At 65.5% G+C, this 54,715-nt stretch carries 58 protein-coding genes and 3 tRNA genes (1 of these 61 cut by a window edge); 19 read left to right on the top strand and 42 right to left on the bottom strand.

The genetic code is table 11. The features are described 5' to 3' along the window. A protein-coding gene (ppc, locus tag TX80_RS00425; protein WP_049920868.1) for a phosphoenolpyruvate carboxylase crosses the window boundary here: on the bottom strand, window positions 1–1,107 show its 5' portion. The gene continues 1,584 nt to the left of window position 1, outside the view; 1,107 of the gene's 2,691 nt are visible here — the first part of the coding sequence; the start codon lies at window positions 1,105–1,107; its stop codon lies beyond the left edge, outside the window. A 408-nt stretch (window positions 1,108–1,515) separates the two neighbouring features. Here ppc and TX80_RS00420 point away from each other — a divergent pair, with 408 nt between their 5' ends. Continuing rightward, window positions 1,516–3,498: a bacterio-opsin activator domain-containing protein gene (locus TX80_RS00420; RefSeq protein WP_049920867.1), complete on the top strand. Its 1,983-nt coding sequence runs from the start codon at window positions 1,516–1,518 to the stop codon at window positions 3,496–3,498. Window positions 3,499–3,617: 119 nt separating this feature from the next. On the opposite strand, the gene TX80_RS00415 is transcribed toward TX80_RS00420, so the two are convergent. From TX80_RS00415 to TX80_RS00400, 4 genes are all read right to left on the bottom strand, one after another. After that, window positions 3,618–4,859, bottom strand: coding sequence for a plastocyanin/azurin family copper-binding protein (locus tag TX80_RS00415; protein ID WP_081661365.1), 1,242 nt, complete (start codon window positions 4,857–4,859; stop codon window positions 3,618–3,620). Between the two features lie 492 nt (window positions 4,860–5,351). Beyond that, the gene (locus tag TX80_RS00410; RefSeq protein ID WP_049920866.1) at window positions 5,352–6,146 is read right to left on the bottom strand and encodes an alpha/beta fold hydrolase; all 795 of its coding nucleotides are present in this window, start codon (window positions 6,144–6,146) and stop codon (window positions 5,352–5,354) included. Window positions 6,147–6,330: 184 nt separating this feature from the next. Beyond that, window positions 6,331–6,405: transfer RNA gene (locus tag TX80_RS00405), tRNA-Glu, on the bottom strand. Window positions 6,406–6,494: 89 nt separating this feature from the next. Beyond that, a complete protein-coding gene (locus TX80_RS00400) occupies window positions 6,495–7,709 on the bottom strand; it encodes a helix-turn-helix transcriptional regulator (RefSeq protein WP_049920864.1) in 1,215 nt (404 codons plus the stop codon). A gap of 199 nt (window positions 7,710–7,908) precedes the next feature. On the opposite strand from TX80_RS00400, the gene TX80_RS00395 reads away from it, so the two are divergent. After that, window positions 7,909–8,487 (top strand): MBL fold metallo-hydrolase, encoded by a 579-nt coding sequence (locus tag TX80_RS00395; protein ID WP_049920863.1) that lies wholly within the window; start codon window positions 7,909–7,911, stop codon window positions 8,485–8,487. 2 nt (window positions 8,488–8,489) lie between these two features. Here the strand turns inward: TX80_RS00395 and TX80_RS00390 are convergent, their stop codons facing one another. From TX80_RS00390 to TX80_RS00335, 12 genes are all read right to left on the bottom strand, one after another. After that, a complete protein-coding gene (locus TX80_RS00390; protein ID WP_049920862.1) occupies window positions 8,490–9,536 on the bottom strand; it encodes an ABC transporter ATP-binding protein in 1,047 nt (348 codons plus the stop codon). Continuing rightward, window positions 9,533–11,443 carry an ABC transporter permease gene (locus tag TX80_RS00385; RefSeq protein ID WP_049920860.1) on the bottom strand — a complete coding sequence of 637 codons (1,911 nt, stop codon included), beginning with the start codon at window positions 11,441–11,443 and terminating at the stop codon, window positions 9,533–9,535. Before TX80_RS00385 ends, TX80_RS00390 begins: the two co-directional genes overlap by 4 nt. A gap of 14 nt (window positions 11,444–11,457) precedes the next feature. Continuing rightward, window positions 11,458–12,567, bottom strand: a complete 1,110-nt coding sequence (locus TX80_RS00380; RefSeq protein WP_049920859.1) for a thiamine ABC transporter substrate-binding protein — start codon at window positions 12,565–12,567, stop codon at window positions 11,458–11,460. Between the two features lie 118 nt (window positions 12,568–12,685). Further along, on the bottom strand, window positions 12,686–13,528 hold the full coding sequence (locus TX80_RS00375; protein WP_049920857.1) for an ATPase: 843 nt from the start codon (window positions 13,526–13,528) through the stop codon (window positions 12,686–12,688). Continuing rightward, on the bottom strand, window positions 13,525–13,791 hold the full coding sequence (locus tag TX80_RS00370; protein WP_049920856.1) for a DUF5827 family protein: 267 nt from the start codon (window positions 13,789–13,791) through the stop codon (window positions 13,525–13,527). Before TX80_RS00370 ends, TX80_RS00375 begins: the two co-directional genes overlap by 4 nt. 105 nt (window positions 13,792–13,896) lie before the next feature. Further along, entirely contained in the window at window positions 13,897–14,499 is a 603-nt protein-coding gene (gene sod / locus TX80_RS00365) for a superoxide dismutase (RefSeq protein ID WP_049920855.1), read from the bottom strand. A gap of 231 nt (window positions 14,500–14,730) precedes the next feature. After that, the gene (locus tag TX80_RS00360; RefSeq protein ID WP_049920853.1) at window positions 14,731–15,111 is read right to left on the bottom strand and encodes a DUF7344 domain-containing protein; all 381 of its coding nucleotides are present in this window, start codon (window positions 15,109–15,111) and stop codon (window positions 14,731–14,733) included. 253 nt (window positions 15,112–15,364) lie between these two features. Next, window positions 15,365–15,829 carry a nucleoside-diphosphate kinase gene (ndk, locus tag TX80_RS00355; RefSeq protein ID WP_049920852.1) on the bottom strand — a complete coding sequence of 155 codons (465 nt, stop codon included), beginning with the start codon at window positions 15,827–15,829 and terminating at the stop codon, window positions 15,365–15,367. Beyond that, on the bottom strand, window positions 15,829–16,206 hold the full coding sequence (locus tag TX80_RS00350; RefSeq protein ID WP_049920851.1) for a 50S ribosomal protein L24e: 378 nt from the start codon (window positions 16,204–16,206) through the stop codon (window positions 15,829–15,831). The genes ndk and TX80_RS00350 overlap by 1 nt, the downstream gene beginning before the upstream one ends. Continuing rightward, the gene (locus TX80_RS00345; RefSeq protein ID WP_006184658.1) at window positions 16,206–16,430 is read right to left on the bottom strand and encodes a 30S ribosomal protein S28e; all 225 of its coding nucleotides are present in this window, start codon (window positions 16,428–16,430) and stop codon (window positions 16,206–16,208) included. Before TX80_RS00345 ends, TX80_RS00350 begins: the two co-directional genes overlap by 1 nt. An 11-nt stretch (window positions 16,431–16,441) precedes the next feature. Beyond that, window positions 16,442–16,804 (bottom strand): 50S ribosomal protein L7Ae, encoded by a 363-nt coding sequence (gene rpl7ae / locus TX80_RS00340; RefSeq protein WP_049920850.1) that lies wholly within the window; start codon window positions 16,802–16,804, stop codon window positions 16,442–16,444. A gap of 236 nt (window positions 16,805–17,040) precedes the next feature. Next, complete coding sequence (locus TX80_RS00335; RefSeq protein ID WP_049920849.1) at window positions 17,041–17,370, bottom strand: YbjQ family protein; 330 nt, start codon at window positions 17,368–17,370, stop codon at window positions 17,041–17,043. 31 nt (window positions 17,371–17,401) lie between these two features. On the opposite strand from TX80_RS00335, the gene tmcA reads away from it, so the two are divergent. After that, on the top strand, window positions 17,402–19,813 hold the full coding sequence (gene tmcA, locus TX80_RS00330) for a tRNA(Met) cytidine acetyltransferase TmcA (protein ID WP_326544622.1): 2,412 nt from the start codon (window positions 17,402–17,404) through the stop codon (window positions 19,811–19,813). Between the two features lie 133 nt (window positions 19,814–19,946). Here tmcA and TX80_RS00325 read toward each other — a convergent pair whose 3' ends face one another. Continuing rightward, window positions 19,947–20,684 carry an SDR family NAD(P)-dependent oxidoreductase gene (locus TX80_RS00325; protein WP_049922122.1) on the bottom strand — a complete coding sequence of 246 codons (738 nt, stop codon included), beginning with the start codon at window positions 20,682–20,684 and terminating at the stop codon, window positions 19,947–19,949. Between the two features lie 91 nt (window positions 20,685–20,775). Between TX80_RS00325 and TX80_RS00320 the strand changes: the two genes are divergently transcribed. The 3 genes from TX80_RS00320 (at window position 20,776) to TX80_RS00315 (ending at window position 22,294) form a co-directional block, all read left to right on the top strand. Further along, complete coding sequence (locus TX80_RS00320) at window positions 20,776–21,261, top strand: DUF456 domain-containing protein (protein ID WP_049920846.1); 486 nt, start codon at window positions 20,776–20,778, stop codon at window positions 21,259–21,261. 36 nt (window positions 21,262–21,297) lie between these two features. Beyond that, a complete protein-coding gene (locus tag TX80_RS19210) occupies window positions 21,298–21,465 on the top strand; it encodes a hypothetical protein (RefSeq protein WP_195893005.1) in 168 nt (55 codons plus the stop codon). A 268-nt stretch (window positions 21,466–21,733) separates the two neighbouring features. Further along, the gene (locus tag TX80_RS00315; RefSeq protein ID WP_049920845.1) at window positions 21,734–22,294 is read left to right on the top strand and encodes a cupredoxin domain-containing protein; all 561 of its coding nucleotides are present in this window, start codon (window positions 21,734–21,736) and stop codon (window positions 22,292–22,294) included. 133 nt (window positions 22,295–22,427) lie between these two features. Here the strand turns inward: TX80_RS00315 and TX80_RS00310 are convergent, their stop codons facing one another. The 6 genes from TX80_RS00310 to mvk form a co-directional block, all read right to left on the bottom strand. Further along, window positions 22,428–24,146, bottom strand: a complete 1,719-nt coding sequence (locus tag TX80_RS00310; RefSeq protein ID WP_049920844.1) for a glutamate--tRNA ligase — start codon at window positions 24,144–24,146, stop codon at window positions 22,428–22,430. A gap of 75 nt (window positions 24,147–24,221) precedes the next feature. Beyond that, complete coding sequence (locus tag TX80_RS00305; RefSeq protein ID WP_049920843.1) at window positions 24,222–24,764, bottom strand: GNAT family N-acetyltransferase; 543 nt, start codon at window positions 24,762–24,764, stop codon at window positions 24,222–24,224. A gap of 114 nt (window positions 24,765–24,878) precedes the next feature. Then, entirely contained in the window at window positions 24,879–25,976 is a 1,098-nt protein-coding gene (gene idsA3, locus TX80_RS00300) for a geranylfarnesyl diphosphate synthase (RefSeq protein WP_049920842.1), read from the bottom strand. 1 nt (window position 25,977) lies between these two features. Next, on the bottom strand, window positions 25,978–27,327 hold the full coding sequence (locus TX80_RS00295) for a ribonuclease J (RefSeq protein WP_049920841.1): 1,350 nt from the start codon (window positions 27,325–27,327) through the stop codon (window positions 25,978–25,980). Window positions 27,328–27,778: 451 nt separating this feature from the next. After that, on the bottom strand, window positions 27,779–28,519 hold the full coding sequence (locus tag TX80_RS00290) for an isopentenyl phosphate kinase (RefSeq protein WP_049920839.1): 741 nt from the start codon (window positions 28,517–28,519) through the stop codon (window positions 27,779–27,781). Next, entirely contained in the window at window positions 28,516–29,502 is a 987-nt protein-coding gene (mvk, locus tag TX80_RS00285; protein WP_049920838.1) for a mevalonate kinase, read from the bottom strand. Before mvk ends, TX80_RS00290 begins: the two co-directional genes overlap by 4 nt. Window positions 29,503–29,624: 122 nt before the next feature. On the opposite strand from mvk, the gene TX80_RS00280 reads away from it, so the two are divergent. Then, window positions 29,625–30,554, top strand: coding sequence for a thiamine-phosphate synthase family protein (locus TX80_RS00280; protein ID WP_049920835.1), 930 nt, complete (start codon window positions 29,625–29,627; stop codon window positions 30,552–30,554). 35 nt (window positions 30,555–30,589) lie between these two features. On the opposite strand, the gene rpsB is transcribed toward TX80_RS00280, so the two are convergent. The 13 genes from rpsB to TX80_RS00215 form a co-directional block, all read right to left on the bottom strand. Next, a complete protein-coding gene (rpsB, locus tag TX80_RS00275) occupies window positions 30,590–31,396 on the bottom strand; it encodes a 30S ribosomal protein S2 (RefSeq protein WP_049920834.1) in 807 nt (268 codons plus the stop codon). Continuing rightward, the gene (gene eno, locus TX80_RS00270; RefSeq protein WP_049920833.1) at window positions 31,393–32,649 is read right to left on the bottom strand and encodes a phosphopyruvate hydratase; all 1,257 of its coding nucleotides are present in this window, start codon (window positions 32,647–32,649) and stop codon (window positions 31,393–31,395) included. Before eno ends, rpsB begins: the two co-directional genes overlap by 4 nt. After that, on the bottom strand, window positions 32,646–32,825 hold the full coding sequence (locus TX80_RS00265) for a DNA-directed RNA polymerase subunit K (protein ID WP_049920832.1): 180 nt from the start codon (window positions 32,823–32,825) through the stop codon (window positions 32,646–32,648). Before TX80_RS00265 ends, eno begins: the two co-directional genes overlap by 4 nt. A gap of 1 nt (window position 32,826) precedes the next feature. Next, on the bottom strand, window positions 32,827–33,021 hold the full coding sequence (locus TX80_RS00260) for a DNA-directed RNA polymerase subunit N (RefSeq protein WP_049920830.1): 195 nt from the start codon (window positions 33,019–33,021) through the stop codon (window positions 32,827–32,829). 12 nt (window positions 33,022–33,033) lie between these two features. After that, a complete protein-coding gene (locus tag TX80_RS00255) occupies window positions 33,034–33,432 on the bottom strand; it encodes a 30S ribosomal protein S9 (RefSeq protein WP_049920829.1) in 399 nt (132 codons plus the stop codon). Further along, complete coding sequence (locus TX80_RS00250; RefSeq protein ID WP_049920828.1) at window positions 33,426–33,875, bottom strand: 50S ribosomal protein L13; 450 nt, start codon at window positions 33,873–33,875, stop codon at window positions 33,426–33,428. The genes TX80_RS00255 and TX80_RS00250 overlap by 7 nt, the downstream gene beginning before the upstream one ends. Further along, window positions 33,872–34,225 carry a 50S ribosomal protein L18e gene (locus TX80_RS00245; protein WP_049920826.1) on the bottom strand — a complete coding sequence of 118 codons (354 nt, stop codon included), beginning with the start codon at window positions 34,223–34,225 and terminating at the stop codon, window positions 33,872–33,874. The genes TX80_RS00250 and TX80_RS00245 overlap by 4 nt, the downstream gene beginning before the upstream one ends. Before the next feature lie 71 nt (window positions 34,226–34,296). Continuing rightward, window positions 34,297–34,381 (bottom strand) — tRNA-Leu (locus TX80_RS00240). Window positions 34,382–34,514: 133 nt separating this feature from the next. Further along, window positions 34,515–35,264: a DNA-directed RNA polymerase subunit D gene (locus TX80_RS00235; RefSeq protein WP_049920825.1), complete on the bottom strand. Its 750-nt coding sequence runs from the start codon at window positions 35,262–35,264 to the stop codon at window positions 34,515–34,517. Between the two features lie 3 nt (window positions 35,265–35,267). Next, window positions 35,268–35,657 (bottom strand): 30S ribosomal protein S11, encoded by a 390-nt coding sequence (locus TX80_RS00230; protein ID WP_005579703.1) that lies wholly within the window; start codon window positions 35,655–35,657, stop codon window positions 35,268–35,270. 3 nt (window positions 35,658–35,660) lie between these two features. After that, a complete protein-coding gene (locus TX80_RS00225; protein ID WP_049920823.1) occupies window positions 35,661–36,182 on the bottom strand; it encodes a 30S ribosomal protein S4 in 522 nt (173 codons plus the stop codon). 2 nt (window positions 36,183–36,184) lie between these two features. Continuing rightward, the gene (locus TX80_RS00220) at window positions 36,185–36,703 is read right to left on the bottom strand and encodes a 30S ribosomal protein S13 (protein WP_049920822.1); all 519 of its coding nucleotides are present in this window, start codon (window positions 36,701–36,703) and stop codon (window positions 36,185–36,187) included. A gap of 72 nt (window positions 36,704–36,775) precedes the next feature. Continuing rightward, window positions 36,776–36,858 (bottom strand) — tRNA-Ser (locus TX80_RS00215). Between the two features lie 220 nt (window positions 36,859–37,078). On the opposite strand from TX80_RS00215, the gene TX80_RS00210 reads away from it, so the two are divergent. The 3 genes from TX80_RS00210 to TX80_RS00200 are packed head-to-tail and all read left to right on the top strand — an operon-like array spanning window position 37,079 to window position 40,598. Further along, entirely contained in the window at window positions 37,079–38,020 is a 942-nt protein-coding gene (locus TX80_RS00210; protein ID WP_049920820.1) for a DUF4129 domain-containing protein, read from the top strand. Beyond that, window positions 38,017–40,014: a DUF58 domain-containing protein gene (locus tag TX80_RS00205; protein ID WP_049920819.1), complete on the top strand. Its 1,998-nt coding sequence runs from the start codon at window positions 38,017–38,019 to the stop codon at window positions 40,012–40,014. Before TX80_RS00210 ends, TX80_RS00205 begins: the two co-directional genes overlap by 4 nt. Further along, window positions 40,011–40,598, top strand: coding sequence for a DUF7519 family protein (locus TX80_RS00200; RefSeq protein WP_049920818.1), 588 nt, complete (start codon window positions 40,011–40,013; stop codon window positions 40,596–40,598). Before TX80_RS00205 ends, TX80_RS00200 begins: the two co-directional genes overlap by 4 nt. Before the next feature lies 1 nt (window position 40,599). Here TX80_RS00200 and moaA read toward each other — a convergent pair whose 3' ends face one another. Continuing rightward, complete coding sequence (gene moaA, locus TX80_RS00195; RefSeq protein WP_049922120.1) at window positions 40,600–41,589, bottom strand: GTP 3',8-cyclase MoaA; 990 nt, start codon at window positions 41,587–41,589, stop codon at window positions 40,600–40,602. A 142-nt stretch (window positions 41,590–41,731) separates the two neighbouring features. Between moaA and TX80_RS00190 the strand changes: the two genes are divergently transcribed. Next, entirely contained in the window at window positions 41,732–42,400 is a 669-nt protein-coding gene (locus TX80_RS00190; protein ID WP_049920814.1) for a helix-turn-helix domain-containing protein, read from the top strand. 43 nt (window positions 42,401–42,443) lie between these two features. Next, entirely contained in the window at window positions 42,444–42,659 is a 216-nt protein-coding gene (locus TX80_RS00185) for a hypothetical protein (RefSeq protein ID WP_049920812.1), read from the top strand. A gap of 15 nt (window positions 42,660–42,674) precedes the next feature. On the opposite strand, the gene TX80_RS00180 is transcribed toward TX80_RS00185, so the two are convergent. Further along, window positions 42,675–44,141 (bottom strand): RtcB family protein, encoded by a 1,467-nt coding sequence (locus TX80_RS00180; protein ID WP_049920811.1) that lies wholly within the window; start codon window positions 44,139–44,141, stop codon window positions 42,675–42,677. 67 nt (window positions 44,142–44,208) lie between these two features. Then, window positions 44,209–44,655 carry an archease gene (locus TX80_RS00175; RefSeq protein ID WP_049920809.1) on the bottom strand — a complete coding sequence of 149 codons (447 nt, stop codon included), beginning with the start codon at window positions 44,653–44,655 and terminating at the stop codon, window positions 44,209–44,211. 123 nt (window positions 44,656–44,778) lie between these two features. Here TX80_RS00175 and TX80_RS00170 point away from each other — a divergent pair, with 123 nt between their 5' ends. From TX80_RS00170 to TX80_RS00155, 4 genes are all read left to right on the top strand, one after another. Then, a complete protein-coding gene (locus TX80_RS00170) occupies window positions 44,779–45,255 on the top strand; it encodes a GNAT family N-acetyltransferase (protein WP_049920808.1) in 477 nt (158 codons plus the stop codon). 178 nt (window positions 45,256–45,433) lie between these two features. Continuing rightward, the gene (gene priS, locus TX80_RS00165) at window positions 45,434–46,609 is read left to right on the top strand and encodes a DNA primase small subunit PriS (RefSeq protein WP_049920807.1); all 1,176 of its coding nucleotides are present in this window, start codon (window positions 45,434–45,436) and stop codon (window positions 46,607–46,609) included. Beyond that, the gene (locus TX80_RS00160; RefSeq protein ID WP_049920806.1) at window positions 46,606–47,601 is read left to right on the top strand and encodes a hypothetical protein; all 996 of its coding nucleotides are present in this window, start codon (window positions 46,606–46,608) and stop codon (window positions 47,599–47,601) included. The genes priS and TX80_RS00160 overlap by 4 nt, the downstream gene beginning before the upstream one ends. A gap of 57 nt (window positions 47,602–47,658) precedes the next feature. Then, window positions 47,659–48,138: a peroxiredoxin gene (locus TX80_RS00155; protein WP_049920805.1), complete on the top strand. Its 480-nt coding sequence runs from the start codon at window positions 47,659–47,661 to the stop codon at window positions 48,136–48,138. Window positions 48,139–48,263: 125 nt separating this feature from the next. On the opposite strand, the gene TX80_RS00150 is transcribed toward TX80_RS00155, so the two are convergent. Both TX80_RS00150 and TX80_RS00145 read right to left on the bottom strand, forming a co-directional pair. Beyond that, window positions 48,264–50,525, bottom strand: coding sequence for a CDC48 family AAA ATPase (locus tag TX80_RS00150; protein ID WP_049920804.1), 2,262 nt, complete (start codon window positions 50,523–50,525; stop codon window positions 48,264–48,266). Then, the gene (locus TX80_RS00145) at window positions 50,522–50,767 is read right to left on the bottom strand and encodes a DUF7127 family protein (protein ID WP_049920802.1); all 246 of its coding nucleotides are present in this window, start codon (window positions 50,765–50,767) and stop codon (window positions 50,522–50,524) included. Before TX80_RS00145 ends, TX80_RS00150 begins: the two co-directional genes overlap by 4 nt. Window positions 50,768–50,944: 177 nt before the next feature. Between TX80_RS00145 and TX80_RS00140 the strand changes: the two genes are divergently transcribed. The 3 genes from TX80_RS00140 (at window position 50,945) to hmgB (ending at window position 53,949) form a co-directional block, all read left to right on the top strand. Further along, the gene (locus tag TX80_RS00140; protein ID WP_049922118.1) at window positions 50,945–51,793 is read left to right on the top strand and encodes a TatD family hydrolase; all 849 of its coding nucleotides are present in this window, start codon (window positions 50,945–50,947) and stop codon (window positions 51,791–51,793) included. Window positions 51,794–51,866: 73 nt separating this feature from the next. Next, the gene (locus TX80_RS00135) at window positions 51,867–52,445 is read left to right on the top strand and encodes a DUF2150 family protein (protein ID WP_049920801.1); all 579 of its coding nucleotides are present in this window, start codon (window positions 51,867–51,869) and stop codon (window positions 52,443–52,445) included. A gap of 166 nt (window positions 52,446–52,611) precedes the next feature. Then, window positions 52,612–53,949 carry a hydroxymethylglutaryl-CoA synthase gene (gene hmgB, locus TX80_RS00130; RefSeq protein ID WP_049920800.1) on the top strand — a complete coding sequence of 446 codons (1,338 nt, stop codon included), beginning with the start codon at window positions 52,612–52,614 and terminating at the stop codon, window positions 53,947–53,949. The last annotated feature ends 766 nt before the right edge of the window (window positions 53,950–54,715 follow it).

Raw genomic sequence — 54,715 nt, 5'->3', positions numbered from 1 at the left:
CCGTAAACTCGTCGCGATGACCTCGAGGTCCGAGCGGAGTTCGTCGACGTCCTCGTACCCGCCCGGGCGAACGTCGCCGACGCGGTCGAGTCGCTCGCGCATGAGTTTGAGCTTCTGGCGGTACGGCTCGCCGGGATAGCGCTCCCGAGCGGTCCGGGCGCTGCCCGGCAGCCGTTCCCGGTCCCGCTCGAGCGACGCCTCGAACGCCGACCCCGAGTCGATCCGACTCCCGTCCTGACTCAGGACGCCCGAGAGCCGCTTGAGTTGCGTCCGGTACTGCTCGAGGACGACCGAGCGCTGGCGCTCGAGGGTCGTCGCCGTCACCTCCGGCGTGACGTACGGGTTGCCGTCGCGGTCGCTGCCCGCCCACGAGCGGAACTCGAACAGCTTCGGAATCTCGAGGTTGCCGTCGACCTCCTCGTCGATCGCGTCCGCGAGTTCGTCGTAGACCTCGCCGACGACGTCGAACAGGGTGTTCTCGAGGTACCACTGGACGTTCCGCGCCTCGTCTTCGGGTTCGGGCTGGCGGTTGCGGACCTGCGGGGTCTGCCAGAGGCTCGTCACCTCGGCGTCGACGTCGCGCCAGACCTGCCGTTTCTCCTTGTCGGTCAACAGCCGCTCGTCGAGCGTCTCGAGGTAGGTCGAAATCGTCCGGAGCTTCGATTTGACCGTCTTTCGGCGGGCTTCGGTCGGATGTGCCGTAAACGTCGGCTCGATCAACACGTCATCGAGGACCTGCTCGACCGTCCGTACGTCCGTTTCACCGAGCTCCGCGGCCGCCGTTTCGAGGCTGTCCTCGAGCGTTCCCGCGTGGGATTGCTCGCGGATGGTCCGGACGCGTTCGCGCTCTTCGGCCAGGTTGATCAACTCGAAGTACGTCGTAAACGCCCGCGCGACGATCCGCTGTTGGTGTGGCGAGAGTCCCTCGAGTTCCGAGACGAGCGAATCGCGGGAGTCGAGTTCACCAGCGCGGTAATCGATCGCCGCCTGCCGACACGATTCGACGGTCTCGAAGGCGCGACGCGAGGTCTGCTCCTCGAGTACGTCCCCGAGAAGTGCTCCCAGTTCGCGAACGTCCTGTCGGACCTCCCTGTTGTGCAGTTTCATATCACGCGAATGTTCCCCAAGCGCTAAAAAACCTCGGCAGCGCCTCTCGCGGCCATATTCATCGTTTTCCGTGATAGTTACTGACACCGGGTATCCGACGGACGATCGAGAGTGCCGGTCGATGCTGCCGCTTCGTACAACGATCACCCGTCCGATCCATTTATTTTACTACGAATGTACTCACTTCTTGAAGGTTTTCGACTCCTTGCCATATATAAAGGCGGGACTGCACCGTTCAACTGGCAACTCGGTTCGCTACCCCTCCCTGTTTAAAACCGAATGATCAGCACCACCGAGAACTCGGGCCGCAGTCGTCAGGCGCTCGTTGCATGCGGGCACGGAGAACGTGCGATCGAGGCGCTCGGTCCGTGCCCGAACGTTAATACCGGTGCTGGTGTGTGACTCCCCATGACGATCGCAGCCGATCTGGCATGGGAACGGGAGCAGCTGCTGGCTGCGTCGCTGGACGCGACGGCCGTGATCGACGGGCGACGGTACGCGTCGGTCAATCAACCGTACGCCGAACTGTACGGGTTCGCGACTCCGGACGCGCTCGCCGGGCAACCGTGGGACCGGCGTCTCGCCGCCGGGGAGCGGTCGCGCTTCGAACGGGAAATCCTGCCGGCATGCCGTCTGGATGGGCGGTGGCGCGGCACGGTCACGGGCCGGCGACGCGACGGGAGTCCGTTCCCACAGGTGCTGTCGATCGCTCGACTGGACGACGAGCGGTTTCTCTGTATCTGTCGCGCGGTCGAGCGCCACCGCCGGGTCGGCGAACCGAAACCCGGTGCCGTCGGCACGGTCTCCGACGAACCGGACGAAAGCGCCCCGTTCGCGGTCGTCCGACTCGACGCGGATTTCCGGATCACGTATGCAAACACACGGGCCGAGGAGATCATCGGCCCCGCTGGCACCGATTCGCCGTCCGTTCTCGGCGTCGACATCCGCAACCTCCCACCGATCGTCGAAGCCGGCCACGCGGACCGGTTTACGCGCCTGCAAAACGGCGGAACCATCGAATTCGAGGTCGCGCTCGAGCCGTCCGCCGCCGCGAAGGCGTCCGGTATCGGTCGCGGCGTCGCCCTGTCTCGAGACGGGGAGTTCGCTGGCGCGCTCCTGCTGCTCGATACCCCGGAGGGCAGCCGAGAAAAGCGGGATCTGGGACGCCGGCGTGACGAGTACCCGACGCCGACTCGGGTCAACGATCTCCTGCTCGGGATACTCCGCGACCTGTACGATGCGTCGACGCGAACGGAAATCGAACAGGGGGTCTGTGACCGCCTGGCCGCGTCCGAACTGTACCAGTTCGTCTGGATCGGCGAGCCACACGTCGACGGCAAACGGATCGTCCCGCGGGCCACCGGGGGGATCGACGACGGCATCGTCGAAACGATACCGGTTACGACGGCCGCGGGTGAGGGCGACCCCGATTACGGGCCGGATAGTCGAGCGTTCCACACTGAAACCGTCCACGTGAGTCACGACGTGTCCACCGACCCGACGTTCGGACGCTGGCAAGCGGCGGCGCTTGATCGCGGCATCGAATCGGTTGCCGCCGTCCCGCTCGTTCACCGCGGGACGACCTACGGCGTCTTGGGCGTGTACACGGCCCGACCGCTCGCGTTCGACCGACGCGAACGGGCGGGGTTCGAAACCCTCGGCAACGCCGTCGGGTTCGCCATCAACGCCGTCGAGAACCGCAGGGTCCTGTTCGCCGACACGATCGTCGAACTCGAGTTCGAGGTCACCGATCCCGGGCTGGTGTTCGTCCGGATCTCCGAGAAACTCGGGTGTGAACTCACCGTTACCGGTCCCATCGAGTCGGCGTCCGGGGACTGGTGCGTGTATCTCACCGTCGACGGCGCGACACCAGCCGCCGTTCGGACCGTCACGACGGACGATCCGGACATCGAGCGGGTTCGTGTGATCGCCGACGAAGCCGATGCCGGCGCGCTCGAGGTCGTCACGACGGAGCCACCCCTGAGCGAACTGACCGATCATGGGGCCGTGCTGACGTCGGGAACTGTCGACGACGGTCGGGGTCGGTTCAGTATCGAGGCACCCGGTACGGCCGATATCCGACGGCTGACGGATCGCCTTCGAACCGCGTATCCGGACTCGACGCTGGTTGCCCAGCGCGAATTCGACCGCCCCGTCCAGCGGGCCGTCGAGATACGCCAGTCCATCGACGATCGGTTGACGGATCGTCAACGGGAAGCCCTCGTCCGTGCGTATCACGCGGGGTATTTCGACTGGCCCCGCCGGAGTACCGCCGGCGACGTCGCCGAGTCGATGGACATCGCGGAAACCACCTTTCACTACCACCTTCGACGGGGCCTCGATACGCTGTTGACGGCGTTCGACGGCGGAGACGGCGCAACCGGTACCTAGCGCTTTCGGCCTGCAGTTCGGTCGCGGTGCCCGTATCAGGACCTGCTCGCCGTTCGGCTGCGCCCCACGCGGACCGGCGCGGCTCCCGTGTCGGACGGACGACGAGCGCCCACCGCCGGTTACTCGGTTCTGATCGGAGCCCCACTGGGATCGAGGACCCACCAGACGTCGTTGACCCCCTGTCCTTCGGCGTCACCCGGCTCCTCGTCCCGAGCGAAGTAGTACAGCGGCCGTCCCGCCGCCATCACCTGCGTCTCGCCGGTCTCCCGATCGAACGTCTCGAGGGAGGCCGCCACGTCGTCGCCGGCGACCGGTTCGCCCTCGACCGTAAGCGGCGGCCAGGCGTCGGCACACTCGCCGGTACACGCGCTCTCGCCGGCACCCTGGACATCGTTATCGAACGCGTACACGGTCATCCCGTCCGGACCGACCAGGACGGTCCCGTACTCGGGATGGTCGCGGGCCTGGACGGTCGGCGTCGTCTCGTCGGTATCGTCGTGGTCGAACACCACGCCGAGTTCGTCGGCGACCGCCGCGAACGGCACCTCACCCGCCTCCTGTACGGCGAGCGGATCCAGCGCCTCCGAAGCGAGCACCTGTCCGTCCGTCGGCCACGGCCACTCGCAGTCATCGTTTGGCGTACTTTCCGCGTTGAGTTCGTTTTCGAGAGCCGCCGGACTCAGCGGCGCAAAGAGCGGCGGTTCGGCCTCGAACGACTCCACGTAGTCCGGAAGTTCTCCCTCGACCAGCTCGCCGACGACGATCCGCATCGCCATCCCGGCGATTTCGTGGGGTCCACAGTACAGGTCGTACACGCCGTCCCGCTCGAATCGGTAGAGCCAGGCCCCGTCCTTCTGGACGATCGGTGACGAAAACGCCGGCACTCCCTCGGGAACCCGCCGCTGGAACCCGTGTCCGGGATGGTACGCCGTGATGGTGTGGTTGGGGTCGGTGTACACGAACGCGACGATATCGCCGGCGGAGACGTGCAGGCCGCTCGGCTCGAAATGGAACACCGACGTGCGCTCCGGATCCGCGGGATCCTCGGGGAACTCCCGGTGCAGTTCGACGACGTGATCCGGCTCGAGTCCGGCCGGAATCCCCTCGGCGTCCGTCGTCGGGTATCCGAACACGGGATCGATCCGGTTCGAGCCGTTCCGTTCGTCGGTTCGCTCCTCGGCCGTCTCGGCGGCGGCAACTTCCCCGTCGGACTCCTCGCCGGACGCGCTCGCGGTCCCGCTTGCAAGCGAGAGCGACGCGCCAGCGCCGAGTGCTTGCAGCAGGGACCGACGCTCGAAGCCGAACCACTCGACTCTCGGTCGGTCGGTCGATTCCTCGGTTCGATCGGTTGGTGGTGACATCGTAACTGTTCTCCGTTCGGTTGCGGCCGCGGTACATCGACTCCGCCGAGCGGACCGTCACACGTACTCGAGGTTCGACGATGGCCGTTCGTGTACCGCAGCCGTGATGGTTGTCGTCACTTCTCACGCCCACGCTGCACACAGTCCATCCCGCACCCGGTTCGGTAAAACCCCGCTCTAAATAGCACTAGCAGTACCCGCTGACGGGGTACTCGGAACGCATCGCATACCCGCGGAAGTACCGTTACGATGGTGATTCGGGGATGTGGAGTGGCTCGTACGGTGTCTCGGCTGGGGAGTCACGCGCAAGGTGGCAACACTTGCCGTCAACGTCCATCGCCCACGACCAAATTGTAGAGTGCGGACCGTCTCCGTCGGGCTCATCGATGCGCCAGCAAACACCCGTTTCGGGATCACATCGGTACAGCGTGGAAGCCCACGGCTTTAGCCGTGGGAGGAAGCGCGTACGCGGGTAGCCGATTCCCCGGATCGCTACCGACCGCTGATGAAGGCCTCGACTTCCGCTGCGATCAGTCCCGGGGCCTCGCTGGGGCCGCCGTGGCCGATCGCATCGAACTCGACCAGTCGACTGTGCGAAAGCGCATCGTGGACGTCGCGAGCGCTGGTCCGGAGGAAGTCAGGACCAGCAGTGCCGGTCAGCACGAGTACGGGAGCATCGACCTCGAGGTGATCCGGGAGACGATACTGCTCGACGGAGCGGTTCATCCGGACGACTTCCTCGGCGAGGCCGACGCAGTCCGGCCAGACCGGCCACTCCGCCAGCCACGCGTCGAGGTCGTCGATCCCATCGGGATGGAGGACCATCTCCACGTAGCGTTTGATCGCTTCGTCGGGGTTGCCCGCATCGACGAGCGCTTCCATCCGGTCGGCGAGATCGGCCTGCCTCCGAAAGTCGTCGGGGAGTACCGCCGGTTCGTAGGCGACGACCGCATCGACCGCGACGTCGGTCGCGGCCTCGATCGCGGTGAGTGCCCCGTAGGAGTGGCCGAAGAGAACCGGATCGCCGTCGACGTCGTCGGCGAGCGCTCGGACGTATTCCGTCTCGCGTTCCAGAACCTCGTCCGCGCTCGTCTCCGCCGGGCCGTCGGGACACGTGCCAAACCCCCGACGCTGGGGGACGACGGCAGCATACCCCTCGAAGTGTGGGATAACCGGCTCCCAGTACTCCCGCGGAGCCATCCCCCCGTGTAGGAGGAGCAGCGGTTGTCCGTCGCCGCGACGTTCGTACGCTACCTGCGTGCCGTCTGCAAATCGTGTCGTCTGCATGCTTTCCCGTGTTCGGTCGGTGGCCGACTAAGCCGTTCTCTCAGTCATCCGGCCGTTTACGTACGGGGGAGTGCTGCGGACTCGAGACCGACGACGTTACCCTGCGGTCGCCGTCACTGCAGTGTCTCGGCGGAACGCGGAGCCTCGAATACCGCGGTCTCTCACGGACTTGTTCGCAGAGAAGTGCTCCGACGGGGATTCGAACCCCGGTCATTGCCTCGAGAGGGCAATATGATTGGCCGGACTACACTATCGGAGCGGTCGTCGGCTACACTCTATCGTAACGCGGTACGATGTTTAAGCATTCCGTTTCGATACAGGGATGGCTCGTCATCCCACGCTACTGGTTCACTCCTCGAAGGGGGATTTCGTCGCCTCGGGTTCGAACCCTTCGAGGCTGATGATGTTCTCGCGGCCGACGCGCAGTTTGCTGATGGTGCCTTCCGACTCCATATCCGAAAGGAGCATGCTGACTTTCGACTTCGACCAGCCGGTTTCCTCGACGATGTTGACCTGCTTCATTCGACCGCCGTTTTCCCGGATGAGTTTGACGACGCGGTCTTCGTCGGTGAGCAGTTCCTCGTCTTCGAGGGGGTCGGTCGACGGGTCGGTGCCGGCGGGCGGCGATGTCGGCTCCGGACTCGAGTCGGGATCATCGGCTGGCTCGGCCGGTTGATCGGGTGTGTCGGTACCGAAAGCGTCGGCGTTGCGTCGATACCAGACGAGGCCGCCGCCGAGACCAAGTGTGACGACGAGTGTGGCGACAACGAACAGCAACGACACGTCACGGTCAGCGACGACCGACGCGAGACCGTCGCCGCTCTCGGCCGTACTCCCGGGACGTTCGAACACGACCCGCGGCTGCCCGTCCGGGAACACCTGATCGCCTCGCCATCGAACCGCGTCGGCGTCTTCGAGTGCGGCACTGTGGTACTGGGCTTCGGGTTCGACGGACCGGAACCTGAGCTCGTCGGCTGGCCGGATGACGATGGACTGGTCTTCCGTGATGTACAGTTTTTCCTCGAAGACGTCACCGACGACGACCCGACCGTTCTCCGTCGCCGCGAACCCGTCCCACGTAAACGACATTTCGACGACGCCGATCGGATTGAGTTGCCCGTCGATCCGCGCCGTACGTTTGAAATCCGTCGCCTCCATGTCGCGATCGATATCGGTTTCGGTCAGGCGACGCGCCTGTTCAGTAAATCGGGTATAGAGGCCGGTTTCCTCGGATTCGAACTCCTCGGCGAACGCTTCGAAGTTCTGGCGCGCCTCTTCGTTGCTTCGCTCGTCGTCGCCGTGAAGTCGCTGTTCGTATCGGAACGTCCAGGTTGCGCTTCCGTTTTCGTGGACAGTGATCTCGAACGTGGTGCTGTCGAACTCCTGAGAAGCGACGGTCCGTTGAGCGGGAGGATCAGCTTCCGGCTCTGCGCTGGTTCCCCACGACCGCTGGGAATCGTCGACATCGTTTCCAGCGGTGCTCACCATCGCCACACCACAGACCCCGGCGAGGGTGCCGGTGACGACGAAGACGACGAACACGACGGAAACCGACCGGTTCATTCGTCACCCACTACGTGCCGGAGCTAAAAATGGTTGTGATTGCCCACCTCCCCGGCTGCTGACCGCGGACTGCCGAGCCGTCTCCTACCGTCGCCCGGCCCACCCCGACTCGAGCGGGCTCGAAGCCGGTGTCGATCCGGACGTCTCCACGGCGACTCGTGTCGATACGCACAAACCGGTCGACGGCGTAGCTGCCGCCATGATCACCAATCTCGCGCAGGGGGTCCGGGCGTTTACGAGTAACGTCTATCTCGTCGACGGCGATCGGACAGTGCTCGTCGATCCCGGCGCGAACTTCGACGTCGTCGAGGCGATCCGGTCTCGCGTCGACGATCTCGAGGCCGTCGTTCTCACTCACACGCACCCGGATCACGTCGGTAACCTCGAAGCGGTCAAAGACGCCTTCGGCGTCGAGGCGTGGGGGTACGATCACACGATCGACGGCGTCGACCACGCGATCACGGACGAGGAGACGATCCGCCTCGGCGATCACGAGTACATCGCGCTCCATACGCCCGGGCACAAGGACGATCACCTCTGTTTCTACTCGGCCGACGCCGGCGTGCTCATCGCGGGCGATCTCGTCTTCCAGAACGGCAGTTTCGGTCGAACGGATCTCGAGGAAGGGGACCGCGAGACGCTGATCGAAAGCATCGATCGCGTCTCCGAGTGGATCGACGACGATCTCGCCGAGTTGCACACCGGCCACGGACCGAGCGTGACGAGCAAGCCGGCCGAGCACGTCGAACTCGCGGCTCGGATGGCCCGACAGACGTAGCCTCACCCGGCGTCGAACACGTGTGCGTCGTCCGGCGCGAACCCGACGGTGACGTCGCCCGAGGGAACGTCCGAAAGCCGCAGGGCGACCGGGCGGCCGTTCCACCGGCCGTACACGCGGACGCTCTCGCCGCGAAACTCCGTATTTTCGACGGTAACAGGGAACCGGTTATCCGTGGCCTCTCGAGAGAGCACGGCGGGTCGCAGGCAAACGATGACGCGTTCCGTGTCGGGAGGGACGCCCGCGAGTTCGAACGTCGTGTCGCCGACGGCAACCCGGGCGTACTCGCCGTCTCGATCGTGGACGGTTCCGTCGAAGACGTTGTTGTCCCCGATGAATTCGGCGACGAATCGCGTTGTTGGTTCGTGATAGAGTTGCTGTGGCGTTGCAACCTGTTCGAGTCGGCCATCACACAGCACTGCGAGGCGATCGGAGACGGCAAGTGCCTCCCGTTGGTCGTGAGTGACGTACACAGTCGTAATGCCGAGTTCGGACTGGATTCGAACGAGTTGTCGGCGCAACGACTCCCGGAGACGGGCGTCGAGGGCGCTCATCGGCTCGTCGAGCAACAGGAGATCGGGGGCCGGCGCGAGTGCACGGGCGAGCGCGACCCGCTGTTGCTGTCCGCCCGACAGTTGCTCGGGGTCGCGTTCGCCCATCCCCTCGAGATCGACCAGTTCGAGCAGTTGCTGGACTCGTTCGTCGGGAGCCATTCCGTCGGGCGGATCGCGAAACCGGAGCCCGTAGCCGACGTTCTCGGCGACGGTCATGTGCGGAAAGAGGCCGTAGCTCTGGAAGACGACGCCGACGTCGCGCTCCTCGGGGGGAACGCCGGTCATCGGCTCGCCGTCGAACGAGACGGTTCCCTCGGTCGGCTCCTCGAAGCCCGCGATCGTTCGGAGGGTCGTCGTCTTCCCGCAGCCGGAGGGGCCGACGAGCGTGAAGAACTCGCCGTCGCGGACGGTCAGATCGAGGTCCCGGATCGCGACGGCCCCGTCGGAAGCCGTGCCGTAGCGTTTCGTGACGGAGTCGAGACGGAGTTCGGTCACGGGTCGTACTCGTACCTCCCGCCGACGCGGTCGACGACGACGAAACTCGCTGCGGTAACCAGCAACAGGATCGTTCCCATGGCGATCGCCGGGCCGGGTCGCCGACCCAGATAGCGTTCGACGGCAACCGGCATCGTGTAGCTCTCGCTGCCGCTGGCCAAAATCACCGTCGAAGAGAACTCCCCGATCGAGATCGCGAAGGCGAACGCCGCGCCGGCGACGATCCCGCCGGCGACCAGCGGGAGTTCGATATCGAGCAGCGCACGGACGCGAGAGGCACCGAGCGCCCGGGCGGACTCGACCATCGCCGGATCCAGCGACGCAAGCAGCGGCGAGACGTTCCGCGTGACGAACGGATAGGCCGCGACCGCGTGGGCGGCAACGATCGCGGTCGTCCCCGTAAGCTGGAGTCGCCAGCCGCCGGGCAGCGAGATACCGAAGACCAGCCCCTGCAAAAGCCCGATTCCGAAGACGACGCCGCTTACCGCAAGTGGCAACATTGCCAGCGTGTCGACGACCCTCCCGCTCCGGCCCGCACGGACCGTCACCGCCGAGACGACGACGCCCATCGGAACGGCCACGGCGAGCGTGCCGACGCCGAACAGCAGCGAATTCCGGACCGCGGGGACCGGCCGGGTCTGGTAGCTTGCACCCTCGAGTTGGCGCTCGAGCAGGAACGCGTAGTGTCGCAGCGTGAACCCGGTGCCGTCGGTCACGCTCCCGACGATCAGACTGGCTATCGGCCCGACGAAGACGACGAGCGCGACGAGGCCGTAGCCGAAGATCGCGAGCCGTCGTGGCGAGCACGCCGTTTGCAGGTCGGGGACGAGCGGCTCCTTCGGCGGCGGCGACGGTGCCCGGGACAGCCCCGTCTCGGCGGACTCGTAGCGGAGGTACGCGTATGTCAACCCCAGCGAGAGCAGCGTCTCGAGGATCGCAAGCGTCGCGGCTTCGCCGTAGGCAAGACGCTGGATACGGCTGTAGATCCAGACCTCGACGGTCGCGAGCCGAAGCCCGCCGAGCGCGAGGACGATCGGGAACGTCATGAACGTAAACACGAACGTCAGCAACGCACCGGTGAGAACGGCGGGGGCGAGTTGCGGAACGACGACGTCGCGAAACGCCTGCCGCTCGCTGGCTCCAAGACTCCGGGCGGTTTCGATCGTGCGGCCGTCGACGGACTCCCAGGCGACGACGGTCAGCCGAGCGACCAGCGGCGCGTTGTAGAAGGCGTGTGCGAGGACGACGATCGCCAGCGGGCTGGTCTCGACGAACGCGAACGGTCCCAGTCCGACCGCCCCGAGAGCGCCGTTGAGCGTCCCCGTCCGGCCGAACATGGCGTAGAAGCCGACCGCCACCATGATCCCCGGAAGGACGAACGGCAGGATCGTCAGCGACCGCAGCGTCCGGCGGCCGTAGAACTCGTAGTTCGCGAGGATGTAGGCGGCCGGAAGGCCGAGCCCGACGCTTGCGACCGTCGACAGCGCGGCCTGATAGGCGGTAAAGCCGAACAGCCCCAGCCGGACGCCGGGCGTGTGGATCCCGATCCACGGGAGTGGAACGTCCAGCCCCGGAATCGGGGTCTCGAGCGACACGGAGAGCGAGACCGCTCCGAGCCAGCCGGCGAGCGAGCCGAGGTGGTCGCCGACCGCAAGCGGCTCCGCGAAGAGGTCAGCGAGGACGCCGACGTAGAACGGATCCGTCAGCACGTCACCGAAGCGGCCGAGCGTCAGTCCGCCCTCGTCGACGACGGCCTCGACGAAGACGATGCCGACGGGGACGTACAACATCACGACGAGCACGATCGCCGTCCCGAGGGCCGCCAGTCCGAGTGCGTGGCGCTCGAGCCACGTGCCGACGGCTCCCTTGCGGAGGCGTTCGACGGCGGCGCGACCTGCGCGAGGCACGGATTGGATCGATCTCAGTGGGTGACGAACTCCTTTTCCCAGCCCTCGATCCAGCCGTCGAGGTTGCCCCGGAGACGGTCGTAGCCGACCGTCACCGCCTCGGGCGGGACGTGTGCGTACTGATCGAACTCGGGATCGAGATCGACGTGTTCCTCCTCGACGGCGGGGAACTGGACGTTCCGCTGGGCGATCTCGGCTTGGGCCTCGTTCGAGAGGACGAAATCGAAGAAATCGTAGGCGAGATCGACGTTGGCGGCGTCTTCGAAGATCGCCATCCCCTCCGGATTCGCGTACCCCTGTCCGTTCGGGAACGCGATCTGGTGGCGCGTGAAGTCGTAGCCGTCGTCGTTGGCGAACACCTGATCGGTCGAATAAGAGACGATCATCGATCGCTCACCCTTCATGTAAGCCCCGTTGTAGGCTTGGTCCCAGTCCTCGAGCACGCGAATCCCGTTGTCGTCGAGGTCGCGCCAGAACTCGAGGTAGCCGTCCTCGCCGAAGGCGTCGATCGTCCACAGCAGAAACGCCTGTCCCGGATCGGAGTTGCGGGCGTTCTGGGTCAACAGCGCGTCCTCGTATGCTGGTTCGGTCAGAGCCTCGAGCGTGTCGGGTTCGTCGACCAGACTTTCGTCGTAGACGAGGCAGATATAGCCCGTGTCGTAGGGCAGCACGCGGTCGTGTGGATCGCCCATGTCCAGTCCGTCGCGGATGCGGTCCGCCCGTTCGAGGCGGTCGCGATCCACCTCGCGGAACAGGCCGCCGTCCGCGAGGGTATCGTCGACGATCACGAGGTCGTCGACGTTCGCGCCGAGATAGACGTCGGCCTCGATCCCGACGTTCTGCTGGGCTCGATCGATGTAGTGGTTGATCCCGTGGGTGGGAAGCTGGGTCCACTCGAGTTCGGCGTCCGGGTGGGCCGCCTCGAACGCGTCCTTGAGCCACGGCCCCGCGGGGTTGTCCCCGTCGATCATCGACTTGTAGGTGGCGACGGTGAGCGTCCCGTCCGCTCCATCCCCGTTGTGTTCACTACCGCGCTGATCGCCATCCCCCTCCCGAGTCAGACAGCCGGCCAGCCCGAGGGCCGCCCCGCTGCCGACGGTACCGACGAACGTTCGTCGTCTCATTACACGGTTGTTCCACCGAGTGATCTTAACCGCTGTGATCGCAGAATCCCGTCACTGAGTGTCGCAATCGTCCGCCTCCGGTGGTTCCGTCGCCGGAACCGGCGTCGACCCCGACGGGTTACACCTGTCCGGCCGCCGCCAACAGCGCGTCGTACGCCTCCTCGTAGGCACACGCGACACGCGCGGGATCGGCTCGCTCGTCGCTCCCGAGCGGCGGCAACCGGACGCGCTCGAGCGGTTCGAGATAGTCGACGACGTTCGGAACGCGCTTCTCGAGGGCACCGTCTTTCGGGCTCGAACTGGCGATCTCGCAGGCCCGACAGTACCGATCGCCTCGATAGATCGTCGCGCGCCCGGGTTCGACGGCCGCGACCGCAGCGATCGCTGCGGGATCGAGCGACTGGAGCGGCTGTGCGATGTCGCCGTAGGATTCGACGACGGCGATGTCTGTCGCTTCGATCTCGTCCGCGAGCCGTTCGAAGGCGGGGACGTACCGCTGCGCGGCGACGTCGTTGAATTCCGCGACGGTTTCGACGGGGATCGCGTCCTCGAGCGGCAACGCCTCGGCGACCGCGTCCGGAACCTCGGCAGTGGCGTTGCGGACGAACGTCGGGTCGTCGTCGCCGGCGCCGTCGGTCCGTCCGATCCGGTCGACGACGAACTCGCGGTCGCTCCGACCGAGAAGCCCCGTTCCGCCGTCGGGGGCGGGCTGCCACAGCCGATGAACGGGATTGAGTCGTTCGGGAATACGGGATCGCACCTCCGCCCGTGCGAGCCGTTTCGCGTCCTTCCCGTAGAGGCGGCCCGCCGAGAGGGCGCGTCGACAGTCGTCGTGGTCGAACCAGAAGTCGTTTCCCGCACGCGGTTTGTACCCGACCGCGCCGGTTCGTTCGAGCAAGCCGACCGAAAACGTCGTCTTGCCGGCGTCGACGCGATCGGCACCGACCACGAGGAGGATCATTCTTTCAGGCCGTAGTAGCCGGGTTCGTCCTCGTCTCGCGGCTCCGCGACCACGAGGGCGTCGGCGTTGGTCATGATCCAGGGGATCGCCCAGTCCAGCAGGATGTCCTCGGTCTCCCGGTCGATGTCCGCGTCGGGTTCGATCCCCTGTAGCAATCGGGCGATCTCGTAGACGGTGTACATCTGGTCGTCCTCGAGGAGTTCCTCGGGGGTGTAGAAGTCACAGGGCGGAAGCCGGTCGAATTCGGATTTCGGAACGGGCATAGTACGTGTATTCCGTTCCGGTTTCGGGTGCCTAAATCGTTCGTTCCCGGTCGACTGGCCGTCGTCGATCGCCGGCGAAAAAACGCGGGATCGCAGGGTCGTCGCTTACTCGAAGTGATCGAGACACTTCTGGTACTCTTCGGCGGCCGCGTCCCAGTTGACGACCTCGAAGAAGGCCTCGATGAAGCTTCCGCGGTCGGGGCCATAATCGTAGTAGTAGGAGTGTTCCCACACGTCGAGCGCGAGAATCGGATGGGCACCCCACAGCGCGTGAAGGTCGTGGCGGTCGACTTTCAGGTTCCGGAGCTGTTTTGCGACGGGATCGTACACGAGCAGCGCCCACCCGCCGGCAGCGCCGGCGGCAGCTTCGAACTCTCCCTTCCAGGCCTCGTAAGAGCCGAAGTCCTCCTCGATGCGGTCGGCGAGATCACCGTCGGGCTCGCCGCCGCCATCGGGCGACATGTTCTCCCAGAACAGCGTGTGGAGGTAGTGACCACAGCCGTTGTGGGTAACGTTTTCCAGCGCCGCGGGGGTCGACTCGAAGTCGCCGTCCTCGCGGTTCTGTTCGAGTTCGGCTTCGGCCGAGTTGAGGCCGTCGACGTACCCCTGGTGGTGCGTATCGTGGTGCCAGGTGAGGACCTGTTCGGAGATCGACGGTTCCAGCGCGTCGTAATCGTACGGGAGTGGTGGCAGTTCGTGGTCAGTCATGGGTGTATACCTGTAATCCGTTATCGGTATCTCTCCTGTTAAGTTTTGAGGAGTGAAACGATACCACACCTCACTGAGCTCGTTTCGGGGCCGTACGGCCCGCCGAGCCTACCCGTTTCCACCACGAACAGCCTGTTAAACCTTTCAATGACTGCAGTGCTCGAGAAAGGTGTCCCTCGTCGGTACCGCGTCTACCCCACCCCGACCACGGCTGCAGTTTGGCTCCGTGAGTTACAGTTGTTCTTTGTGCTGTGCGTGCTCGAGCCACTCCTCCAGCGACGGTTGTGTCCAGTACCGGACCGTCTCGCTGCGCTGGTCGTGTTCGAGCATACCCGCGTCCTCGAGTTTCGGCAGGTGAACGTGCTGGAGTTCCGTTCGAATCCGCTGCTTTCGGTCGTCGATACCGGTCTCGGATTCGGCACCCGAGTACTGCCGTTCGAACGAGACGATGTCGTCCGTAAGCTCCTCGACAGTCGCGACGCCGTCCGGCTGTTCGTACAGGACGTACAGTGCGTATCGTCGCCGGCGATTCGAGAGCAGATCGAAAACGAGGTCAAGCGACGGCGTCCGCTCGGCCGAGAGCGCCGTCGGCTCCCCCTCCGTTTCACGCATCCGCAGACCACCTACCGTATGTTACCATTCGAAACCACCAGCCGCACCTACTGCAGCCGTCACATTAGATGTTACGTCTACCGAGACCGGGATGTGTCTTCAGTCTGGAACGACTGCTCGAAAAGATGGCCCGAATGACGATTCGACTTCGAGTTCGTCGAAAAGACGACGACATTATTTTCGGGTTTACACACTGCGAATCGATCGCGGCGGTGTGTAATTTCCGTCCGAAGCGTGGCTCCGATCGTCGACGCTACTCGTAGAGCCACTCAGCGTCGTGTTGCTCGTAGTCGATGAGTTCGTCTTCGTCGAAGTGGATCGAGATTTCGCGTTCGTTTGCGCCCTCGTCCTCGTGGTCGGCGGCGTGGACGACGTTCCGACCGAGGTCGAGCGCGTAGTCGCCACGGATCGTCCCGGGATCGGCCTCGAGCGGGTCGGTCTCGCCGATCATCTGGCGGACCTGTCGGGTCGCGTCCTGCCCTTCCCAGACCATCGGGACGACCGGACCGGAGGTGATGAACTCCACGAGGTCGTCGTAGAACGGCTTGTCCTCGTGCTCGCTGTAGTGTTCCTCGGCCCGCTCGCGGGGCATGGTCTCGACCTTGATCCCGACGAGCTTGAGCCCGCGGTCCTCGAGTCGGGAGATAACCTCGCCGACGAGCCCGCGCGCGAAGGCGTCGGGCTTGACCATCACGAAGGTGCGCTCGTGGTCACTCATTAGGCCTCACTCTCCTCGGCTTCGGCCTCAGTTTCGGTTTCTTCGGTCTCGTCGACGGTTTCGTCCCCGGCGGGTACGTCTTCCTCGTCCTCGTCGACGGCCTCCTCCTCAGTCTCGAGGTTCTCGTCTTCGCCGGCTTCGACGACTTCGTCCTGATCGGCTTCCTCGTCGGCGGGCGTGTCCGCTTCCGCGGGGCCCTTGCCGCGACGACCTTCCTCGGTCCACTCGAGGTCACGCGGTTCGCGACCGAGCTTGTAGTTTTTCTCCGCCTTGGAGTCGACGAAGTGCAGCACGGTACCGTCGTTTTTGACGTACATGATACCCGTGCCGGGTTCGATCTCTTCCCCGGTGTAGTCGCAGGTTCGTTTCTCGACCATTATTGTCCTCCGATGGAGTCGGCCTCGCGGGCGGTCTCGCGAAGCTGGAGTACGTCCCCTTCGCGGACCGGCCCGAGGCAGTTTCGGGTAATGATGCGTCCCTGATTCTCGCCCTCCTTGATACGGCACTTGACCTGCATGGCCTCGCCGTGCATGCCGGTCTTGCCGACGACCTCGATGACCTCGGCGGGCGTAGAGCCGCTTTCTTCCTCTTCAGCACTCATTTCTGATCACCTCAGTCGAGGTCCTCGACCTTCTCGGCGATGTCCTCGACGTCGCCGGAGGCCTCTCCGGCGTCGACGATCGCCGCGGCAGCCGAGCCGACTTCGAGACCAGCAGCGTGACCGACGTCATCCTGGGTCTCGATGAAAACGACGGGAATGCCCTTCTCGTCCGCGAGTTCGGGGAGATGCATGACGATCTCCTCGGGCGAGACGTCCTCGGCGACGTAGACGAGCTCGGCGTTGCCGCGCTCGATGGCTTTCGTCGTTTCGTTGGTTCCTTTCTTTACTCGTCCGGTGTCTCGTGCGACCTCGAGGGCCTCGAGGGCGTCCTCGGCGAGGTCGGCTGGGATGTCGGTGGTTACGTAGACTGACATTGGTTGTTCACCTCTCCTACGCGTGGGCTCGCGCTCCCCTGCCGTCCGGGGAACTGGGTACCCCGGGCCGAAGTAAAATCGGCGGAAGTCCTGTGAGGCTAGGAGCATCATCAACCCCGCGTAGGGTGTACTACGCTGTAGCGTTGCCCCCCTTAAAAGCGTGTTCAAACGGCCGGGGCCGTGGGATGGGTCCGCACGGACCGTCCTCGGACGGACCGATCCGGAACCGGATCCGGCTACGCCTTCCGAGTCTTGACCGCCGTTCCCGACAGGTTGACCCACAGCATCCCTTCTCCCATCTCCTCGTAGTCGAACGTCGCACCGATGACCGCGTCCACGCCGAGGTCCTCGGCGTCCGCCCGCAGGTCCGCGATCGCTTCCTTGCGCCCTTTCTCGATTTTCTTCTCGTAGGAGCCGCTGCGGCCGCCGACGACGTCGCGGATGCCGGCCGCGATGTCGCTGACGACGTTTGCGCCGATGACTGCCTCGCCGGAGATGACGCCGCAGTACTCGACTACGTCCCGACCCTCGAGACCGTCGGTCGTCGTGATCGTGATACCGTCCATGTGATTTCTCGTAGGTGTCGCCCGAATATAAATCCGCAGCCGGAGTTTCAGGGGTGGAGAGTCCGACGTCGGCCCCTTTCGTACGCGACGGCGGACGCAACGCCGCGCCCGGTTCCGGAGGCTATTACTCGTGAGTCCCCAAGACCGACACATGACCGTCGATGTCGTCGGGCACGCGGAGTCGCTTCGTGCGGAGGCAGAGCGCACGAACGAGCGACGCATCCTCGTCATCGCGGGCGACCGCGAACGGGGGTACGACGCCCTCGAACGTGTTCTCGACGCCGTGCCAGTCGGGATCACCGACACCACGTTGATCGGCCCCGACGACCGACTGCGTTGCGAACACCGCCCGCAATCGAACGCAGGTGACCTCCTCGGGACGACGCGCGACGTCGTGATCCTCGACGCCCACGCGGAGCTGCGACCGAACGCGCTCGGGACGGTCGTCGGTGCGGTCGACGGCGGCGGGTTGCTCGTTTTCCTGACGCCGCCGCTCGAGGAGTGGCCCGACCGACGGGGCGCGTTCGACGAGTCGCTCGTGGTCCCGCCGTTCGAGCGCGCGGACGTCACCGGCCGCTTTCGGCGACGGTTCGTGGAGACGCTCCGAGCGCACCGCGGTGTAGCCATCGTCGACCTCGAGACCGGACGCATCGAGGACGACGGGCGAACGGAGCCGGCTCCCCGGCTGGCGACCGAAACGGCATCCGACCCGCTCGAGGCGGCACCGCCGGCTCGTCGGTTCCCGACCGCCGCCTACGAGGCCTGCCTTACGGACGACCAGGCCGAGGCAGTCGCCGCCCTCGAGTCGCTGGCCGCCGGTTCGGACGACGGGAAACGGGCCGTCGTCCTCGAGGCCGACCGCGGCCGAGGGAAATCGAGCGCGGCGGGTCTGGCGGCGGGGGCGCTCGCCGCCGACGGTGCGGACGTGCTCGTCACCGCTCCTCGATGGCGAAACGCGCGTGAGGCGTTCGAACGGGCCGAAGAGCTCTGCGAGACGCTCGAGCAGACGGCCGCCGTCGAACCGCGCCGACTCGAGACGCTGGCGGGCGGTCGCGTCCGATTTTGCGATCCCTCCGAGGCCGTCGAGTCCCTCGACGCGGCGGATGCAGTCGTCGTCGACGAGGCGGCCGCGTTGCCCGTTTCGCGGCTCGAGTCGTTGCTCGCCGCCGACCGGGTCGCGTTCGCGACGACGATTCACGGCTACGAGGGCGCAGGACGGGGCTTTTCCGTCCGGTTCCGGGACCGCCTCGCCGAGAGCGATCACGAGGTCGTCGACCGCACGCTCGTCGAGCCGATCCGGTACGCCGCGGGCGATCCGGTCGAGGTGTGGGCCTTCCACGCCCTGCTGCTCGATGCGCGGCCGCCGGTCGGGCCGCTCGTCGCAGACGCGACACCGGAAACCGCGACGTACCGTCGCCTCGGGCCCGACGACCTGCTCGCGGACGAGACCCTGCTCCGGGAGGCTTTCGGCCTGCTCGTGCTCGCTCACTACCGCACCGAGCCAAACGACCTCGCGCGGTTGCTCGATGCCCCGAACCTCGAGGCCCGCGCGCTGGTGCACGACGGACGCGTCGTCAGCGTCGCGTTGCTGGCCCGCGAAGGGAACCTCTCGGCGGAAACGCGGGCGATGATGTACGAGGGCGGCCGCGTCCGCGGCAACATGCTCCCGGACGTACTTACGAGCCAACTGCGCGACGAATCGGCGGGCGAGCCGGCCGGCATCCGCGTCGTCCGCATCGCCACCCATCACGAGGCCCGGTCGCGGGGTCTCGGCTCGCGACTGCTCGAGTGCATCCACGAGGAGTTCGCCGCGGACGTAGACTGGCTCGGGACCGGTTTCGGTGCGACGCCCGGCCTCCTCCGGTTCTGGCGCGAGAACGGCTATCGGACGGTCCACGTCTCGACGACTCGCAACGACGCGAGCGGCGAGTACTCCGCGTTATTGCTTGCGCCCACGAGCGACGCGGGCCGGGCACTCTCCGATCGACACGCCGATTGGTTCGCCCGCCGGTTCGGACCGCTGTGTACCGACTCACTCGCGGACCTCGATCCCGATGTCGCCCGCGCAGTCCTCCGAAGCGTCGCCACGGAATCGACGGCAAACGAGGGGCGGCCGCCCCTCGAGGTGACCGATCACGAGTGGCGGGTCGTCGCCGGGGCCGCCTACGGTCCCGGACTGTTCGACGTCGATCCCGGCCCGTTTCGCGATCTCGTCGTCCGGTACTTCGTCGACGATCCGGACGCGATCGATCTCACCGACCGCGAGGAACGACTGCTCGTTTTGCGGGCGCTTCAAGGACGGGACTGGGCGACCGTCGCCGACCGCCTCGAGTACCACTCGCCGGGTCAGTGTATGCGAGCGCTCGGCGACGCGCTGTGTCCGCTGGTCGATCGGTACGGATCGGACGCGGCGCTCACGGTTCGGGAGCGGTTCCGGACGTGATCTCGAGACCTCCGGCACGCTCACGGAGTCCGATCGATCACGTCGGTTCGTCCGACGGGTCCCGCCACAGCCGACAATCGCCACACCGTTCCGAGTACCGAACTGATGACTCGAGTGGCGGTGTCTATGAGCGTCAGGGAAGCACCCGCCGGAGGATCGACTCCGGAAACAGTTCCAGCCCCCATGCGACGAGTCGCCAGCGGCGAGTGACGTAGGCGTGATCGCGTTCCTTGCGGATCGCTCGAGCGATCTGGGTCGCGGCCGTTTCGGGAGAACACTCCCAGAAGCCGCCGATCGAGAGGTCGGTGTCGACGAATCCGGGTTCGATCGTCGTGATCCGGACGGTCGCGTCGCGATCCTGCTGGCGGTGTCGCAGCCCCTGCAGGTACCGCGAGACGTAGGCTTTGGAGGCGTTGTACGCCTGCGCGCCGCCGAGGCCGAAATGCGCCGCGATCGAAGAGATTCCCACGAGGTGGCCGTCGGCCCCGCTGCCGTCGTCGGCGTTGCGCTCGAAGTGCTCCATCGCAGCCGTCGCGATGGCCGTAAAGCCACGGACGTTAACGTCGATTGTCTGTCGTTCGGGTTCCCACTCGAGGTCGTCGTTGAGTTCCGCGACGCCGGCACTGATGACGACGAGGTCGACGGATGGCATCGCTGCGGCGAGTTCGAAAAACCCCTCGCGGGCGGCTTCGGGTTCGGTGACGTCCATCGTCGCCACGTAGGCTTTGGTCGGGAGTTCCGAACCGATCCGTTTCAGCCGTTCGGTGCGTCGAGCCGTCAAGCCGATTTCGTAGCCGTTTTCGGCGAGTTCACGGGCCAGTGCCTCGCCGATACCCGACGACGCACCGACGATGATCGCGCCCTTGGTCATGTGTGTTCGTTCTCGGAGACCGACATAACCGTGCTGGTCGAGCCGTCGGAGGAACGACATGCCTATTGAACGACCCGTCGTTGTCCGACGTATGGTCGAACCGATCGCGGTCCTCGCGTTCGCGTTGCTCGTCGGTGGCGTGATCGGCACGCTCGTGCCGCTCGTTCCCGGCGGGCTGCTCTCGCTGTCCGGGCTGTATCTCTACTGGTGGGCGTCCGGGTTCGCCGAACCCGGACCGATCGCGCTGGCGATACTCACTGCGCTCGGCGTCGTAGTTCTGTTCACCGAGTTCTTCGGCGGGTCGATCGCCGCACGGGCGGGCGGAGCGTCGTGGTCGACCACTGTCGCGGCGGCCGCAGTCGGCATCGTCCTCATGGTCGTGACCGGACCGCTCGGGCTGGTGATCGGACTGTTCGGGACCGTCTTCGTTCTCGAGTATCTCCGGGAGGGGGAGGCCACCGAAAGCACTCGGTCGGCGCTGTACGCGACAGCTGGAATCCTCGCTTCGACGGCGATCCAGGTTCTGCTGACGGTTTCGATCCTCCTCGGGTTCCTCGTCGCCGTCGTGCTATTGTAACCCAAACGCTGAACCTCGGGCTGTCGTAGGGCGACCATGGAGTGTCCGGAAGACGACTGTACTCGGCCGGCGAGTGTCGAACTGCACATCCCGTGGGCGGAAAACAGAACGGTCTGTGTGGCACACGCCCGGGTACTCGGCCAGCGAGACGGCGTCGTCGCCGATCCGACTCCGGGCAGCGCGGCTGAACTGCTCGAGGACTAGGGGATCGAACTCCTACACCGCCGAAAAACGCCAACGTTCGGCCGTGGTTCGTCCATACTCCGTGGGCACGAGGACGGAAACTCGGTCGATCGATCACCGGTCGTCGACCAGCCGGTCTAACGACATTCTCGACGAATTATGGATATATCATATATTCGTTATATTCCATAAAAACAGTACAAAAGGCAAATATATTCCAATAGTATGCCAAGACAATAACCAGTACCGGGAATTTAGTTTAACACCATCGGCTCCGATAGAGGGTGATATGAGGGAGACTGACCCGACGACTCGTCGAACGGTTCTCAAACTCACCGGTGCCGTTAGTGCGACGGCGCTCGTCGCTGGCTGTGGTGGAAACGGGGGCGGTGACGGCGACGGCGGGACCGAAGAAGAGAACGGTGCACCGGAAGGTGGCGACGGGGAAGCCGATACGAGCGAGTGGGAGGGCGTCTCCGAGATCGAACTCGGCGGCGAGACATCGGCCTGGCAGGGACAATCCCCCTCGCAGATCGAAGGCGAAGACAATCCGACGCTGGTCCTTTTCGAGGGCGAATCCTACGAGATAACGTGGGAGAACATCGACGGTGCCCGCCACAACCTCGAGATCCGCGACGAGAACGAGGAGGTCGTCGACGACTACTCGACCGAACTGATGGACCAGCAAGGGGAAACACAGACCCTCGAGATCGACGAGGTGACCTCGGAGATGGCCCGGTACGTCTGTCAGCCACACGAAGGAACGATGAACGGACCGATTCAGGTCGAAAGCGGCGGCGGTGGCGGTGGTGACGGCAACGAAACCGACGGCAACGAGACCGAAGAATAGACCCTTCGGACGGGGTGTGGTTCTCAAACGCCACGATCCATACGGGCGTGTCGACTTTGCAGGTGCTGGTGACGAATCCTTCCCCGACAGGAGCCGCCTGAGTCCGACTCCGGACGCCGAAGCGACCGGTACTCTATGGGTGTGTGTAGTACGCGACGGTCTCTTCGTCGTCGTGGCGGTCGATTCTGGCGAACCCGACGCGTTCGAACTGCACCAGTTCGTCGGCCTCGAGGTCGCCGACGCCGGGTTCCGCTCGGCCGGCGACGTCGCCGTCGGGCGTTCGTAGCCGAACCGGAACGCTCTCGCTGGCCGGCACCCAGTGGACGACGTCGACGGCACCCTCGCGGACGACCTCGATGTCGTCTCCCGTGTACCGGAGCGTTTCGTCCGTCTGCTGGAAGCATCCGAGTCCCTTGAGCCAGACGCGATCCCCGGAGTTGGGGACGTCCGTCGGCTCGAGCAACACGGCGTCGCCGACCGGAATCTCGCGGACGCCCCGCTCCTCGTGATCGGGGTGCAACGGCGGAGTGGCTTCCGCGGGCGGGCTCCCCTCGAGCGGGAACCGTTCGCCATCGCGGACGAGGAACCGCCGATCGGTCCCGTCGTCGATCAGTTCGCGGTTGTTCGCATAGACCGTGCTCATCGCGAGGTCGACGTCGCTGGTCGAGGTCCCGAGTCCGACCATCGCGTCGACGATGGCTTCGCCGCGGATCCCGCGCCGTCGGAGGCTCTTGAGCGTCGGCGCGCGGGGATCGTCCCAGCCGTCGAGTTCGCCCTCTTCGATCAGTTCCGCGATAGTCGAGGTGCTCATCTTCACGTCGTAGGCGTCGATCTGGACGTGCCCCCAGTGGACGACCTCGGGATACTCCCAGTCGAAGTAGTCGTAGACGAACCGCTGGCGCTTCGCCGAGTCCTGCAGGTCGATCCCGCGGATGATGTGAGTGATCCCGATCAGGTGGTCGTCGATCCCCGACTGGAAGTCGAGCATCGGCCAGCACCGGTACTCGCTGGCTTCCTCGCGTGGGTGGGGCGTGTCGACCATCCGGAACGCCACCCAGTCGCGCAGTGCCGGGTTCTTGTGCTCGATGTCGGTTTTCACCCGGAGGACCATCTCACCGCTGTCGTACTCGCCGTCGATCATGGCCGCGAACTCCTCGCGGACCGTCTCGACGTCCTTGTCGCGGTGGGGACACGCCTCGCCCGAGTTCTTCAGATCCGAGAACTCGTCGCCCGGACAGGAACAGGTGTAGGCCCCACCCAGTTCGATCAGGTCGCGGGCGTGCTCGTAGTACGTCTCGAGACGGTCACTGGCCGTATAGACCGCGTCCGGCTCGAAGCCCAGATACTCCAGATCCTCGAGAATCGCATCGTAGGCGTCGAGATCCGGCCGCTTGGTTTCCGGGTCGGTGTCGTCGAACCGAACGCAGAACCAGCCGTCGTAGCGGTCGCGGTAGGTGCCGATGACTGCAGGCATCCGAGCGTGGCCGACGTGCCACGGCCCGTTCGGGTTCGGCGCACACCGCATCCGGATCTCGTCGTACGCCTCGGCGTTCGGCAGTTCGGGCAGGTCGTGTTCGTCCTCCTCCGCTTCGGCCTCGATCTCCTCGAGCGCCGCGGGCGCGAGTTCCTCGAGGCGCTCGCGTTTCGCCTCGTACTCGAGGTCGTTGACCCGACTGACGACGCCGCCGATGACGCCCGGAACTTCGTCGCCGTGCTCGCGGAACTCGGGATTGTCGCCCATCAGCGGCCCCATGATCGCGCCGACGTCGGCGTCGCTTTCGTGTTTCACCGCGTTCAACAGCGCGTGTTTCTCGGCTTCGCGCTCGACGCGTTCGCGCAAGTCGTCGTTCATTATCGAGCGGTATTCGTGCCCGGACCAAAACCTCCGCGGTGTCGACTCGCCGTTGCGGTCTCGACTCGGGGACCGTCACAACTCGTCGACGTCGACCGTCATCCGACGACGGTAGGTCTCGAAACCGAGCTTCTCGTAGAAGGCGATCGCTCGGTCGTTATCGACATCGACGTCGAGCACGAGTTCGGGACAGCCGGCTTTCCCGGCCCGTTTCGCGGCACGGCCGATCAAGTCACGGGCGAGCCCCGAGCCACGGTAAGGCTCGCGGACGTAAAGATCACCGACGACCAACCGATCCGGTCGATCGAAGACGGACGGTGCGTCGTCGATCTCGGTCCCGACGAAGCCGGCGAGGTCACCGTCGTTCTCGAGTGGACCGCTCTCTGCCGTCGATCCTCGAGAAGCGTCCGTGTCGACGGCGATCCAGAGCCGGTAGTCGTCGTCTTCGAGACGGCCGAGACGGAATGCGACCTCCGCCGCGACGAGGTCGATATCACCCTCGTCAGCGAGCCCGTGGGACTCGATCGTCGTCTCGAGGTCGCGGTGGTAGGGCAGCCACAATTGCTCGACGTACCGACGAACGGCGCTTTCATCGGCCGGTAGCGGGCGGATCTGCATACTCCGCTCGTGACAGGCACTTGCATTAAATTCCCCGCTCGGCCGGGACGACCCTCGTCTAGCCGGGTCGCTGTCGACGACAAAAGGATCGAAAACCGACTCGAGGCCCCAGATTCAGTAGCCCCGCTCGATCAGATAATCGGCGAGTTCACACAGCAACTCTCGGGCCTCGTTGTCCGGCAACACCTCGAGTCGTTCCTTGCCCTGCGTGACCAGATCGCGGGCCATCTCGTTGGCGTAGCTGATCGACCCCGCGTCCTCGAGTTCGGCGACGGCGTCGGCGATTTCGGCTTCGGTGACGGCTTCGACGTCGTCCGTGTCGACGAGTCCAGCGACGTCGACGCCCTGCTTGCGGGCGTGGACGGTGATCAGCGTCTGTTTGTTCTCTACGAGATCGCTCCCGCGCTGTTTACCGAGTTGCTCGCTGGGAACGGTGAGATCGAGCACGTCGTCCTGGATCTGGAACGCACGGCCGATGTCCAGTCCGTACCCGTACAGCGCTTCGATCGTCTCGTCGTCGGCCCCCATCAACACCGCGGGAAGCGACGCCGAGGCGGCGTACAACACGGCCGTCTTCTGTTCGACCATCTCGAGGTACTCCTCGGGCGAGACGTCGTCGCGCTGCTCGAAGGTGACGTCCAGCGACTGTCCCTCGCAGATCTTCGTACAGGTCGTTGCGAGGACGTCGAGCGCCTCGACGGTCCGGGCCGGATCCGCACCGGTCTCGAGCATGATCTCGAACGCCTTCGAGTACAGCGTGTCACCGGCGAGAATGGCAGTCTCGAGATCGTATTCCTTGTGAACGGCGGGCACGCCGCGACGGAGGTCGTCGTCGTCCATGATGTCGTCGTGGATCAGCGTAAACGACTGGATGACTTCGACGCTGACTGCGGCGTCTAAGATGTCGATCGCGTCGGGCGCTTGCGCCCGGCCCGTATCGTCAGCGTGTGCGTTTACGTTCCCGTCGTCGAGGGTCGGGAACTCACGGTAGTCAACCGAGAGCGGTTCGACGTCGGCAAGCGCTTCCGCCACCGTGAGCAGGACGGTCGGTCGCAGTCGCTTGCCGCCCGCGTCCAGCAGGTACCGAGAGGCTTCATAGAGCCGTTCGGGCCGCTGGATCGGTAACTCTTCGGGGATCGCGTCGTTGACCCGCTCGCGGCGCTTTCGAACCGCCTCGAGCACTGCTTCTTCTCGTGCCTCGGGAGTCGTCATATCAGTCGACGAGCTGGATGAGGTTGCCGTTGCGCGTGACGTGGAGGTCACGACCCATCTTGTACCCCTCGCTCTCACAGAGGTTGACGTAGCTGGAGTAGCCGCTCATGTCCTGGTGGGCCGGGATGACGTGCTGGGGCTGGAGCGCGTCGAGCATCTCGTAGTGGCCCTCTTGGTTGAGGTGGCCGGAGACGTGGATGTCGTCGTAGACGCGTGCGCCCTGCATGCCAAGCAGCTTTTCGGCCTGGTAGCGCTGGCCCTCGTTGGTCGGCTCGGGAATGACCCGCGCCGAGAAGACGACCTTGTCTCCGTCGTCGAGTTCGTATGGCGTTTCGCCGCGAGCCATCCGCGTGAGCATCGCGCGCGGTTCGCCCTGATGGCCGGTGACGATCGGCAGGAAGTCCTCCTTGCCCTCGTTCATGACCCGCTTGAACGTCCGGTCGACCGACTTGCGGTGGCCGAACATCCCCAGATCGGTCGGGAAGTCGACGAAGTCGAGGCGTTCGGCGGTTCCGGAGTATTTCTCCATCGAGCGCCCGAGCAAGACGGGCTGGCGACCGATGTCGTCGGCGAACTCGACCAGCGACTTCACGCGGGCGATGTGACTCGAGAACGTCGTCGCGACGATCCCGCCGTCGTAGTCCTCCATGCTGTAGAGGACGTCCCGCAGGTGTTCACGGGCGACCTTCTCGGACGGCGTCCGTCCCTTCTTGTTCGCGTTGGTACAGTCCTCGATGTAACAGAGGACGCCCTCGCCCTCGCGGCCGATCTCTCGGAACCGCTTCATGTCGATCGGGTCGCCGATGACCGGCGTGTGGTCCATGCGCTTGTCCAGCCCGTAGACGATCGCGCCCTCGGGCGTGTGCAAGACCGGATTGATCGCGTCGATGATCGAGTGGGTGACGTTGACGAACTCGAGTTCGACCCCGTGATCGCCGATCGTCATCGTCTCGCCGGCCTCCATCTTGATCAGGTCGTTCTCGACGCCGAACTTCTGTTCGCCCTCGATCTGCTGTTTCACGAGCTCGATCGTAAACGGCGTCGCGACGACCGGCGCGTTGTACCGGTGAGCGAGCTTGCTGATCGCGCCGATGTGATCCAGGTGACCGTGCGTCGGCACGATCGCCTGCACGTCCCCCTCGAGATCGGACATGACGCGGTCGTCGGGGATCGCGCCCATGTCGATCAGGTCGAGACTGTGCATGCGCTCGGTTTCGACGTTGTCGTGGATCAGAACCTGCGAGAGGTTCAGTCCCATGTCGAAGATGACGACGTCGTCCCCGGCGCGGACGGCGGTCATCTGCCGTCCGACTTCTTCGTATCCGCCAATGGTTGCGATTTCGATTTCCATGGTTCGTTGTACTGAAAGCCGTGGGATTGACTCTCATCGAAACGGTCCGCGGACTCCCGGTTGTGTGGCCCCGGCGTCTTACAGCGCGTCGGCCGTCCCGCTATGCGCTCGGCGGCGACGATCGCCTCGATTCGGCCTACGACACCGCCGTAAGCCCCGAACGCACTTGCCCGCGGGTTTCGCTACTGTCTCCTACACGCCCGGGTGTTAAAAACGCAGTGGGTTGGGTATCCCACCGTCGGTACAGCGATCCGACAGGAACGCCCGCAGAGTCACAGAATTATTGAACAGTTCGGAGTGAGAACCGTTTCGGACCCTCGGTTGGAGATACCGCGACGGCGGGTCGGAACCGAACGGCAGGACGACGAGGTTCGAGACGCGGCTTCGAAGCGGTCACCCAACCGCGTCGACCCGGACGGAACGGTCGTCGGCAACGCTTCACGGACCGGGATCACTCGATCGTCGTCCCCGGGTTCGACCCGTCGAGAAACGGCTCCAGCTCCTCGAGTCCGAAGATCGAAGCCGGGGCCTCGAGTGCGAGCAACGCCCGCACCTTCGCTGCCATCCCGCCGGTGACGTCGGTCGCGTCGCTGTCTCCGAGCACGGATTCGACGTCCTCGTAGGCCGAAATCCGTTCGACGACCGCATCGTCGGCGTCCAGCACGCCCGGAACCGTCGAACAGAGGCCGACTCGGTCGGCACCGAGGCTGCGGGCCAGATCGACGACCAGTTCGTCGCCGCTGACGACGGTCGCGCCTTCGCCAGCGTGGGCCACGAGATCGCCGTGGAGCACGGGGACGAACCCCTCCTCGAGCAGCGTTTCGACCTGTCCGGTCGGCAGCGTCAGGTCGGCGTCCGCGTCGCGGTGGGCCGTCGAGAACGGATGGACCGGCACCGCCTGCACACCGCGTTCGTGCAGTCGGCCCAGCACGAACCGGTTGAGCGTCGTCATCGCCCCGTGGATATCCATCGCCGCGGCCGCCTCGTGCGTGCCTTCGCTAGTGGTCACGCCGTGTTCGCTGGCGTTGTGATGGCCGAAGCTGCCGCCGCCGTGGACGATCACGAGGTCGTCGACGTCGCCCTCGAGCGAGCTTGCGATCGCGGCGGCGGCGGAGTCGAGCGCGTCGCCGTCGAGGGTCTCCGGCCGATCCTTGTCGGTGATGGCGCTCCCGCCGAGTTTCAGGACGATCATTCGAGTCGCTTCACCCCCTCGTCGGCGAGTTCGGCGCGGAAGGCCTCCTCACAGCCCGGCGTAAACGAGAGTGCCGTCTCGGTCTCCGGGGTCGGATCCAGCGCGGCGATACAGCCGCCCCCGCCGGCTCCGATGAGTTTCGCGCCGTACGCGCCCGCGTCGCGGGCCGCCCAGACCATCGCGTCAAGCGAGCGCGAGGAGACGCCAAGCGCGGAGAGGAGACCGTGGTTGAAGTTCATCAGCCGCCCCAGTTCCTCGAGATCGCGATCCGCGAGCGCGTCCTCGCCGTTGCGCACGACGTCGCCGATCGCGGTGACGGTATCGGCTGCGAACTCGTACTCCTCGCGCAGCTCGCGGACGCCCGCGACCAGCTGGCCGGTGTCGCCGGCACCGCCGTCGAACCCGATCACGATCGGGAGATCCGGTGCCTCGATCGAGCGGCAGTCGTCGCCTTCGACCCTGACCGCACCGCCCGTCGCCGAGCAGAACGTATCGGCGCGGGACGCCTGCCCGTCCTGAACCTCGTACTCGGTCCGGTAGGCCCGCTCGGCGAGTTCGTCGGAATCGAGCGTGACGCCGAGTTCCCGCGTCGCGGCGTCGATCGCGGCGACGACGACCGCCGCCGACGATCCCAGCCCGGCCCCCAGCGGAATGTCGCTTTCGATCGTGACGTCGAAGCCGACCTCGTCGTTCCCGGTTACCTCCCGAACCTGTTCGATCGCGCCGTCGACGTAGCCCATCGCGGCGTCGAGCAACGACTCCGAGACGTCGACGTCCGGCCCTTCGTCGGCCGTACCGTCGTACTCGACCGTGAACCCGTCCAGACTGAGGTCCTCGGCGTTGACCCGAAGCTTGCCGTCGTCGCGGCGCTGTACGCTGACCCGTGCCCGTCGCTCGATGGCACACAGGACGGTGGGCTCACCGTAAACCACCGCATGCTCCCCGAGCAAGTACACCTTCCCGGGAGCGCTCGAAACTGTCATAGCCGGCCGTTCGCACGACGGCGGTTAATAGCTATCCTCTCGCGGTGAGCCGGCCCGCCGGTTCGTGACGCGGGTCGATCGGTGTAGCCGAACTTAAGCCGCCGACGACCGAACCCGGGGGTATGTCACTCGTCCTCCCGAGCGAGCTCGTCGTCGATCGCTTTCTGCCGACGGTGCGAGCGATGCTCGCGACGCGACTCGCTGAGCGCGGCATGACCCAAAAGGAGATCGCCGCCAACCTCGGGGTCACGCAGGCCGCCGTCAGCAAGTACGTCAGCGGCGACGGCGGCGGCGACGATCGGTTCCGCGACGAGCCCAAAACCGTCGCGACGGTCGAGCGGATCGCCGACGGGTTGAGCAGCGGCGAGATGGACGGCTACGACGCGCTGGCCGAACTCCTCTCGCTCGTCCGCAGCCTCGAGGATCGCGGGCCGATCTGTGAACTCCACGAGGAGGAGATGCCGGAACTCCGTGGTCTCGGGTGTGATCTCTGCGTTCGTGGACTCGATCCGGACGTCCGGGCCGAACGCGACGCGCTGGCGAACGTCCGGACTGCAGCACGGACCCTCACGTCGATCCCGAACATGGCCGCGTTCGTCCCCAACGTCGGTACGAACGTCGGTATGGCGCTCCCGGACGCCAGCGACGAGACCGACGTCGCGGCGATTCCCGGCCGCATTTACGCCATGGGCGGCCGGATCGAGATCCCTGCCAACCCGGAGTTCGGTGCCTCGAGACACGTCGCGACGGCCGTCCTCGCCGCCGGTGAGATCGACCCCGAGATCCGCGGAGCGGTCAACATCGCCACCGACGACGCGGTTCTCGATGCGGCGCGTGGCCTCGGGATCGATCCGCTGGAGTTCGACGCCGACTACGAGGACCGCGGCGAACACCTCATCGAACGGTTCGAAACGCGAGGCGACGTTCCGCGCGTCGCCTACCATCGGGGCGCGTTCGGGATCGAACCCACGACGTACGTCTTCGGTGCAACCGCACTCGAGGCCGCCGAGACGGTCGCAACGCTTCTCGAACGGGCCACGGACTCGACGTAGGAAAAGCGAGAAAACGAAGCGCCGATTCGGACGAATTAAACGCCGCTTTCGAAGTCCTCGAGCGAGTAGGACGGCTCGGCACCGCGGCGGTCGAGGACCTCGTTGGCGAGCAGCCAGTAGACGACCGAAAGGGCCTTGCGACCCTTGTTGTTCGTCGGGACGACCAGATCGACGTTGCTGACCTGGTTGTTCGAGTCACACATCGCGATGACCGGAATGCCGACCGTGATCGCTTCCTTGACGGCCTGTGCGTCGCCGATCGGGTCGGTGACGACGACGACGTCGGGTTCGATGTAGCCGTCGTATTTGGGGTTGGTCAGCGTCCCCGGGATGAAACGACCGGTTCGGGCACGCGCGCCGACGGCCTCGGCGAACTTCTCGGCCGGGAACCGACCGTACTGGCGGCTCGAGGTGACCAGGATCTGCTCGGGGTCGTAGTTGGCGAGGAAGTCCGCGGCCGTCCGGATGCGGCCGTCGGTCTTCGAGACGTCCAGCACGTAGAGCCCGTCGGTCCGGACGCGGTGGATGAACCGCTCCATGTCGTTTGTCTTTTGCTGGGTCCCGATGTGGACGCCGGCCCCGAGGTAGTCCTCGACGGGGATGAGGAGGTCGGCCTCCTCGTCGGACATCACGTCGTCGTCGAGGGTCGGCCCCTCGTCCGCCGATTCGTCGGAGTCTGGTTCGGCGTCGGCGTCGGCCTCGTCGGCGTCGGCGTCGGCGGGCTGTTCGTCTACTGGCTCGACGTCCTCCTCGGCGGCGGGGCCAGCCCCTTCGGCTGGCTCCTCGTCGATTTCCTCCTCGGCGGCGTCGAGCCCTTCCTGGGATGCGTCGTTGTCTGTCATGTCGCGTCGTCTGCGATTCTGATGAGCTCGTTGAGCTTTGCGGTTCGCTCGCCGCCGACGGCACCCGTCTTGATGTAGGGGGCGTCGGTTGCGACGGCGAGGTGTGCGATCGTCGCGTCTTCGGTCTCGCCCGAGCGGTGGGAGACGACCGAGTCGTAGCCGTTCTCGGTCGCGAGCTCGATCGCGTCGAAGGCGTCGGTCAGCGTCCCGATCTGGTTGGGTTTGATCAGGATGCTGTTTGCAGCGCCGCGATCGATCCCTTCACGGAGTCGCTCGGTGTTCGTGACGAACAGGTCGTCACCACAGATCAGCGTCCGATCTGCTCGCGGGCCCTGCCCGCTCGAACTGCCCGCGGCGCTGTGCGCCGCGCTGCCGACCTCGTCGGTGAGATCGGCGAAGGCGTCGTAATCGTCCTCGTCGAGGGGGTCCTCGACGTAGACGAGGTCGTACTCGTCGATCAGTTCGGCGATGTACGCGATCTGTTCCTCGGTATCCCGGCTCGCGTCGCTGTACTCGTAGGTTTCCGAGTCGGCGTCGTACAGCTCCGCGCCGGCAACGTCGAGGCCGAACCGGATGTCGAATCCGACCTCGTCCTCGACCATCGAGACCGCCTCGTCGACGACCTCGAAGGCCTCGGCGTCGTCGATCGACGGTGCCCACGCGCCCTCGTCGCCCTTGCCGCAGGCGATATCGCGTTCCGAGAGCAGGTCGGCGACGGCGGCGTGGACGGCCGCGTTGGCGAAGACGGCGTCTTCGACGCTCGGCGCGCCGACGGGTGCGGCGAGAAACTCCTGAATGTCGGTCGCGTCCGCGGCGTGTTCGCCGCCGCCGACGACGTTCCCGAGCGGAACAGGGAAACTGTCGCCGCGGAACGCACCGCCGAGGTGCTGGAACAGCGGCGCACCCAGAACGTCCGCCCCTGCTTTCGCGGCGGCCATCGAGATCGCGACTGCGCTGTTCGCGCCGATCTCCGAGAAGTCGTCGGTGCCGTCCGCGGCATGCAGGATGGTGTCGACTTCCCGCTGATTGCCGGCGTAGGCCTCGCCGACGAGCCGCGGGACCGCGTGCTCCCGGGCCGCCGCGATCGCTTCGTTGGGCGGTCGTTCGACGGCCTCGTACTCGCCGGTGCTGGCACCGCTTGGCGCTGCTGCGCGGCCGAACCCGCCGCTTTCGGTCACCACGTCGGCCTCGACCGTCGGGTTGCCACGCGAATCCAAGATCCGTCGGAGTCGAACGTCGGTAATGAGCGTCATTCGTTCCCTCGCTTGACGGTAAACGGTAGTACCCCGGCGTCGTACTCTTCGGCGGCGATGAGGATCGGTTCGGACTGCTCCGTCTCGATCAGCACCGGTGCCCCGTAGGACACCTGCAGCGCTCGTGCGCCGAGGATGCGTGCTTTCTCGTAGCGATTGTGACGTTCCTGTTGCATGTTACTGGTACGGAGAGACGACGTCGACGAGGTCGGTGTGGCTGACGAGCATGCGTCGACAGCAGTAGCGCTCGACGCCGAGATCGTCGAGAACCGCTTGGGGATCCTCGTCGCCCTCGTTCGCTCGTTCGTCGAACTCCTCCCAGTGTTCGCCGACGACGTTGCCACAGGTGAAACACCGAACCGGTACCATCATGAGTTGATCACCTTAGCGGTAGGATTTCTGGTAGCGCGCCCGAGCGCCCGGGCCGCCCCACTTTTTCGGTTCGGACTGGCGAACGTCGTTGACCAGCAGCGAGCGGTCGAACTCCATGAACGCGTCACGGAGTTCGGCGTCGTTCGTGTGCTGGACGATCCCGCGAGCGATGGCGGTACGGACGGCGTCTGCCTGTCCGCTGATGCCGCCACCCTCGACGCGAACGTCGATGTCCATCTCGCTGCGGAGGTCCTCGCCGGCGATGCGGAACGGCTCGAGCATCTTGAGTCGGGACATCTCCGGTTCGACCAGTTCGACCGGTTTCGAGTTGATTCGGACGCGACCCTCGCCCTCGCGGACGGTCGCGCGAGCGACGGCGGTCTTTTTCTTGCCACTCGTGTTGGTTACCATGTGACGTTAGCACCGAGTTGTTCGGAAACCTCGCCCAGGTGGACGAAGCGAATGTTCGAAAGCCGATCCAGCGACGTTCCCTCGAGAATCTCGGCTTCTCGGTCGTCGTCGCCCTCGTAGGGGTTACCGACGTAGACGCGGACGTTCTCGAACGCCTCGCGGCCGCGCTGTTTCTTGTAGGGCAACATCCCGCGAACGGACCGCTTGAAGATCGTGTCCGGTCGCTTCGGGTAGTACGGACCGCTGTCGGATCCGAGCTGGAGCCGCTTGCGGTAGGTCCCGAAGATGTCTTCCTTGTCGCCGGTGATGACGGCGTCCTCTGCGTTGACGATCGCGACGCGGTCGCCGTCGAGGGCGCGCTGGGCGACCTCGCTTGCGACGCGACCGAGGATACAGTCGCGGGCGTCGACGACGACGTCTGCGTCGAACTCTGCGATACTCATCGAATCACCCGTACGTTGGATCCCTCGGGGTTCTCTTCGAGCGCTTGCTCGAGCGGTACTGGTTCGCCGACCTGTTCGATCTTCGTCTCGGCCGAGGAACTGAAGTCGACGGCCGCGACGGTAACCGATTTCTGTAGTGCGCCGGAGCCCAGCACTTTGCCGGGAACGACGACAGTCTCTTCTTCGCGTGCGTATCGCTCGATACGGCCCAGGTTCACCTCAGCGTGGGTGCGCCGGGGCTTCTCGAGTCGATCCGCGACGTCTCGCCAGACGTCGGCGTCCGTCTCGCGGGACGTCGACTTCAGCTCGGCGATGAGATCGTTGAGCCTCGGATTAGTCTTGCTACTCATTGGTATCCTCCAAAGATGACGCCGGCGACACGAGGATCCGTCTCGCCGACATGGAATCGTGTGAGAAGTGATGCAGGGAGCAGGATTTGAACCTGCGGACTCCTACGAGACAGCGCCCTGAACGCTGCGCCGTTGGCCAGACTTGGCTATCCCTGCTCGCACTTCCCTCTTTCCGCCGCCCCTTCAAACCCCTTTCGATTCCATCGGGCAAACGGGAGCCGGTCTCGTCGCTCACGGCGCCGGCGAACGTCGTGCCACAGTGGGATCGGGGGCGTCGGATCATGGTCGTCTATAGCTGTACTGCGTCTTCGAGTTCGGTCGCGCGCGCCTCGATCGTGTCGGCGGCCCGCGTCACCAGTTCCTCGATCGTAAAGGAGCCGTCCGTCTCAACGTGGAAGACGAACGCGTTCGGGACGTCCTCGACGCGAACCTCCTTGCCAGGATAGCGATTCGAGAGATCGTGGTCGAACTCGCTTGTCGGCACGAGTTCGCCGTTCTCCTCGACGACACCCCGAACGATCTGGGGCTCCGGATCCTCGAACTCCGGCAGGTCGTCTTCGACCTCCACGCGCTGGAGGTGTCGGTACCCGACCGCCACGCCGCCCTGATGTTTGGCGTGGTCCTTGCCGCGGTCGAGGATCGCGTCGGCCTCCGCCTCGAGGCGCTGGCCGTCCTTGAGTTCGATGATCGGAACGTTCTCGTCGGCCGGCTGGACGAGATCGTCCTCGGAGACGAGATCACCCGAGTAGGCGGTTGCCGGCCCTTCGACGTCGATCGAGAGCGTGACGGTGTCGTCCGCTGTGAACTCGCCTTCCGGCGGGGTCGTCAGCGGGACGAGCCCGAGCCGGAGCGCGAGTTGTTCGTCGAACATGACCGACGAGTTCTCGACGAACCGGACGGTATCGATCGCCATAGTCGGCACGTCGGCAAGCATCGCTCGCCGGATGCCGTTGGCGAACGCGGGCGTCACGCCACGGACGAGAAACCGTGCGTTCCGGTCCTCGCGTTCGACGAACTCGACGTCGTACTCTGCACTCATGGTCTAGTAGCCGCCCTTTCCTTTCGGAGCGCGCGATCCGTCGTGTGGGATCGGCGTGACGTCCTCGATTCGCCCGATCTCGATACCCGAGCGAGCCAGCGCGCGGATCGTCGCCTGCGCGCCCGGACCGGGGGACTTCTGGAGGTTGCCGCCGGGACCGCGAACGCGAACGTGCAGTCCCGTGATGCCGGCTGCCTTGACCTCCTCGGCGACGGACTCGGCCATCTGCATCGCGGCGTACGGCGAGGCCTCGTCGCGGTTCTGTTTGACCGCCGTCCCGCCGGAGGATTTGGCGATCGTCTCCGCTCCCGTGAGGTCGGTCACGGTCATGATGGTGTTGTTGAACGATGCGTGCACGTGGGCGATGCCCCACTTTTCGTCGTCCTGACTCATGGTTTACTGACCCTCCGCGCGTTCGGGGTGGAGTTCGTCCGCAAGCGGGCTGTTCTCGTCGAAGGCGACGAGCTCCTCCTCGTCGACGTCAACGACGTACGACGGGACCCGGTGGCGCTGATCGCCGACCACGATGTGGCCGTGCGTGATGAACTGGCGGGCCTGCTGTGTGGTGTTGGCAAGCCCGTTCCGGTAGACGACCGTCTGGAGTCGGCGCTCGAGGACGTCCTCGATCTCCAGCGACAGGACGTCGCCGAGTTCGTCGGCCTCGTCGAGGATGCCGACGCGCTTGAGTCGCCCGAGGAACTCGTCGGAGCGACGGATGACGGTCTCGTCGCCCTGTGCCTGCCCGAGCAGGTCGCGAGCCTCGCGCCGGTAGGAACGAAGCTGGGACTGGGCTCGCCAGAGTTCCTCCTTGTTCTTGAGGCCGTAGCGGTCGATCAGGGAGTGCTCGGTGGCGATGCGTTCACCCTGGTAAGGGTGGTTCGGCGTCTCGTACTGTTTGGTGTCGGTTCCGAGTGGCATCGTTATTCACCCTCCCCTTCGTCGCCGCCTTCTTCGGCTTCTTCGCGGATCTCTTCGACGTTGACTCCGATGGTGCCCTCCGTACGACCGGTGGACTTGGTTCGCTGACCGCGGACCTTCTGGCCGCGCTTGTGGCGAACCCCCCTGTAGGAGTCGATCATCTTCATCCGGTTGATGTCGTGCTGGCGGGTCAACTGAAGGTCGTTGCCGATCTCGTGGGTCGTTTCGCCGGTGTAGAAGTCCGACTGGCGGTTGTTGAGCCAGTCCGGAACTTCGTCGGCGTAGTTCTCTACGAGTTCGACGACCTCGTCGATGACGTCGTCGTCGAGCCGACCGAACGTCGCCGTCCGATCGACGCCCGCCTCTTCGGCGATGATCCGGGCGGTTCGTCGACCGATCCCGTTCATCTCCGAGAGCGAGCGCTCGACCGACTTCGTCCCGTCGAGGTCGGTTTGACCGATACGGACGAAGTACTGAAGGTCTTCGTCCTCGTCTTGCTCTTGGGGTTCTTCCGCGCTCATGTATCGTGTATCTGTGTCTGGTCTGCAGGCGTTGCAATTGCGACTGGCGAAATGCCAGCCCGGTAAATCCGACGTCGTGGCGGGGATTCGAACCCCGGAGGCTTGACGCCACATGGTTAGCAACCATGCGCCTTGGGCCGCTTGGCTACCACGACACCGTGTCTCTATCATCGCCCTCGCGGACTCGGGGACGGCGTCCCCTACACGTATCGCACTCCAACCTACCCCCGTCTGGTACTTAAGCGCAACGAAAGGCTACGAGGGACACCCACCGTTCACGCCGACGCCGGCCCCCAGCCGTTGCGGGTTGGAGTCGGGAGTATGCCGGTCATGGGACCGACTTATTATCGATCGGACAGTACGTGGGCGCAACGAGTGTCCAGAAACGATCTCCTCGTACGGCTGCTCGCAACCGTCGGCGGCATCGTCGCCGTCGGACTCACAGCCGCGACCATTCGGTCCCCCGTCGAGACCGGCGGTTCCGGCGGCGTCGGTTCGGAAGGACGGCCCTCACAGCCCTCGGTCGTCGAATCGACCGAAGGCGGCGGAGCGCCCGTGTTTCTCGAGTATCTCGTCTACGCGATACTACTCCTGATTGCGGTCGCGCTCGTCTGGTATCTCATCGCCCATCGACGCGAGTTCGTCCGGAGCGTCGCGGTCTGGCTTGTCCTCGTGCTCGTCGCGGCCGCCGTCCTCTGGCTGGTCACGTCGGTCTGGGACGGGAATCCGGGGGCGTTCAAACCCCCGATGGAACCGACGGGGAACGAAACGGGTACCGGCGGTGACGGGCTCGGCGGGGACAGCGGGAACGACGGGACCGCGCTCTCCGTGGGGCCGCTGTTTGGCCTCCTCGCGCTCATAACCGCGGTCTTCGTCGGCGGATTGCTCGTCAGCCGCGGAACCGATCGTTCCGAATCGACCGCGGCCGACCCGGACGAGAGTCCCGGCTCCGACCGGACGGTCGAGGATGCCGCCGCGGTCGGTGCCGCGGCCGGCCGCGCCGCCGATCGGCTCGAGAACGCGACGGATGCGGACAACGAGATTTACCGGGCGTGGCGGGAACTGACGCGCCTGCTCGAGGTCGACCGCCCGGAGTCGAGCACGCCACGCGAGTTCGCCAGCGCCGCGATCGAGGCAGGGATCGATCGGGAACACGTCGACGAACTCACGCGACTCTTCGAGGACGTCAGGTACGGCGATACGGAGACGACACCGGAGATGGAAGCGAGGGCGGTGTCGGTGTTGCGCCGCATCGAAGCGACCCACGCCGAGACCGACTCGAGTTCCGAATCCGACCGTGCCGGAGGTGGCGAATGAACCGCCGGACCGCATCGTTGCTGCTCGGCGGAGTCGCGTTCGTCGGAGGAACGGCGGCTATCGCCGGGATCGTCGTCCTCGGACTGGACCGGTCGACGATCGTTCTGGTGGGTCTCCTCGTTTTCGTCTGCGGGGTCGGCTTCGTCCTCCGTCGCCGTGACACACGCACCCGGACCGAGACACCCGACCCCGAGCGCCGAATCGAGGCCCCGACGCCGGGGGAATCGCTTTCGAGCGCCCTCTCCGAGTTTCGGACGCGAACGGCCGGCTACTCGCCGGCCAGCCGGCGAACCGTCGACGACCTCCGGTCGGCGGCGGTCGCCGCGCTCACCCGGTTCGAGGGCGATTCCGTCGAGGAGGCGACGGCTCGGCTCGAGGACGGCACCTGGACCGACGACCGGATCGCAGCCGCGTTCCTGTCTGACTCGCTCGACCAACGACGATCAGTCCGCGAACGGCTCCGGACGGCGGTCGCTCGCGGTCGCGAAAGCCAGTTCCGGGACGGCGTCCGGCGAACCGTCGCGGCCATCGCCGCGATCGGCTCGAACGAGACGGCGACTGGGGACGAACGACCGCTCCCCGACTACGACCCCGAAGGGGGGACGACCCGGTTCGACGACCGCGGGTCCGAACCCGATCGCGACTACCGGACGAGCACCGATCCAGCCGACGATTCGGGGATCACCCTCCGTGGGCTGCACTCGACGGCGTACTGGGCCGGGATCGGTGCTGTCGCGCTGGTTGCCGTCGGGATCGGGGCGATCGCCGAGTCGGCCGCCGTCGTCCTCTCCGGCGTGGTCGGTATCGGCTACGCTGGCTTCGCTCGCGCCCTCGAGCCGCCGACGCCCGACGTTTCCATCGAGCGAACGGTAAGCGACGATGCTCCCGAACCGGGTGCGGAAGTCGACGTAACCGTGACGATCACGAACGAAAGCGATCGGTTCGTGCCCGACCTCCGGTTCGTCGACGGCGTTCCGCCGGGGCTTGCCGTCACCGACGGCTCGAGTCGACTCGGGACCGCACTTCGGCCCGGCGAATCGGTCTCGCTCGAGTACACGGTGACGGCACAGCGCGGCCGTCACGAGTTCGATCCCGCACTCGCGATCGCGCGAGATCCGTCACAGGCGGCCGAACGCGAACTCCTCGTCGAAACCGAGACCGCGCTCGTCTGCGACCCCGAACTTCGACCGGTCGCCGCGCCGGTCCCGTTGCGGACGGCCACCGGCGCTTACGCCGGTCGGCACCCGACCGCCGAGGGCGGTTCGGGAACCACCTTTCACTCCGTTCGCGAGTATCGCCCGAACGATCCGCTCGCACGCATCGACTGGAATCGCCGGGCGAAAACCGGCGACCTCGCCACCCTCGACTTCCACGAGGAGCGTGCGGCACGCGTGGTCGTCCTCGTCGACGCCCGGAAGGCGGCTTACCTCGCTCCGGGTCCCGGCGAGCCACACGCCGTCGATCGATCGGTCGCCGCGGCCGGTCGGATCGCCGGCTCGCTACTGGAGGCGGGGGAGACGGTCGGTCTCGCCGGACTCGGACCGGTCGGTCGCGGTCGAGCCGGAACGACGGGAGCGGAACCGTGCTGGCTGCCGCCGGGATCGGGACGCGACCACGAGATCCGGCTGCAAGAGCGTCTCGCGACGCATCGCCAGTTCGAAACGCTGCCGCCGGAGCGCGAGAGCCGATGGGTTCCACAGCTTCGAACGATCCGGAGTCGCCTCTCCTCCGAGACCCAGATCCTGTTGCTTTCCCCGCTGTGTGACTCCGCCTCGACTGACATTGCGCGCCGACTCGATGCGCGGGGACACGCGGTCACCGTCGTCAGTCCCGATCCGACCGCGACGGCGACCGTCGGCCAGCAACTCGCGGCCGTCGCCCGACGCGTGCGGCTTGCCGACCTCCGGCGAGCCGACGTCCCGGTCGTCGACTGGCCGGCAACCGACTCGATCGACGACGTGTTCGCCCGGCAGGCCGCCAGTGGTCGACAATGAGCGTCCCTCGCGACGGCGGTGAGGACGCGACCGTCACTCGACGGCCGACCCGCTTCTCGAGCGGCGTCAGTGCCGTCGCCGCGGCCGTCGCCGTCCTCACGTGTGCGCTTGCCGGGACGACCGCGCTCGGGTTCGCCGGCCTCGGGGCCGCAGTGCTCGGTCTCGGCCTCGTCCGCGGCCGGTCCCGAATGCTCGATGTCGGGGCACTGGTCCTCTTTTTCGGCGTCGTCATCGGCGGACTCGAGACCAGCGGGATCGCCGTCGAGGCGACGGTCGTCGGAACGATCGCGACCGTACTCGCGTGGGATCTCGGCCACGGGGCCGTCGCTCTCGGCGAGCAACTCGGCCGGGATGCGCCGACGATCCGGCTCGAAGCGGTCCAGTTGCTCTCGAGTCTGTTCGTCGGACTGGTGACTGGGACGCTCGGCTACGCGGTGTACGCGGGTTCGAACGGCGGTCAGCCGGCGGCCGCGGTCGTCCTGTTGTTGCTCGCGGCGGCACTGCTCACGATCGGACTCGGGAGCCGGGACAGCAAGCGCTCGAGTCGGCGCGGCGTGAGACCCGGGAATCGAGGCCGCCGATGACCTAGACTTCGGCGTACTCGTCGATGTACTTCTCGTTGACTTCCCACTCGTCGTCGCCGTTTCGGACCATGTACTCTCCGTAATAGGGGACCCGGTTGGTGACGGTTTCGCGAAACGCCTCGCGGATCTCGGGTTTGGTCATCTCGCCCATCGCTCGGAGGTCGTCGTTGCGGTTGAGACACCCCTTCAGGTATCCTTCGTGGGTGACCCGCACCCGATGACAGTTCGCACAGAAAGTCGGGTTCTCGACCGGATCGACGATTTCGACCATCCCGCCGGACGAGTCCGGCCCGCCGCCGACCCAGTATCGCTTTCGGTCGTGCATCTCCCGGTGTTCGATCTCGGCCGCCCGCTCGGCCAGCCAGTCGTGGACGCGCTGGATATCGACGTTCCACTCCGGCTTACCCGTCAGTTCCGGCATGTACTCGATCAACTGGAGTTGCAGGCCGTCGTTCTCGGCGACGTGGTCGACCATCTCCGGCACGTAGCCCGCGGTGTGCTCGAAGACGACCATGTTGAGTTTGACCGGATCGAGACCGGCCGCCAGTGCCGCATCGACTCCCTCGAGAACGCGCTCGTACGCGCCGCTTTTCGTGATCTCGGCGAAGTCCGCGGGATCGAGGGCGTCCTGTGAGACGTTGACCCGCTCGAGACCGGCATCGACGAGGGCGTCGGCGCGATCGGGGAGGAACGTACCGTTGGTCGTCAGCGAGACCTCCATCCGGGCCGGCGTCCGCGCGATGATCTCCTCGAGATCCTGTCGGAGCATCGGCTCGCCGCCCGTGAACTTGACCGCGTCGACGCCGAACTCGGCGGCGACCTCGAGAAACCGGACGACATCGTCGGTGTCCATCTCGTCGTCCTGTGGATCCATCGGTCCCCGTGTGTCACCCAGCCCCTCGTTGTGACAGTAGACGCAGTCGAAATTACACCGATCAGTAAGAGAGACGCGAACCCCCGTCACCTCGCGCCCGAAATCGTCGGTGAGCATACGCCCCCGTTGCAGACGGATCCGCTTAAACACGCCGGGTATTTCCGGAATATCGTAACTGAAACTCGTTTCGGATCGGGTGGTCGTCGGCGCGACGCCGCGACACCGTCGGTCTTTGAGGCTGGCAATGGTGGAACCGCCCATGAGTACCATCGCCGAACTCGCCGTTCCGGCCGCGGAGTTTGCGCTTCGTCATACCCTCGAGACGACGGACGGTCTCGACGTGGAGATCGAACGCGTCGTCGCGTACGATCCCGACTCCGTCATGCCGTACGTCTGGTTCGCCGGCGACGAGTCGACGCTTTCGGCGGTCGACGACGCGCTCGAGTCGGATCCAAGCGTCGAGACGGCCGACCTGCTGACCGATATCGGCGACGAGCGACTCTATCGGATGAACTGGATCGACGACGTGACCGTCATGCTCCACCTGTTGACCGAAGAGCAGGCGACCGTCCTCGAGGCGACCGTCGAGGGGACACAGTGGCGGTTTCGGGTGCTCTTTCCCGCACGCGACTCGCTCTCGCGGACGTACGATTTCGCGACCGGACAGGGGCTGACGGTCGACATCCGCAGGATTCACCGGCTGGAAGAGGAACAGCGCCACGGTCGGTACGGACTTACTGACGCCCAGTACGAGACGCTGGTCACGGCTCTCGAGCAAGGCTACTACCGGATTCCCCGGGAGATGGACATGGAAACGCTGTCGGACGAACTCGGGATCTCCCATCAGGCGTTGTCCGAGCGGCTCAGGCGGGCCCACCGGGCGCTCGTCGAGGAAGCCGTCGAAGCGGGCGACCGGAACGGACCCTGATGCTGGCAGAAGACCTACGCCGAGTCCCCGCTAACGGGTGTGTATGGACGAGGACATGCTCGCGGATCAGCGCCGACTCGTCGAACTCGTCGAGGCGGAAGGATGGGACGTCACCGACCTCGAGTTGTCGGCCTACGACAGCCCGTGGGCCGACGAGGACGACCCCGAAGCGACGGTAACGATCACCGCCCGGAAACCCTACGAGAGCGACGACGAGGGCACCGGCGATGACGACGAGAGCCCGTTTCGCGTGAAGTGACCGCGTGCGGTCGCCTCAGCCTTTGATGTTACAGACCGGGAACGTCCGCGCGACCTTGTCGCCGATGCCGAGTTCGTCGGAGACGCGGACGACCTCGTCGACGTCCTTGTAGACGCCGGGGGCCTCCTCGGCGACCGTCGCCCCGGACTGGGCCTTGACGTAGATCTGCTCTTGATCCTCGAGTTGTTGCTGGACGTCGCCGCCCCAGTACTCGTTTTTGGCCTGCGTACGACTCATCAGCCGACCCGCGCCGTGGGCCGTCGAGCCGAACGTAAGCTCCATCGAGTGCTCGCCGCCCCGCAGGACGTAACTGCCCGCACCCATGCTGCCGGGGATGATGACCGGCTGGCCGACGTCGCGGTAGGCCTTCGGAACGTCGGGATGGCCGGCGGGGAACGCCCGCGTGGCACCCTTCCGATGGACGTAGAGCTCCCGTTGCTCGCCGTCGACCGTGTGTGTCTCCTTTTTCGCGATGTTGTGGGCCACGTCGTACAGCAGGTGCATCTCCATCTCCTCCCACGAGCGATCGAAGACCCGCTCGAACACCTGCCGCGTGCGGTGCATGATGAGCTGTCGGTTGACCCACGCGAAGTTGATCGCCGCGTTCATCGCCGCGTAGTAGTCCTCGGCGAGTTGCGAGCCAGCCGGTGCGGCCGCCAGTTCCGTGTCCGGCAACTGGTTCAGCAAGCCCTGGTGTTGTTGCTCGATCTTCCGGAGGTAGTCGTTGCACGTCTGATGGCCCAGCCCCCGCGAGCCACAGTGGATCAACACGACGATGCGGTCCTCCTCGAGCCCGTACGCCTCGGCGACCGCGTCGTCGAAGACATCGGTCACGCGCTGGACCTCGAGGAAGTGATTACCCGAGCCGAGCGACCCGATCTGGTTTTTGCCGCGGTCTTTGGCCTTCTGGCTGACCTTGCCGGGATCAGCGCCCTCGCGCATCCCTTCGTCCTCACAGTGGAGCAGGTCCTCCTCGACGGCGTGGCCGTTCTCGAGCGCCCAGTCGACGCCGCGGGCGAGGATTTCGTCGACGGTGTCGATTCCGGCTTCGACGATGCCGCCGCCGCCGAGCCCGGACGGAACGTTGGCGAACAGCGAGTCGACGAGTTCCGCCTCTTTTCCCTGAAGCTCCTCGTAGGTCAGGTTCGTCCGCATCATCCGGACGCCGCAGTTGATGTCGTAGCCGACCGCGCCGGGCGAAATACAGCCGTCTTCGGCGTCCAGTGCGCCGACCCCGCCGACCGGGAATCCGTACCCCTGATGGCCGTCGGGCATACAGATCGCGTAGTTCGTGATCCCGGGCAGGTGGGTCGTGTTCGTGATCTGCTCGAGGGTCTTGTCGTCCGTGATCTCCTCGAGGAGTGATTTACTTGCTAGTACGCGCGCTGGCGCGCGCATGCCATCCTCCTGCGGAACCTCCCAGACGTACTCACGCACCTGCTCGAGCGTGATGCCGTCGGCGTCGAACGTGGCGTTGCTCATACGCGACCCTCGGTTCCCGACGATGAAAGAAGTTCGTCTCTCCGCCAGCGCGGCATGGCTCTGTGGCTTACACGTCGAAGACGACGTACGCCTCCCAGACCGACCCTCCGTCGTCGGTAGTGATACGCTCGAGTCGCATCTCCGAGTAGGTGACGGCCTTCACTTCGCGAGCGTCGATGTCGGCGAGCGGGACGCCGCGGGCGGTAGCCTCGAGCGACCAGCCGTCTCCGGCGTCGGTTTCGTCCGGCCCGGCGATCGACTCGACGCGGTGATCGACGGGGAGTTCGTGGCGAACGTCGCGGAGATAGATCAGCTCATCGAGATAATCGAACAGGAGGGCCTCGCGGCGTTCCGCCCGCACCGAAACCGAAAAGCGGTCGCCGCTATCGGCCGGTATCCCCTCACACGACGCGGCCGCGAGTCCGTCGGCGACAGTCGCGAACACGGCCTCGAGAGAGCGGCCGGTGGCTTCGACCGCGACGTCGGCAGTGTGGTCACGTAGTTCGAACCCCATCACGAAGGGCTTTGGAGCGCGGCGTCGTATGCCCGTCGATACGCGCCCGCATGTACTGCGTCTGACGTTCTCGAGTCGATCGTGCCGGTGGAATTATATTGGCGACGATGTAAGGCTCTGGTAGTGAGCGTCAACATCGACAGTCGCGTCGTCACGCCGGGGAGTGACGACTTCGTCGACGAAGCCTGGCAACTCAAGGAGGAGATCAACCGTCAGGAAGACGTGCTCAAACAGCGATACGACTTCTTTACCGACGCGTACCGCCGCTCGAAGGTTCACTGTTATCTTCAGGAGGGCGAACTCATCGGCTTCGCCGCCGTTCGACGCGACGGCTACATTCTCTTTCTGGCAGTCTCCCCGGACTACCGCGGCGAAGGCATCGGCAAACGGCTCGTCGCTCGAGTCGCCGACGACCACGACACCATCACCTGTCACGCCCGTACGAGCAACGAGAACGCCCTCCAGTTCTACGAACACCTCGGGTTCGATATCAAACGACGAATCGACAACTACTACGAGGACGGCGGCGACGCCTACTATCTGAAACTCGGCTCCAACGGCGGTATCACGGACAAGATTTCGGAACTGATGCGTCGCTGACGCTCCCGGGACGTGCCCGGTGCCGACCGTCGAATCGACAGGCGGAGCAGGCAGAACGCCTCGAAAATATCCTTGACGCGGTCCCCGTAGTAGCTCCGAACGAGGCGAACGTCAACGAGTCGCTAATTCGATTGATTCGGCAAGGTTATACGCCCCCACCCACGACTACCCGAGGCGCATGGAGGAGCGAACGAGGGCCTATCTTCGGGGGCGATTCCGCGATCACTACCGCCGAACGGAACTGACGCCGCCGCCCGCGGCCAACGAACGCGAGTGGGGCTTTATCCCCTGGACCGAGGGACCCGGAACGACGATGGTCCGCCATCGTTCGCTGCTCGAGCTGGGCGATCTTTCGGAGTTTCTGGTCCGAAAGCGGCCGCGACACGTCTACTTCTCGGCGGGCCGGTTTCGCGATCCCGGCGCGAGTTCGATGCAGGAGAAAGACTGGCAGTCGGCCGACCTCGTCTTCGACCTCGACGCCGACCATCTACCGTCCGTGACGCTCGGCGAGGACTCCTACGCCGAGATGCTCGCGACGTGTAAGGACGCCCTGCTTCGCCTGCTGGATTTCCTCGAGAACGACTTCGCCTTCGAGGAGATGGAGATCGTCTTCTCTGGCGGGCGCGGCTACCACGTCCACGTTCGCGACGACAACGTCCGCCATCTCGACCGCGAGCACCGCCGCGAGATCGTCGACTACGTCCGCGGTATCGGCCTCGAGTTCGAGGAGTTGATCGAGACGGAGACGGTCGCCGGACTGGGCCGGAAGACGCCGACGAAACGACGCACGTTACGAACCGAGGGCGGGTGGGGAGCACGGACACACGCCCACTTCATGGACTTTATCGACGACCTGCTCGAGCGGGAGGAGAACGCGGCCCTCGAACGTCTTCAGGAGTTCGAAGGGATCGGCGAGGGGAAAGCCAAAGCCACGCTGAACGCCGCTCGAAACAACCGCGAGCAACTCGAGGCGGGCAACGTTACCGTCCATACCGCGGTCTCGCAACTGGCCGAACGGTTCGCCGCGACGGCCGTCGAACGGGATAACGCCCCGATCGACGAACCGGTGACGACCGACACGAACCGACTCATCCGACTACCGGGCAGTCTACACGGCGGCAGCGGCCTCGAGACCGTTCGACTCGAGCGCGACGAACTCGAGGCGTTCGATCCGCTCGTCGACGCCGTCCCGGAAACGTTTACCGGCCAGGAGATCGCCGTCGACGTTACCGACGGCGGCGTGGTCGAACTCGGAGGAGATAGCTTTACGGTCACGGAAGGTGACCAGTCGCTCCCGGAGTACGTTGCCGTGTTTCTGATGGCACGCGGTCGGGCTGAAAAGGAGAAAGAATGAACTTGGACGAACTACGCTCGGTCCAGAGCAAGGAGCGCCAGAAGGACAGCCTCCAGAACCTTCGCCCCTCGTTCTATCAGGAGGTCGGGGAGTACATCGCCGAGCTGGAGGCCGAACGCGACCGCGCGGCCGAGCGTGCCGAGGACCCCTTTTCCTCGCCCGAAGTGAGCCGGCTCACCGACGAGATCGAGACCGCAAAGGACGTCGTCGAGGCGATCTACGAGCGCCGAATGGGTAAACTCGTCAAGCAAGCCAGCCTCGCCGCGGCGGGCATGCCGGCCGACGACGAGGGCCTTACCGCCGAGGAGGCCGACCTCTTCGACGATCTCGTCGACCGGATCGAGTCGAACAAGTCGCGAGTCCTCGACGTTCTCGAGGGCGGCGAGGAACGCGCCGACCCGGCTACCGCGTCCGACCCCGAAGCCGTCCCGGAACGGGCCGCCGAAGGGCCGGCGGGCGGCCACGAGACGCCGGCAGAACCGTCGACCGATCGGACGGCCGAGGCGGACACACCGCCCGCGCCGCCACAGGAACCCCCGGCGGAGTCCGCTCGCGAAGCCGACGCCGCCGGAGCCGCCGCTCCCGACGAGCCGGCCGACTCGAGCGGGATCTCCCCCGCGGACGTGATGGGCGGCGAGGATGCATCCGTCGGCGAGTCGGCTCCGATCGCCGACCGCGAGCGTGACCGCGACACCGGGTCGAACGCACCGGCCGACGCTCCGCCGCGGGACTCGCCGGACGACCGCGGCGCTGACGGCGCTGCCGAGCGGGAGACGACCGCGAGCGCCGCCGCGACGAACTCGGTGGGAGCCGACGGTGCCGACGACGGGACCGACGTCAACCGCGTCACCGTCAGGATCACCCGCGACGTCGGCTCGATCCTCGGCGTCGACGACCGCGAGTATACGCTCTCGGCCGACGACATCGTCTACTTGCCCGAGGAGAACGCGACCCCGCTCGTCGAACAGGAGGCCGCCGAACCGCTCGAGTGACCGTTCGGTTCGGTCCGGAACCACAACGCATACAACAGCCGTCGCTAACACACGGCCATGCTCGACGTAGGCGACGAGGCACCCGAGTTCGAACTTTCCAACCAGCACGGCGAGACGGTCCGCCGGTCCGACTTCGACGGCCAGCGACTCGTCGTGTACTTCTACCCCCGAGCCAACACCGACGGTTGTACGACCGAAGCCCGGTCGTTCAACGAGGCGAAGCCCCAGTTCGACGACCGCGACGTCGCAATCGTCGGCATCAGCGACGATCCCGTTTCGGACCTCGAGACGTTCGCGGCCGACTACGATCTCGCGTTCGATCTGCTGTCGGACGAGTTCGGTGAAGTCGCGACGTTGTACGAATCCTACGGCGAAAAACGGATGTTCGGAAACACCTTCGACGGCGTCTTCCGGAACACCTACGTCGTCGGTCCCGACGGTCGGATCGAGGCGGTCTACGAGGACGTCTCCCCCGAGGGACACGCACAGGAGATCCTCGAGGACCTCGAATCCGAGTCGCCCGAGGTCGCTCCCTGATATCGCCTGCAGTCGCGGACGCTCGGTCTCGGTTTTCCGTCAGTATCCGCCGGTGTCTCGCGCCGACGGATCGCACCTAACCAGCGAAAACGCAGCGTCGCCGGAGCGAATCTGCGAGCGGCCGCCTACTGGAACGTGCGCCCGAGCTGTTCGTCCTGTGCGGGTTCGGCCTGCTGGAACTCCTCTTCGATCTCCTCGTAGCGCTCGCGCGTGTCGGGGGTCACGCTCGCGTTGACCTCCTCGAGGGCGTGTTCGAAGTGATCGCGGCTGATACGGACGTTCTCGATGGTGTCGGGCATCTCCTCGGGATCGACCGAGTTGATGAACTCCCGGCTGGCGGCCATCGAGGCCTCGCGACAGACCGCTTCGATGTCGGCCCCGACGTAGCCCTCGGTCTCGGCCGCGAGCCACTCGAGGTCGACCGCGTCGGCAAGCGGCTTGTTGCGGGTGTGGACGTCGAAGATTTTCCTGCGGGCTTCCTCATCGGGGACGGGCACGTGGACGTGCCGGTCGAGCCGTCCCGGCCGGAGCAAGGCGTTGTCGATCAGGTCCGGCCGGTTGGTCGTCGCGATGACGACGACGTCCTCGAGTTCCTCGAGACCGTCGAGTTCGGTCAGCAGCTGGGAGACGACCCGTTCGCCGACGCCGGAGTCGCCCTGACGCTGGCCGCGTTCGCCGGCGATGGAGTCGATCTCGTCGAAGAAGATGACGGTCGGTGCGTTCGACCGTGCCTTCTCGAAGATCTCGCGGACGCCCTTCTCGGACTCGCCGACGTACTTGTTCAGCAGTTCTGGGCCTTTGATCGAGATGAAGTTCGACTGGGCCTCGTTGGCGACGGCCTTCGCGAGCAGGGTCTTGCCGGTGCCCGGCGGGCCGTACATGAGCACGCCTTTGGCCGCTTCCATGTCCATGGCCTCGAACACCTCGGGGTAGTCGAGGGGCCACTGGATCGTCTCGCGGAGGCGCTCTTTGGTATCCCCGAGCCCGCCGACGTCGTTCCAGGTGACGTCGGGGACCTCGACGAAGACCTCCCGCATCGCGGAGGGCTGGATGCCCTTGAGCGCCTCCTTGAAGTCGCGTTCGGTGACCTCGAGCGATTCGAGGACGTCGGCGTCGATCTCGTCCTCCTCGAGGTCGAGTTCCGGCCGGATGCGCCGGAGCGCGTTCATCGCCCCCTCGCGGGTGAGACTTTCGAGGTCAGCGCCGACGAAGCCGTGCGTGTTCTCGGCGTACTGCTCGAGATCCACGGCCTCGGCAAGCGGCATTCCGCGGGTGTGGACCTGCAGGATCTCCTTGCGACCTTCCTTGTCCGGGACGCCGATCTCGATCTCGCGGTCGAACCGACCGCCACGGCGAAGCGCGGGGTCGATGTCGTCGATGCGGTTGGTCGCGGCGATGACCGTGACGCGGCCGCGCTCCTCGAGCCCGTCCATCAGGCTGAGCAGTTGCGCGACGACGCGGCGTTCGACGTCACCGCCGGCCTCCTCGCGTTTGGCGGCGATGGAGTCGAGTTCGTCGATGAAGACGATCGCGGGAGCGTTCTCCTCGGCCTCTTCGAAGACTTCGCGTAGCTGCTCTTCGCTCTCGCCGTAGTACTTCGACATGATCTCCGGCCCGGAGATCGTCTCGAAGTGGGCGTCGATCTCGTTGGCGACGGCTTTGGCCATCAGCGTCTTGCCGGTGCCGGGCGGCCCGTGCAGGAGCACGCCTTTCGGCGGCTCGATGCCGAGTTGCTTGAACAGCTCGGGATGGCGCATCGGCAACTCGATCATCTCCCGGACCTGATCGAGTTCGTCGTCGAGACCCCCGATATCCTCGTAGGTGACGTTCGGGACGCCCTCGGCGGAGGTTTCACCGCCGGCGGTGACCTGTTCGGCCGGCGTTTCGGAGATCTCGATGTTCGTCGAGTCGGTGATGACGACGGTGCCACTCGGTGCCGTACTCGCGATCTTCAGCGGGACCGACTGGCCGGAGCTGGCCATCGGACCAAAGGAAAGCGAGAACGGCACCGTCTGGCCTTCGGTGACGGCCTGACCGCTCAGCTTGTCGCGCACGAGCGGGCCGATATCGCCCCGAATCCGGAGGTTCTGTGGAAGCGCCACGGTGACGGACTTCGCCGGGTCGACGTCCGCGGGTTCGATCGTCACGCGGTCGTCGATCCCGACGTCGGCCTCCTGTCGGAGCCGACCGTCGATCCTGACGATCCCCCGTCCCTCGTCCTCGGGATAGCCGGGCCAGACGCGGGCGACGGCCTGCCCGTCGCCTTTGCCCTGAATGACGATGTAGTCCCCGTTCTCGAGGTCGAGTTCGCGCATGGAGACGCGGTCGATCGCGGCGAGTCCACGGCCTGCATCCTTCTGTTTGAGCGGTTTGACGGTAAGTTTCATCGGTCGCCCTCCATCTCGACAGTGAGGACCCCGTTTTTGATAAACGTGTGCGCGTCGTCTGCACCGTCGGGGAGTTCGAGTTCGTACTGTTCGCCGTCGACGACGACGATAACGGTGTCGTCGACGAGATCGACCGAGGCGTCGGTGGGGGAGCCGAAGTCGACCGCCACCACCGTCCGGTCGTCGTAGTCGTACCGACGGGCTAACTGCCCCTCTCCGCGGGTGAATTGCTCGAGAGTCATGGTGTAACTAACCCAAAGTAAGCACTTCTAGTATATAAGCCTTCCCCCAAATGATCCGGGGACGGCGGGGCGATACGCGAAAAGGTCGCTGTTCGCAGTTCACAGTAAGGCCGGTCCGCGTCGGCGGCCGTAACCGAAGTCGGTGACTTTTCCCACGCGGCACACGCAGTGACGGACATGATCGACGAGACGCCGGTTCTCGACAATCACCTCCACCTCGATCCGGACAACAATCGGGGCATCGACGCCGTGAAAGACTTCGCTCGAGTCGGCGGCACTCACCTGCTGGTGGTGAACAAGCCCTCGTGGCACCTCGGCGTCGAGGCCGAGACGGGCGAGGATTTCCGGACGGTCTTCGACCGGACCATCGAGATCGTCGACGAGGCCTCGAGCGAACTCGAGGGACGGGCCTGGCCCGTGCTCGGCGTCCATCCGGGGTTGATCTCGCGGCTGGTCGACGACCGCGGGTTCACGCCCGCTGAGGCGCGCGATCTCATGCAAGCCGGTATCGACGTCGCCGCGGAGTACGTCGGGTCGGGCGCGGCGCTGGCGCTGAAGTCCGGCCGTCCTCACTACGACGTCGACGACGAGGTCTGGGCGGCCTCGAACGCGGTCATGCGCCGGGCGTTCGAACACGGGGCCGAGCTGGACTGTGCCGTCCAACTGCACGCCGAGGCCAGCGAGGACATGACCGAGGTGGCCGAGTGGGCCGCCGACGCCGGTATGCCGTCCCACCGCGTCGTCAAACACTACGCGAGCGGCCGACTCGCGGGACCGACGCCGAGCGTTATGAGCGAGAAGGATCGCTTAGAGACCGCCGCCGAACGCGGCGAGCCGTTCCTGATGGAGACCGACTACATCGACGACCCCGACCGACCCGGCGCGGTACTCGGTCCCAAGACGGTTCCCCGGCGGGTGCGGTGGCTGCTCGAGAACGGCCACGAGGAGGCCGTCCGCATCGCCCACGTCGAAACCCCCGAACGCGTCTACGGAATCGACACGGAAGCGACGCTCGAGCGGTCCTGAGCGCCAAAAACGGGTGTATCGATTCGACGTAAGGTAGAGAAAGGCATTTCAAGCGGCCGGTGTAGGTGTCTGTATGAGCAATCCCCCGACCGAGTTCTACTCGGAGGAACGCTGGCAGAACTGGATCGACCGCATCAAAGACGAAGACATCGATCCAGAGGACGAATCGTCGGCGCGGCTCCTGTTGAACCTGCAAGACGATACGGCGATCGCGATCGCCAAGATCGTCGCCGCGTACGACGACGGGGAACTTGAACAGGAGGAAGCCCTCGAGGAGATCGACGACGTCCGCGAGATCGTACTCAGCGAGGTCGACATCGAGGACGAGGAGAAACTGATCCTCGTCGACGGCGTCCAGACGAGTCTCGTCTGCGTCTTCTTCGCCGCAGAGGAGTACATCGCGAACGGGCCCGCCGACGAGGGAAGCGTCGGCGACTACCTCGGCGCTGCGGCCGACGCCGAAGCCGAGGAGGACCTCGACGCCGCGCTCGGCTATGCCGCACAGGCAGGGACGCTCATCATCGACGGCGACGAACTGGATATGGGCGTCGCCGAGGACCTCGAGTACGGCCTGGTTACGGAGTGGATCAACGGCCTCGACAGCCTCCAGAGCGCGATGAGCGACCCCGAAGTCGTCGAAGAAGACGAATAGCGAGGACGATTCGCGTTTCGTGTCGAAACCGCACCGACGAGCGACGGCACCCGGACGAGGCGACAAACGGCGCGCCCGCCGTCGCGTCGATCACCATCGAGATAATTCGACGCTTGTCGAAATTTCGAACGACAATACCATATATCTCGCTGTATAGTATTCGGCTATGACAGCAGTCGGTATCGACGCCATCGAGATCTGGACCGGCAATCTCAAACTCGACTTACCGGGGACGTTCGCGCCCGAGAAGGGCGAAGACCCCGAGAAGTACACGAAGGGGCTCGGCCTCAACGCCAGTTCGTTTCCCGACAGCTACGAGGACATCGTCACGATGGGGGCCAACGCCGCTCATCGGCTGATGGATCGGAAAGGGCTCGAACCGAACGATATCGGCCGCATCGACGTCGCAACCGAGAGCGCCTTCGACAACTCCAAACCGGTTTCGACGTACGTCGCTGGCTGTCTCGAACAGGTCTACGACGGTGACTTCCACCACGCGAACAAGGGCGAGCGGAAGTTCGCCTGCATCGCGGGCACCCAGAGCTTAGACGACGCGTACAACTGGATCCGCGCGGGTCGAAACCGCGGTCGTGGGGCGCTTGTGATCGCGACCGATACCGCACTCTACGCCCGCGGCGACGCCGGCGAGGCGACCCAGGGCGCGGGGGCCGTCGCGATGTACATCGCCGAGGACCCCGACCTCGTCGAGCTTTCGGCCGAGCAGGGGTATGGCTCGGCCGACGAGACGGACTTCCTCAAGCCAAACCAGCAGTTCCCTTCCGTCGACGGCAAACGCTCCGTACAGGTGTATCTCGCCCGCATGCGCGAGGCCCTCGAGGACTACGAGACCGCCGCCGGCGACGTCCACCCCGACGATTTCGCGTTCGCCCCGTTCCACACGCCGTTCCCCGGGATGGTCCGGAAGGCGGCCCTGCTCGCGTACCGACACGTCATCCGCGATACGACGATCGAGGACGAACTCGCCGACGAGATCGGCCGCCAGCCCCGTCCGGAAGGGTTCGATACCGACGACGACTACCGCGATGCGCTCCGGGAGTACATGGACGCGCTCAAAGACACCGAGCAGTACCGGGAGTGGTACGCCGAGACGATCGACCCCACCCTGTCGATCTCGCGCGAGGTCGGGAACTGGTACACCGGGTCCGTCCACGTCGCCCGCGCGAGCGTGCTCAAAGCCGCGCTCGAGGAGGGCCGTGATCTGGCCGGCGAGACGCTACTGGTCGGCTCCTACGGCAGCGGGGCGCAGGCCGAGATCCACGCCGAGACCGTTCGGGACGGCTGGGAGGACGAGATCGAGGCGCTGAACGTCGACGACCAGCTCGCCGATCGCTACGACATGAGCTGGGAGGACTACGAGGAAGTCCACGACGTCCACAACCACGAGATGGACGTCGACGTCGAGGAGTTCACGGCTCCGGAATCGGAGTTCGTCTTCGACGGCTGGGGCCGCATGGGCGAACGGAAGTACCGCTACGTCGAGTGACTTCGCCCGCGGCTAATCCGTAGGCGTTCGCGCTGCGTCCGCTGTACAAAGTCCGGGAGAGGTCGTGTTCGAGCGCGCACTCGAACCCACGACGAGCCGTCCGCCCCGTCCACGCGACCGGCACTCGTCGAACTGGTGAGTTCACTCTCGCAGGGGGTGCCCCGGTGATCGCCTCGCAAACCGAGTGACCCTCGAAAAACGAACGTCTCGGTCCGATACACATTGGTCACGCGGTGAGCGTTATGTTATCCGTCGATGAACGATAGGTTCTCGCGTTTTCGTGAATACCCAGCGGTCGCATCGGGACTCGCTTCTCGAGGCCGTGGTGTCCCGCCGAAACGGACTCGTCGACGAGGGGTATCGAGATCACGAGACCCATAGCACTGCCGTAGGATCACTCATCCGACTGGTATCGGCCGATGCGTCTTTGGGCGAGCGCAGCGCGCGCTCTACACGCCGCGCAATTATCCTGCCCCGTAGGGACATCGCGCTTTGTCCGTATCGGGAAACCCCCCACTGGTCAGTATCCTAACGTTCTTTAGGATAGATTGCGTACCGCAGAGATGCGCACGAAAGTGCGCCGAGCCGGAGTGCACAGGACCAACCACACACTCCGGCTCGCCGATGCCCCCGCGGAGCGGGAGCAATCCACCATTGGCGCTGGCGAAATAAAGACCTGCCGACGTTCCATTGACCAGCCGTCGCTGTCGCTGCGTCCCTTGCTGGATTGTGTTTCGCTGCGTCGGGGCCTATAAGCGAGGGTAAA

It is taken from the genome of Halopiger djelfimassiliensis, assembly GCF_000455365.1.
Classification (GTDB): domain Archaea; phylum Halobacteriota; class Halobacteria; order Halobacteriales; family Natrialbaceae; genus Halopiger_B; species Halopiger_B djelfimassiliensis.
Note: the sequence above shows the minus strand (reverse complement) of the source record. Positions and strands in the feature narration are given on the sequence as shown.

What these genes read in the sequence shown, in the direction of transcription:
- TX80_RS00420 (WP_049920867.1), top strand. Translation starts at nt 1,516, where the DNA reads ATGACGATCGCAGCCGATCTGGCATGGGAACGGGAGCAGCTGCTGGCT.
- TX80_RS00415 (WP_081661365.1), bottom strand. Translation starts at nt 4,859, where the DNA reads ATGTCACCACCAACCGATCGAACCGAGGAATCGACCGACCGACCGAGA.
- TX80_RS00410 (WP_049920866.1), bottom strand. Translation starts at nt 6,146, where the DNA reads ATGCAGACGACACGATTTGCAGACGGCACGCAGGTAGCGTACGAACGT.
- TX80_RS00400 (WP_049920864.1), bottom strand. Translation starts at nt 7,709, where the DNA reads ATGAACCGGTCGGTTTCCGTCGTGTTCGTCGTCTTCGTCGTCACCGGC.
- TX80_RS00395 (WP_049920863.1), top strand. Translation starts at nt 7,909, where the DNA reads ATGATCACCAATCTCGCGCAGGGGGTCCGGGCGTTTACGAGTAACGTC.
- TX80_RS00380 (WP_049920859.1), bottom strand. Translation starts at nt 12,567, where the DNA reads ATGAGACGACGAACGTTCGTCGGTACCGTCGGCAGCGGGGCGGCCCTC.
- TX80_RS00375 (WP_049920857.1), bottom strand. Translation starts at nt 13,528, where the DNA reads ATGATCCTCCTCGTGGTCGGTGCCGATCGCGTCGACGCCGGCAAGACG.
- TX80_RS00370 (WP_049920856.1), bottom strand. Translation starts at nt 13,791, where the DNA reads ATGCCCGTTCCGAAATCCGAATTCGACCGGCTTCCGCCCTGTGACTTC.
- sod (WP_049920855.1), bottom strand. Translation starts at nt 14,499, where the DNA reads ATGACTGACCACGAACTGCCACCACTCCCGTACGATTACGACGCGCTG.
- TX80_RS00360 (WP_049920853.1), bottom strand. Translation starts at nt 15,111, where the DNA reads ATGCGTGAAACGGAGGGGGAGCCGACGGCGCTCTCGGCCGAGCGGACG.
- ndk (WP_049920852.1), bottom strand. Translation starts at nt 15,829, where the DNA reads ATGAGTGACCACGAGCGCACCTTCGTGATGGTCAAGCCCGACGCCTTC.
- TX80_RS00350 (WP_049920851.1), bottom strand. Translation starts at nt 16,206, where the DNA reads ATGGTCGAGAAACGAACCTGCGACTACACCGGGGAAGAGATCGAACCC.
- TX80_RS00345 (WP_006184658.1), bottom strand. Translation starts at nt 16,430, where the DNA reads ATGAGTGCTGAAGAGGAAGAAAGCGGCTCTACGCCCGCCGAGGTCATC.
- rpl7ae (WP_049920850.1), bottom strand. Translation starts at nt 16,804, where the DNA reads ATGTCAGTCTACGTAACCACCGACATCCCAGCCGACCTCGCCGAGGAC.
- TX80_RS00335 (WP_049920849.1), bottom strand. Translation starts at nt 17,370, where the DNA reads ATGGACGGTATCACGATCACGACGACCGACGGTCTCGAGGGTCGGGAC.
- TX80_RS00325 (WP_049922122.1), bottom strand. Translation starts at nt 20,684, where the DNA reads ATGACCAAGGGCGCGATCATCGTCGGTGCGTCGTCGGGTATCGGCGAG.
- TX80_RS00320 (WP_049920846.1), top strand. Translation starts at nt 20,776, where the DNA reads ATGGTCGAACCGATCGCGGTCCTCGCGTTCGCGTTGCTCGTCGGTGGC.
- TX80_RS19210 (WP_195893005.1), top strand. Translation starts at nt 21,298, where the DNA reads ATGGAGTGTCCGGAAGACGACTGTACTCGGCCGGCGAGTGTCGAACTG.
- TX80_RS00315 (WP_049920845.1), top strand. Translation starts at nt 21,734, where the DNA reads ATGAGGGAGACTGACCCGACGACTCGTCGAACGGTTCTCAAACTCACC.
- TX80_RS00310 (WP_049920844.1), bottom strand. Translation starts at nt 24,146, where the DNA reads ATGAACGACGACTTGCGCGAACGCGTCGAGCGCGAAGCCGAGAAACAC.
- TX80_RS00305 (WP_049920843.1), bottom strand. Translation starts at nt 24,764, where the DNA reads ATGCAGATCCGCCCGCTACCGGCCGATGAAAGCGCCGTTCGTCGGTAC.
- idsA3 (WP_049920842.1), bottom strand. Translation starts at nt 25,976, where the DNA reads ATGACGACTCCCGAGGCACGAGAAGAAGCAGTGCTCGAGGCGGTTCGA.
- TX80_RS00295 (WP_049920841.1), bottom strand. Translation starts at nt 27,327, where the DNA reads ATGGAAATCGAAATCGCAACCATTGGCGGATACGAAGAAGTCGGACGG.
- TX80_RS00290 (WP_049920839.1), bottom strand. Translation starts at nt 28,519, where the DNA reads ATGATCGTCCTGAAACTCGGCGGGAGCGCCATCACCGACAAGGATCGG.
- mvk (WP_049920838.1), bottom strand. Translation starts at nt 29,502, where the DNA reads ATGACAGTTTCGAGCGCTCCCGGGAAGGTGTACTTGCTCGGGGAGCAT.
- TX80_RS00280 (WP_049920835.1), top strand. Translation starts at nt 29,625, where the DNA reads ATGTCACTCGTCCTCCCGAGCGAGCTCGTCGTCGATCGCTTTCTGCCG.
- rpsB (WP_049920834.1), bottom strand. Translation starts at nt 31,396, where the DNA reads ATGACAGACAACGACGCATCCCAGGAAGGGCTCGACGCCGCCGAGGAG.
- eno (WP_049920833.1), bottom strand. Translation starts at nt 32,649, where the DNA reads ATGACGCTCATTACCGACGTTCGACTCCGACGGATCTTGGATTCGCGT.
- TX80_RS00265 (WP_049920832.1), bottom strand. Translation starts at nt 32,825, where the DNA reads ATGCAACAGGAACGTCACAATCGCTACGAGAAAGCACGCATCCTCGGC.
- TX80_RS00260 (WP_049920830.1), bottom strand. Translation starts at nt 33,021, where the DNA reads ATGATGGTACCGGTTCGGTGTTTCACCTGTGGCAACGTCGTCGGCGAA.
- TX80_RS00255 (WP_049920829.1), bottom strand. Translation starts at nt 33,432, where the DNA reads ATGGTAACCAACACGAGTGGCAAGAAAAAGACCGCCGTCGCTCGCGCG.
- TX80_RS00250 (WP_049920828.1), bottom strand. Translation starts at nt 33,875, where the DNA reads ATGAGTATCGCAGAGTTCGACGCAGACGTCGTCGTCGACGCCCGCGAC.
- TX80_RS00245 (WP_049920826.1), bottom strand. Translation starts at nt 34,225, where the DNA reads ATGAGTAGCAAGACTAATCCGAGGCTCAACGATCTCATCGCCGAGCTG.
- TX80_RS00235 (WP_049920825.1), bottom strand. Translation starts at nt 35,264, where the DNA reads ATGAGTGCAGAGTACGACGTCGAGTTCGTCGAACGCGAGGACCGGAAC.
- TX80_RS00230 (WP_005579703.1), bottom strand. Translation starts at nt 35,657, where the DNA reads ATGAGTCAGGACGACGAAAAGTGGGGCATCGCCCACGTGCACGCATCG.
- TX80_RS00225 (WP_049920823.1), bottom strand. Translation starts at nt 36,182, where the DNA reads ATGCCACTCGGAACCGACACCAAACAGTACGAGACGCCGAACCACCCT.
- TX80_RS00220 (WP_049920822.1), bottom strand. Translation starts at nt 36,703, where the DNA reads ATGAGCGCGGAAGAACCCCAAGAGCAAGACGAGGACGAAGACCTTCAG.
- TX80_RS00205 (WP_049920819.1), top strand. Translation starts at nt 38,017, where the DNA reads ATGAACCGCCGGACCGCATCGTTGCTGCTCGGCGGAGTCGCGTTCGTC.
- TX80_RS00200 (WP_049920818.1), top strand. Translation starts at nt 40,011, where the DNA reads ATGAGCGTCCCTCGCGACGGCGGTGAGGACGCGACCGTCACTCGACGG.
- moaA (WP_049922120.1), bottom strand. Translation starts at nt 41,589, where the DNA reads ATGCTCACCGACGATTTCGGGCGCGAGGTGACGGGGGTTCGCGTCTCT.
- TX80_RS00190 (WP_049920814.1), top strand. Translation starts at nt 41,732, where the DNA reads ATGAGTACCATCGCCGAACTCGCCGTTCCGGCCGCGGAGTTTGCGCTT.
- TX80_RS00185 (WP_049920812.1), top strand. Translation starts at nt 42,444, where the DNA reads ATGGACGAGGACATGCTCGCGGATCAGCGCCGACTCGTCGAACTCGTC.
- TX80_RS00180 (WP_049920811.1), bottom strand. Translation starts at nt 44,141, where the DNA reads ATGAGCAACGCCACGTTCGACGCCGACGGCATCACGCTCGAGCAGGTG.
- TX80_RS00175 (WP_049920809.1), bottom strand. Translation starts at nt 44,655, where the DNA reads ATGGGGTTCGAACTACGTGACCACACTGCCGACGTCGCGGTCGAAGCC.
- priS (WP_049920807.1), top strand. Translation starts at nt 45,434, where the DNA reads ATGGAGGAGCGAACGAGGGCCTATCTTCGGGGGCGATTCCGCGATCAC.
- TX80_RS00160 (WP_049920806.1), top strand. Translation starts at nt 46,606, where the DNA reads ATGAACTTGGACGAACTACGCTCGGTCCAGAGCAAGGAGCGCCAGAAG.
- TX80_RS00155 (WP_049920805.1), top strand. Translation starts at nt 47,659, where the DNA reads ATGCTCGACGTAGGCGACGAGGCACCCGAGTTCGAACTTTCCAACCAG.
- TX80_RS00150 (WP_049920804.1), bottom strand. Translation starts at nt 50,525, where the DNA reads ATGAAACTTACCGTCAAACCGCTCAAACAGAAGGATGCAGGCCGTGGA.
- TX80_RS00145 (WP_049920802.1), bottom strand. Translation starts at nt 50,767, where the DNA reads ATGACTCTCGAGCAATTCACCCGCGGAGAGGGGCAGTTAGCCCGTCGG.
- TX80_RS00140 (WP_049922118.1), top strand. Translation starts at nt 50,945, where the DNA reads ATGATCGACGAGACGCCGGTTCTCGACAATCACCTCCACCTCGATCCG.
- TX80_RS00135 (WP_049920801.1), top strand. Translation starts at nt 51,867, where the DNA reads ATGAGCAATCCCCCGACCGAGTTCTACTCGGAGGAACGCTGGCAGAAC.
- hmgB (WP_049920800.1), top strand. Translation starts at nt 52,612, where the DNA reads ATGACAGCAGTCGGTATCGACGCCATCGAGATCTGGACCGGCAATCTC.